Origin of the sequence: uncultured Holdemanella sp., assembly GCF_934754935.1 — a bacterium.
Lineage (GTDB): Bacteria > Bacillota_I > Bacilli_A > Erysipelotrichales > Erysipelotrichaceae > Holdemanella.
This window is the reverse complement of sequence record NZ_CAKVJB010000013.1, coordinates 1-57,671: the sequence shown is the minus strand read 5'-3', so window position 1 is coordinate 57,671 and position 57,671 is coordinate 1. Positions and strand designations below refer to the sequence as shown.

Annotated in this window: 51 protein-coding genes and 1 tRNA gene (1 of these 52 running past the window's edge); 43 read left to right on the top strand and 9 right to left on the bottom strand. The window is 34.7% G+C overall.

Annotation, left to right across the window (positions count from 1 at the left end; all coding sequences use genetic code 11):
- The 11 genes from Q0E86_RS05000 to Q0E86_RS04950 all read left to right on the top strand — a co-directional run.
- Nucleotides 1–134, top strand: partial view of a hypothetical protein gene (locus tag Q0E86_RS05000; protein WP_295754973.1) — the end only. Its footprint begins 238 nt before the window's first position; the window shows 134 of its 372 coding nt (coding positions 239–372); its start codon lies off the left edge, out of view; its stop codon occupies nucleotides 132–134.
- 48 nt (nucleotides 135–182) lie between these two features.
- Nucleotides 183–1,031 (top strand): transketolase, encoded by an 849-nt coding sequence (locus Q0E86_RS04995; RefSeq protein ID WP_118319058.1) that lies wholly within the window; start codon nucleotides 183–185, stop codon nucleotides 1,029–1,031.
- Complete coding sequence (locus Q0E86_RS04990; protein ID WP_295754970.1) at nucleotides 1,031–1,945, top strand: transketolase family protein; 915 nt, start codon at nucleotides 1,031–1,033, stop codon at nucleotides 1,943–1,945. Before Q0E86_RS04995 ends, Q0E86_RS04990 begins: the two co-directional genes overlap by 1 nt.
- Before the next feature lies 1 nt (nucleotide 1,946).
- A complete protein-coding gene (locus tag Q0E86_RS04985) occupies nucleotides 1,947–2,531 on the top strand; it encodes a class I SAM-dependent methyltransferase (RefSeq protein ID WP_295754968.1) in 585 nt (194 codons plus the stop codon).
- 80 nt (nucleotides 2,532–2,611) lie between these two features.
- Nucleotides 2,612–4,702 carry a PTS transporter subunit IIABC gene (locus Q0E86_RS04980; RefSeq protein WP_295754967.1) on the top strand — a complete coding sequence of 697 codons (2,091 nt, stop codon included), beginning with the start codon at nucleotides 2,612–2,614 and terminating at the stop codon, nucleotides 4,700–4,702.
- 4 nt (nucleotides 4,703–4,706) lie between these two features.
- Nucleotides 4,707–5,540, top strand: a complete 834-nt coding sequence (locus Q0E86_RS04975; protein ID WP_295754965.1) for a PRD domain-containing protein — start codon at nucleotides 4,707–4,709, stop codon at nucleotides 5,538–5,540.
- 201 nt (nucleotides 5,541–5,741) lie between these two features.
- Nucleotides 5,742–6,722, top strand: a complete 981-nt coding sequence (locus Q0E86_RS04970; protein WP_295754963.1) for a PTS sugar transporter subunit IIB — start codon at nucleotides 5,742–5,744, stop codon at nucleotides 6,720–6,722.
- Between the two features lie 18 nt (nucleotides 6,723–6,740).
- Nucleotides 6,741–7,559, top strand: a complete 819-nt coding sequence (locus Q0E86_RS04965; RefSeq protein ID WP_295754960.1) for a PTS mannose/fructose/sorbose transporter subunit IIC — start codon at nucleotides 6,741–6,743, stop codon at nucleotides 7,557–7,559.
- Between the two features lie 23 nt (nucleotides 7,560–7,582).
- Nucleotides 7,583–8,500 (top strand): PTS system mannose/fructose/sorbose family transporter subunit IID, encoded by a 918-nt coding sequence (locus tag Q0E86_RS04960; protein ID WP_288536838.1) that lies wholly within the window; start codon nucleotides 7,583–7,585, stop codon nucleotides 8,498–8,500.
- 18 nt (nucleotides 8,501–8,518) lie between these two features.
- Nucleotides 8,519–8,905, top strand: a complete 387-nt coding sequence (locus tag Q0E86_RS04955) for a DUF956 family protein (protein ID WP_288536836.1) — start codon at nucleotides 8,519–8,521, stop codon at nucleotides 8,903–8,905.
- A gap of 344 nt (nucleotides 8,906–9,249) precedes the next feature.
- Complete coding sequence (locus Q0E86_RS04950; RefSeq protein WP_295754953.1) at nucleotides 9,250–10,566, top strand: ATP-binding protein; 1,317 nt, start codon at nucleotides 9,250–9,252, stop codon at nucleotides 10,564–10,566.
- Between the two features lie 19 nt (nucleotides 10,567–10,585).
- Here the strand turns inward: Q0E86_RS04950 and Q0E86_RS04945 are convergent, their stop codons facing one another.
- Nucleotides 10,586–11,437 carry an HAD-IIB family hydrolase gene (locus tag Q0E86_RS04945; protein ID WP_295754952.1) on the bottom strand — a complete coding sequence of 284 codons (852 nt, stop codon included), beginning with the start codon at nucleotides 11,435–11,437 and terminating at the stop codon, nucleotides 10,586–10,588.
- Nucleotides 11,438–11,573: 136 nt separating this feature from the next.
- On the opposite strand from Q0E86_RS04945, the gene Q0E86_RS04940 reads away from it, so the two are divergent.
- On the top strand, nucleotides 11,574–12,734 hold the full coding sequence (locus Q0E86_RS04940) for a cation diffusion facilitator family transporter (protein ID WP_295754950.1): 1,161 nt from the start codon (nucleotides 11,574–11,576) through the stop codon (nucleotides 12,732–12,734).
- Nucleotides 12,735–12,745: 11 nt separating this feature from the next.
- Here Q0E86_RS04940 and Q0E86_RS04935 read toward each other — a convergent pair whose 3' ends face one another.
- Complete coding sequence (locus tag Q0E86_RS04935; protein ID WP_295754948.1) at nucleotides 12,746–13,504, bottom strand: DeoR/GlpR family DNA-binding transcription regulator; 759 nt, start codon at nucleotides 13,502–13,504, stop codon at nucleotides 12,746–12,748.
- A 3-nt stretch (nucleotides 13,505–13,507) separates the two neighbouring features.
- Complete coding sequence (locus Q0E86_RS04930; RefSeq protein WP_295754947.1) at nucleotides 13,508–14,275, bottom strand: DeoR/GlpR family DNA-binding transcription regulator; 768 nt, start codon at nucleotides 14,273–14,275, stop codon at nucleotides 13,508–13,510.
- A gap of 155 nt (nucleotides 14,276–14,430) precedes the next feature.
- Between Q0E86_RS04930 and Q0E86_RS04925 the strand changes: the two genes are divergently transcribed.
- The gene (locus Q0E86_RS04925) at nucleotides 14,431–14,688 is read left to right on the top strand and encodes a hypothetical protein (RefSeq protein ID WP_295754944.1); all 258 of its coding nucleotides are present in this window, start codon (nucleotides 14,431–14,433) and stop codon (nucleotides 14,686–14,688) included.
- Between the two features lie 113 nt (nucleotides 14,689–14,801).
- A complete protein-coding gene (locus tag Q0E86_RS04920) occupies nucleotides 14,802–15,083 on the top strand; it encodes a hypothetical protein (protein WP_295754942.1) in 282 nt (93 codons plus the stop codon).
- A gap of 10 nt (nucleotides 15,084–15,093) precedes the next feature.
- Here Q0E86_RS04920 and Q0E86_RS04915 read toward each other — a convergent pair whose 3' ends face one another.
- From Q0E86_RS04915 to Q0E86_RS04905, 3 genes are read right to left on the bottom strand one after another with little or no spacing between them, the layout of a single operon-like run.
- A complete protein-coding gene (locus tag Q0E86_RS04915) occupies nucleotides 15,094–15,867 on the bottom strand; it encodes a polyphenol oxidase family protein (RefSeq protein ID WP_295754939.1) in 774 nt (257 codons plus the stop codon).
- The gene (locus Q0E86_RS04910; protein ID WP_295754936.1) at nucleotides 15,848–16,348 is read right to left on the bottom strand and encodes a flavin reductase; all 501 of its coding nucleotides are present in this window, start codon (nucleotides 16,346–16,348) and stop codon (nucleotides 15,848–15,850) included. Before Q0E86_RS04910 ends, Q0E86_RS04915 begins: the two co-directional genes overlap by 20 nt.
- Before the next feature lie 12 nt (nucleotides 16,349–16,360).
- Nucleotides 16,361–17,047: a DUF975 family protein gene (locus Q0E86_RS04905; protein WP_295754934.1), complete on the bottom strand. Its 687-nt coding sequence runs from the start codon at nucleotides 17,045–17,047 to the stop codon at nucleotides 16,361–16,363.
- 363 nt (nucleotides 17,048–17,410) lie between these two features.
- On the opposite strand from Q0E86_RS04905, the gene Q0E86_RS04900 reads away from it, so the two are divergent.
- The 5 genes from Q0E86_RS04900 to dnaJ all read left to right on the top strand — a co-directional run bounded on the left by Q0E86_RS04900 (nucleotide 17,411) and on the right by dnaJ (nucleotide 23,047).
- Nucleotides 17,411–18,334 (top strand): Rpn family recombination-promoting nuclease/putative transposase, encoded by a 924-nt coding sequence (locus Q0E86_RS04900; RefSeq protein WP_295754931.1) that lies wholly within the window; start codon nucleotides 17,411–17,413, stop codon nucleotides 18,332–18,334.
- A 129-nt stretch (nucleotides 18,335–18,463) separates the two neighbouring features.
- The gene (gene hrcA, locus Q0E86_RS04895) at nucleotides 18,464–19,516 is read left to right on the top strand and encodes a heat-inducible transcriptional repressor HrcA (RefSeq protein WP_295754929.1); all 1,053 of its coding nucleotides are present in this window, start codon (nucleotides 18,464–18,466) and stop codon (nucleotides 19,514–19,516) included.
- Complete coding sequence (gene grpE / locus Q0E86_RS04890) at nucleotides 19,497–20,048, top strand: nucleotide exchange factor GrpE (RefSeq protein ID WP_295754926.1); 552 nt, start codon at nucleotides 19,497–19,499, stop codon at nucleotides 20,046–20,048. The genes hrcA and grpE overlap by 20 nt, the downstream gene beginning before the upstream one ends.
- A 13-nt stretch (nucleotides 20,049–20,061) precedes the next feature.
- The gene (dnaK, locus tag Q0E86_RS04885; protein WP_295754923.1) at nucleotides 20,062–21,867 is read left to right on the top strand and encodes a molecular chaperone DnaK; all 1,806 of its coding nucleotides are present in this window, start codon (nucleotides 20,062–20,064) and stop codon (nucleotides 21,865–21,867) included.
- Nucleotides 21,868–21,934: 67 nt separating this feature from the next.
- Nucleotides 21,935–23,047, top strand: a complete 1,113-nt coding sequence (dnaJ, locus tag Q0E86_RS04880) for a molecular chaperone DnaJ (RefSeq protein WP_288519180.1) — start codon at nucleotides 21,935–21,937, stop codon at nucleotides 23,045–23,047.
- 14 nt (nucleotides 23,048–23,061) lie between these two features.
- On the opposite strand, the gene Q0E86_RS04875 is transcribed toward dnaJ, so the two are convergent.
- Complete coding sequence (locus tag Q0E86_RS04875) at nucleotides 23,062–23,493, bottom strand: PaaI family thioesterase (protein ID WP_295754920.1); 432 nt, start codon at nucleotides 23,491–23,493, stop codon at nucleotides 23,062–23,064.
- Nucleotides 23,494–23,572: 79 nt separating this feature from the next.
- On the opposite strand from Q0E86_RS04875, the gene Q0E86_RS04870 reads away from it, so the two are divergent.
- From Q0E86_RS04870 to Q0E86_RS04775, 20 genes are all read left to right on the top strand, one after another.
- Nucleotides 23,573–24,115 (top strand): hypothetical protein, encoded by a 543-nt coding sequence (locus tag Q0E86_RS04870; RefSeq protein WP_295754918.1) that lies wholly within the window; start codon nucleotides 23,573–23,575, stop codon nucleotides 24,113–24,115.
- Nucleotides 24,115–24,888 carry an HAD hydrolase family protein gene (locus tag Q0E86_RS04865; protein WP_295754916.1) on the top strand — a complete coding sequence of 258 codons (774 nt, stop codon included), beginning with the start codon at nucleotides 24,115–24,117 and terminating at the stop codon, nucleotides 24,886–24,888. Before Q0E86_RS04870 ends, Q0E86_RS04865 begins: the two co-directional genes overlap by 1 nt.
- Nucleotides 24,881–25,207, top strand: a complete 327-nt coding sequence (locus Q0E86_RS04860) for a hypothetical protein (protein WP_295754914.1) — start codon at nucleotides 24,881–24,883, stop codon at nucleotides 25,205–25,207. The genes Q0E86_RS04865 and Q0E86_RS04860 overlap by 8 nt, the downstream gene beginning before the upstream one ends.
- A 44-nt stretch (nucleotides 25,208–25,251) precedes the next feature.
- Nucleotides 25,252–26,232, top strand: coding sequence for a sugar ABC transporter substrate-binding protein (locus Q0E86_RS04855; protein ID WP_295754912.1), 981 nt, complete (start codon nucleotides 25,252–25,254; stop codon nucleotides 26,230–26,232).
- Nucleotides 26,229–27,539: a sensor histidine kinase gene (locus tag Q0E86_RS04850; RefSeq protein ID WP_295754911.1), complete on the top strand. Its 1,311-nt coding sequence runs from the start codon at nucleotides 26,229–26,231 to the stop codon at nucleotides 27,537–27,539. Before Q0E86_RS04855 ends, Q0E86_RS04850 begins: the two co-directional genes overlap by 4 nt.
- A complete protein-coding gene (locus Q0E86_RS04845; protein WP_295754909.1) occupies nucleotides 27,532–28,188 on the top strand; it encodes a response regulator transcription factor in 657 nt (218 codons plus the stop codon). The genes Q0E86_RS04850 and Q0E86_RS04845 overlap by 8 nt, the downstream gene beginning before the upstream one ends.
- Nucleotides 28,188–29,492, top strand: coding sequence for a sugar ABC transporter substrate-binding protein (locus Q0E86_RS04840; RefSeq protein ID WP_295754907.1), 1,305 nt, complete (start codon nucleotides 28,188–28,190; stop codon nucleotides 29,490–29,492). The genes Q0E86_RS04845 and Q0E86_RS04840 overlap by 1 nt, the downstream gene beginning before the upstream one ends.
- Before the next feature lie 212 nt (nucleotides 29,493–29,704).
- Nucleotides 29,705–30,133: a PTS sugar transporter subunit IIA gene (locus tag Q0E86_RS04835; RefSeq protein ID WP_117572205.1), complete on the top strand. Its 429-nt coding sequence runs from the start codon at nucleotides 29,705–29,707 to the stop codon at nucleotides 30,131–30,133.
- A 55-nt stretch (nucleotides 30,134–30,188) separates the two neighbouring features.
- Complete coding sequence (locus tag Q0E86_RS04830; protein WP_295754905.1) at nucleotides 30,189–30,680, top strand: PTS sugar transporter subunit IIB; 492 nt, start codon at nucleotides 30,189–30,191, stop codon at nucleotides 30,678–30,680.
- Between the two features lie 53 nt (nucleotides 30,681–30,733).
- Entirely contained in the window at nucleotides 30,734–31,573 is an 840-nt protein-coding gene (locus Q0E86_RS04825) for a PTS sugar transporter subunit IIC (RefSeq protein ID WP_117572207.1), read from the top strand.
- A 2-nt stretch (nucleotides 31,574–31,575) separates the two neighbouring features.
- Complete coding sequence (locus Q0E86_RS04820) at nucleotides 31,576–32,406, top strand: PTS system mannose/fructose/sorbose family transporter subunit IID (RefSeq protein ID WP_117572208.1); 831 nt, start codon at nucleotides 31,576–31,578, stop codon at nucleotides 32,404–32,406.
- A gap of 94 nt (nucleotides 32,407–32,500) precedes the next feature.
- On the top strand, nucleotides 32,501–32,818 hold the full coding sequence (locus Q0E86_RS04815; protein ID WP_295754904.1) for a hypothetical protein: 318 nt from the start codon (nucleotides 32,501–32,503) through the stop codon (nucleotides 32,816–32,818).
- Between the two features lie 282 nt (nucleotides 32,819–33,100).
- Nucleotides 33,101–34,159, top strand: a complete 1,059-nt coding sequence (locus Q0E86_RS04810) for a glycosyltransferase family 4 protein (protein ID WP_295754902.1) — start codon at nucleotides 33,101–33,103, stop codon at nucleotides 34,157–34,159.
- An 8-nt stretch (nucleotides 34,160–34,167) separates the two neighbouring features.
- Nucleotides 34,168–35,208 (top strand): lysylphosphatidylglycerol synthase transmembrane domain-containing protein, encoded by a 1,041-nt coding sequence (locus Q0E86_RS04805; protein WP_295754901.1) that lies wholly within the window; start codon nucleotides 34,168–34,170, stop codon nucleotides 35,206–35,208.
- 3 nt (nucleotides 35,209–35,211) lie between these two features.
- Nucleotides 35,212–37,179: a glycosyltransferase gene (locus Q0E86_RS04800; protein WP_295754899.1), complete on the top strand. Its 1,968-nt coding sequence runs from the start codon at nucleotides 35,212–35,214 to the stop codon at nucleotides 37,177–37,179.
- Nucleotides 37,176–38,114, top strand: a complete 939-nt coding sequence (locus tag Q0E86_RS04795; RefSeq protein ID WP_295754897.1) for a 3'-5' exoribonuclease YhaM family protein — start codon at nucleotides 37,176–37,178, stop codon at nucleotides 38,112–38,114. Before Q0E86_RS04800 ends, Q0E86_RS04795 begins: the two co-directional genes overlap by 4 nt.
- The gene (gene rimO / locus Q0E86_RS04790) at nucleotides 38,111–39,409 is read left to right on the top strand and encodes a 30S ribosomal protein S12 methylthiotransferase RimO (protein WP_295754895.1); all 1,299 of its coding nucleotides are present in this window, start codon (nucleotides 38,111–38,113) and stop codon (nucleotides 39,407–39,409) included. Before Q0E86_RS04795 ends, rimO begins: the two co-directional genes overlap by 4 nt.
- Nucleotides 39,394–39,855, top strand: a complete 462-nt coding sequence (locus Q0E86_RS04785; protein WP_295754893.1) for a DNA-deoxyinosine glycosylase — start codon at nucleotides 39,394–39,396, stop codon at nucleotides 39,853–39,855. The genes rimO and Q0E86_RS04785 overlap by 16 nt, the downstream gene beginning before the upstream one ends.
- Complete coding sequence (locus Q0E86_RS04780; RefSeq protein ID WP_295754891.1) at nucleotides 39,848–40,330, top strand: dUTP diphosphatase; 483 nt, start codon at nucleotides 39,848–39,850, stop codon at nucleotides 40,328–40,330. The genes Q0E86_RS04785 and Q0E86_RS04780 overlap by 8 nt, the downstream gene beginning before the upstream one ends.
- A 150-nt stretch (nucleotides 40,331–40,480) precedes the next feature.
- On the top strand, nucleotides 40,481–51,922 hold the full coding sequence (locus Q0E86_RS04775) for an InlB B-repeat-containing protein (RefSeq protein ID WP_295754889.1): 11,442 nt from the start codon (nucleotides 40,481–40,483) through the stop codon (nucleotides 51,920–51,922).
- Between the two features lie 34 nt (nucleotides 51,923–51,956).
- Here Q0E86_RS04775 and Q0E86_RS04770 read toward each other — a convergent pair whose 3' ends face one another.
- The gene (locus tag Q0E86_RS04770; RefSeq protein WP_295754887.1) at nucleotides 51,957–53,372 is read right to left on the bottom strand and encodes an ATP-binding protein; all 1,416 of its coding nucleotides are present in this window, start codon (nucleotides 53,370–53,372) and stop codon (nucleotides 51,957–51,959) included.
- A gap of 61 nt (nucleotides 53,373–53,433) precedes the next feature.
- Nucleotides 53,434–54,522: a M20 family metallopeptidase gene (locus Q0E86_RS04765; RefSeq protein ID WP_295754885.1), complete on the bottom strand. Its 1,089-nt coding sequence runs from the start codon at nucleotides 54,520–54,522 to the stop codon at nucleotides 53,434–53,436.
- A 138-nt stretch (nucleotides 54,523–54,660) separates the two neighbouring features.
- On the opposite strand from Q0E86_RS04765, the gene Q0E86_RS04760 reads away from it, so the two are divergent.
- From Q0E86_RS04760 to Q0E86_RS04745, 4 genes are all read left to right on the top strand, one after another.
- Complete coding sequence (locus Q0E86_RS04760; RefSeq protein WP_295754883.1) at nucleotides 54,661–56,274, top strand: Na/Pi cotransporter family protein; 1,614 nt, start codon at nucleotides 54,661–54,663, stop codon at nucleotides 56,272–56,274.
- A gap of 47 nt (nucleotides 56,275–56,321) precedes the next feature.
- Nucleotides 56,322–57,071: a threonine/serine exporter family protein gene (locus Q0E86_RS04755; RefSeq protein ID WP_295754882.1), complete on the top strand. Its 750-nt coding sequence runs from the start codon at nucleotides 56,322–56,324 to the stop codon at nucleotides 57,069–57,071.
- A 12-nt stretch (nucleotides 57,072–57,083) separates the two neighbouring features.
- On the top strand, nucleotides 57,084–57,539 hold the full coding sequence (locus Q0E86_RS04750; protein ID WP_295754880.1) for a threonine/serine exporter family protein: 456 nt from the start codon (nucleotides 57,084–57,086) through the stop codon (nucleotides 57,537–57,539).
- 57 nt (nucleotides 57,540–57,596) lie between these two features.
- Nucleotides 57,597–57,670, top strand: a tRNA-Ile gene (locus Q0E86_RS04745).
- The last annotated feature ends 1 nt before the right edge of the window (nucleotide 57,671 follow it).

The following is a 57,671-nucleotide window of genomic DNA, read 5'->3' as shown; positions in this document are numbered from 1 at the left end:
GAATGGATTGTTTTAAAAAGTTGTATGAAAAGGGAATGGATGTTTTTGAAGTGCTAGAATTGCTTGGAATTTCAAGTAAAGACATGGAAATGATCAATGATGCAGCTTATGTTTGGCAAGATATGCATTTGTGAAATAATTGATTTTTGAAAGGGGTGTATTGTGATGAAAAGTTTGTTATAATGTATGCGCAAAAAGGAGATAACTTAAATATTATGGAAAACAAGGAACTTGCATTGCACGCAAAAAATATTCGTAGAAATATTGTGAAAGAAGTGTATAGTGCCCAAAGTGGACACCCGGGCGGAAGTTTAGGTGCAACTGACATTTTGACAGAGTTATACTTTGAAGAAATGGATATTAATGAGGAAAACTTAAATACATTAAATCGTGATCGTTTTGTATTGAGTAAGGGACATGCAAGTCCAGCTTTATATGCAGTACTTGCTGAAAAAGGATTCCTTCCAGAAGAAGAATTGACAACTTTTAGAGCTATCAATTCACGTTTACAAGGACACCCTAATATGAATTATGTAGAAGGCGTAGATATGTCTACAGGTTCTTTAGGACAAGGTATTTCTTGTGCTGTAGGTATGGCGTTGGCAAATAAATTAGATAAAAACGATCATCGTATCTATACTGTACTTGGAGATGGTGAATGCCAAGAAGGACAAGTATGGGAAGCTACAATGTCAGCAGCTCACTATAAGTTAGATAACTTATGTATTATTGTTGACAACAACAACCTTCAAATTGATGGTCATGTAGATGAAGTTATGAGTGTTTATCCTTTGGATAAAAAATTCGAGGCTTTCAACTGTCACGTAATCAATGTAGATGGTCATGATTTTGATCAATTGCGTGCTGCACTAAAAGAAGCTCGTGAAACAAAAGGAATGCCAACTGTAATTGTTGCGAAGACAATTAAGGGTAAAGGTGTTTCATTTATGGAAGATCAACAAGGATGGCATGGAGTAGCACCAAATGAAGAACAATACCATGCTGCAATGAAAGAATTGGAGGCAGAATAATGGCAAAAGTAGCTACACGTGTCGCTTATGGTGATGCTTTAAAAGAATTAATGGTTGAAAACGAAAATGTCGTTGTATTAGATGCAGACTTAGCTGGTAGTACAAAGAGTGGAGAAGCTAAAAAAGTAGATCCTTCTCGTCACTTTGACATGGGAATTGCCGAAGGAAATATGATGAGTGTTGCGGCTGGTCTTGCAGCTAGTGGAAAAATCGCATATGCATCTACTTTCGCTATGTTTGCGACTGGACGTGGATTTGAACAAATTCGTAACAGTATTGGATATCCACATTTAAATGTTAAAGTCTGTGCTTCTCATGCAGGTATTAGTGTAGGAGAAGATGGTGCAAGTCACCAATGTATTGAAGACGTTAGCTTAATGCGTGGTATTCCAGGCATGAAAGTTATTGTTCCATGTGACTATAATGAAGCCAAACAAGCATGTAAAGCTGTGGCTGAAATTGACGGTCCTTGCTACGTTCGTTTAGGTCGTAGTGGCGTTGAAAGTGTAAATGGCGATGACTATAAATTTGAACTTGGAAAAGGTGTTGTCCTTCAAAAAGGTGAAAAAGTTGCTTTAGTAGCGACTGGACTAATGGTTCAAGAAGCATTAGAGGCTGCAAAGAAAATGGAAACAGCTCCAACTGTAGTAAATATTCATACAATTAAACCAATTGATAAAGAATTGATTGTTGAACTTGCAAAAACGCATGATACAATCGTAACTTGCGAGGAACACTCAATTATCGGTGGTTTAGGAAGTGCTGTGGCAGAAGTATTGGCTGAAGCTGGAACAGCATGTAAACTTGTTCGTGTCGGTGTTCAAGATGTATTTGGAGAAAGTGGAAAACCAGCTGCTTTATTCGCAAAATACAAGATTGATGCAGATGCAATTGTAGAAGCTGCTACAAAGTAGTATGGCACACTATTTCACAAATGATGTTGTAAAAGATGCACCTGAAGAAATTACGATACACTTTCGTGATTTTACATATAAGTTAAATTCGAATGCTGGAGTTTTCAGTAAAGATAAATTGGATGAAGGTACGCGTATTCTTTTAGAAACAGTACTCGACAATGAAGTTGAACCTGAAAGCACATTAGATCTAGGTTGTGGGATTGGCCCGATCGCATTGATTTTAATGGAATATTGGAAACATACCGCAATGACAATGATTGATGTGAATCAAAGAGCTTGTCAGCTCGCTGAATCAAATATGAAAAAATATCGTCGTGAGGCGAAGATATTATGTCAATCCGGTGTAAATGAAGGTCAATTTGCTTGTATTCTTTTGAATCCACCGATTCGTACAGGAAAGGCAATGGTTTATTCGTTGTTTGATCAATGTTTAGAACATTTAAAGGAAGATGGTCATTTCTGGATCGTCATGCGCAAGCAGCATGGTGCACAAAGTGCAATCAATTATTTACAAAAAAAAGGCTATGAAGTAGAAAAAATGGCTCGTGATAAGGGCTATTGGGTAATGAAGATTTCAAGATAATGATTCTTCATTACCTTTTTTCTTATGGACTTTTTGACAAATGTCATTTATCATCATAAATACAGTAGAGGTGTTAATAAATGAAAGAACATCATGTGTTTAGCTTTTTGCAAAGGATGGGTAAATCCTTTATGTTACCTATTGCCGTACTTCCTGTTGCAGGCATTTTTTTAGGTGTAGGAAGTTCTTTGACCAATGAAACAACGGTAACTGCGTTGCACTTGGGAACTGTACTAGGGCAAGGAACCTTTTTATATAGCGTTTTAATTTTATTGAAAAAAGTTGGCAATATTTTATTTGATAATCTACCATTAATTTTTGCGGTTTCTATTGCCTTAGGAATGTCGAAAAGAAGAAAAGAAGTAGCTGCACTTGCGGCTATTATTGCCTTTTTTGTGATGCATGCCACAATTAATGCGTTACTTTGTTTGGATGGAAGTATAGTAAATGGTGTGGTTTCAGGCCAGGTTTTAGATGGCTCTATTACTTGGGTATGTGGTATGTTGTCTTTAGAAATGGGTGTGTTTGGCGGAATTATAGTTGGACTTGGTGTGAGTTATTTACATAATCGTTTTTATCAGATCCAATTACCAAGTGTGATTTCTTTTTATGAAGGAGAACGCTTTGTTCCGATTGTTTGTGCTGTTACATATGTATTTGTAGGTGTGCTTATGTATTTTGTTTGGCCACCATTACAACAGGGTGTTTATAATTTAGGGCAATTGATATCGAATTCAGGATATTTTGGAACTTTTATTTATGGAGTTATTAAGCGTAGTTTAGTTCCTTTTGGCTTGCATCACGTTTGGTACATGCCATTCTATCAAAGTGCTCTAGGTGGTGTACAAATGGTGAACGGTTCAATGGTATCTGGAGCGCAGAATATTTTCTTTGCGCAATTATCGGATCCAAGTGTGACTCATTTTAGTGTAAACGCAACTAAGTTTTTCTCTGGGGAATTTATTTTCATGATTTTTGGAATGCCCGGAGCAGCCTTAGCCATGTATCAGTGCGCAAATCCAGAAGCTAAGAAAAAGACGGCGAGTTTATTACTTTCGGCGGCTTTAACGAGTGCATTAACAGGAATTACAGAGCCGATTGAATTTTCTTTCTTGTTTGTGGCACCATTATTATATGTTGTTCATGTGTTTTTAGCTGCTACATGTTTTGTGGTTGCACAAGCTTTACAGGTTGCGATTGGATTTACTTTTTCAGCGGGATTGCTTGATTTTACTCTGTTTGGGATTTTGCAGGGAAATGCGAAGACAAATTGGATTGTTGTGGTTTTACTTGGTTTTGTATATTTCTTTATTTATTATGGTGTATTTAAATTCTTGATTGTGAAATGTGATTTAAAAACGCCTGGACGAGATGAAAGTATTAAAGTCTTTGATAAGAAAAAATATGATTTTAGTTTTGATAAATCATTGATTGATCCAAGAAGTCAGATGATAGTTCAAGGCTTAGGTGGTCGAAGTAACTTTACCGATTTGGATTGTTGTATCACAAGATTAAGAGCGACAATCAAAGATGATACTTTAATAAATGAAGGAGTGTTAAAAAAATCAGGGGCTGCAGCTATTATGTGTCAGCCAAATGCGATTCAAATTATTTATGGTCCTCAGGCTTCGAATATAAAGACAAAACTGGATGAGTATATGTTGAATGTGCCGGAAAGTTATGATTTTGAGGATAAAGAAGTTGTTTTAGAAACTAAAACAAAGTTGGAACTTGAATGCCCTGTAAATGGTGAGGTAATGCCTATAGAGCAGGCATCGGATTCTATGTTTGCGCATAAATTGATGGGGGATGGCATTATGATTCGTCCGTATGATGGTGTGGTTGTTTCGCCTTGTGATGGTGTTATTTCAATGATTTATCCTACAAAACATGCGATAGGTATAACAATCGATGATAATACACAGATTTTAATTCATTTTGGTACGGATTCGGCGAAATTAAATGGCAATGGTTTTGAATTGTTGGTAAAACCAAACCAGAAAGTAAATGCTGGAGATGTTTTGTGGAATGCAGATTTAAAGTATATCAAAGACAATGCGTTGGATGAGAATATTATAGTTGTATTCACAAAAATAAAAGATGGTGCTGAATTAGAAAAGAAATATGGAAAAATGCAATGTCATGATATGATGTTAAGAGTAAAGGGCTGAGGATATGTGTGAAATTGTGAAGATTTTGAATCATAATACAATCTTGGTTTTAAAAGAAAATGAAGAAATAATTGTGATGTCTAAAGGAATTGGATTTGGTAAAAAACAAGGGGAACAAGTGGATGTTCCTCGTAGTGCAAAGCAGTATAAGATGCAAAAGGCGTATCAGGCAAAACAGAAGTCAAACAATATTTTTGATTACATTGACCCAATGTATATTGAGATTGCGTCTGAAATCATTAGTTTAACGAAAGAAAAATTTGGTAAAGTAGAACATGATATTTTATTATCTTTGGCAGATCATATTTATTTTGCGGTAAAAAGAATTAAAGAGAAGGATTTTCCATCGAATCCATTTAATATGGATATTCAGCTTATGTTTCCTGATGAGTATTCAGTGGCATTAAAGGCAAAGGATGTTATTGAAAAATATACACATGAAGAAATTAATGCAGATGAAATTGCGTTTATCACTTTGCATATTCACTCGGCTATATCGGTGAATAAAGTAGGGCAGTCAATGGAAGTAATGCGTGTGATTCGTGAGTTTTTCAAGAAATTACAGGCAGATTTAAATATTCGTATTGATGCGAATTCATTGTCCTATATTCGTTTGATGAATCATATTAAATTTTTATTATTGAGATTGAATAATGATGAGAAATTACAGATGGATATTACAGAGTTTACAAAAGAAAAGTTTCCGTTCGCTTATGAACAGGCTCGTGTTTTATGTGAACAATTGAGTCATGTTTTACATAAAGAATTGCCGGATTCGGAGTTGGGTTATTTGGCTTTGCACTTGGAGAGAATCTTATCGAGTACGATAGCTTCTTGATTTTCTTGTTGACAACGCTTTCAGATGGTGGTACATTTGTTGATGTAAAAAGTGAATATTCAATAGCGTGTAACTGGTTAGGCAGGCATTTACTATTTTGATTGAAGATATAATCTTTATTGGTTTATTGTATATCTTCAGTTTAAATGTATATGTCTGTCTTTTTTTGCGTATTGAATTTCTAAGAAAGGATGAAAATATATGGTAGGAATTATTCTTGCAAGTCATGGTGAATTTGCGAATGGTATCTTCCAATCAGGAGCTATGATTTTTGGTGAACAAGCCAATGTAAAGCCTTGTACTTTGATGCCTAGTGAAGGACCTGAAGACATTCGAAAGAAGATGGAAGATGCAATCGCTTCTTTTGAAAACCAAGAAGAAGTATTGTTCTTAGTTGACCTATGGGGAGGAACTCCATTCAATCAGGCAAGTGCCTTGTTAGATGGTCACGAAGACAAATGGGCAATTGTCACAGGATTGAATTTGCCTATGTTGATTGAAACGTATGCTTCTAGATTCTCAATGGAGAAAGCACACGAAATTGCAGCACATGTAATGCAGACTGCACAAGAGGGTGTACAGATCAATCCAAAAGAATTAGAACCAAAAGAAGAAAAGAAAGAAGAAGTAAGTGCAGCCCCTCAAGGTGCTATTCCAGAAGGAACAGTTCTTGGAGATGGACATATCAAATATGGCTTAGCACGTATTGATACACGTTTACTTCATGGTCAGGTAGCAACAGCTTGGACAAAGACTGTTGGACCAAACCGTATCATTGTTGTAAGTGATAATGTAGCTCATGACAAATTAAGAAAGAGCATGATCGAACAGGCAGCTCCTCCAGGAGTAAAAGCGAATGTTGTTCCAATTGACAAGATGATTCAAGTCGCGAAAGATCCTCGTTTTGGAGCTACAAAAGCAATGTTGTTGTTTGAAACACCACAAGATGCATTAAGAGCTATCAAGGGTGGAGTTGATATCAAAGAATTGAACTTAGGTTCAATGGCACACTCTCAAGGAAAGGTTGTATGTACAAAGGCCGTATCTATGGGAAGTGATGATGTAAAAACATTTGATGAATTATTAGCTATGGGAATTAAAATCGATGTTCGTAAGGTGCCAACAGATTCACCTGAAAACTTCGATGAAATTCTAAAAAAAGCAAAATCAGAATTAAAGTAAATTTAGAGGGAGATTATTATGTCAGCGATTAGCGTTATTTTAGTTATAATTGTTGCCTTCTTAGCCGGTATGGAAGGGGTTCTTGACCAATATGAATTCCACCAACCATTAGTAGCATGTACATTAATTGGTTTGGTTACTGGTCACTTAAAAGAAGGTGTTATGTTAGGTGGTTCTTTGCAGTTGATGGCTTTAGGTTGGGCAAACATTGGTGCAGCGGTTGCACCAGATGCTGCACTAGCTTCAGTTGCTTCTGCAATTATCATGGTTTTAGGTTTAAATGGTGGAACAACAGATACTACAACTGCTATTTCTACAGCAATTGCCGTAGCTATCCCATTATCAGTTGCTGGTTTATTCTTAACTATGCTTTGCCGTACAATCGCAATTCCAGTAGTTCACTTCATGGATGCTGCTGCTGAAAAAGGTGATTTTGGTGCAATCGAACGTTGGCAAATTGTTGGTATTTGCTTACAAGGTATTCGTATTGCGATTCCTGCTGCTGCATTATGTTTCGTACCTAGTTCAGTTGTAACAAGCGTATTAAATGCAATGCCTGCTTGGTTATCTGGTGGTATGACAGTTGGTGGAGGAATGGTTGCTGCCGTTGGTTATGCAATGGTTATCAACATGATGGCTACAAAAGAAACTTGGCCATTCTTCGCTTTAGGTTTCGTATTCGCTTGTGTAAATGAATTCACATTAATTGCTTTAGGTGTAATTGGTGTTGTTATCGCAATCGTTTATTTAGGTTTGAAAGATGCTGCTAAAAATAGTGGTGGAGGATCAAATACTGGTTCTGGTGATCCATTAGACGACATCTTGAATGACTACTAGGATTTTGAAGGAGGTAAATGAAAATGGCTGAAAAAATTACATTAACTAAACAAGATCGTAAAAAAGTTTGGTGGCGTCATCAATTCCTTCAGGGTTCTTGGAACTATGAACGTATGCAAAATGGTGGATGGTGCTATTCAATCATTCCTGCAATCAAGAAATTATATCCTAACAAGGAAGATCAAATTGCGGCTTTAAAACGTCACATGGAGTTCTATAACACTCACCCTTATGTATCAAGTCCAGTAATGGGTGTTACACTTGCTTTGGAAGAAGAAAAAGCAAATGGTGAAAATGTAGATGATACTGCAATCCAAGGTGTTAAAGTTGGTATGATGGGTCCTTTAGCTGGTGTTGGTGACCCAGTATTCTGGTTCACAATGCGTCCAATCTTAGGCGCTTTAGGTGCTTCTTTGGCATTAAGTGGAAATATCTTAGGACCAATCTTATTCTTCGTATTATGGAACGTAATCCGTTTAGCATTCATGTGGTATACACAAGAATTTGGTTACAATGTAGGTACTAAAATTGCTGAAGATATGTCTGGTGGACTTCTTGGTAAAATTACTCAAGGTGCAAGTATCTTAGGTATGTTTATCATTGGTGCATTAGTTCAACGTTGGGTAAGTATTTCATTTACTCCAGTTGTATCAAGTGTTGCTCAATCTGAAGGTGCATACATTGATTGGTCACAAATTCAAGGAAATGCAGACGGAATTAAGAGTGCATTAGAACAATATTCTTCATTAGGAGCTACTGGTTTAAATCAAATCAAAGTTACAACTTTACAACAAAACTTAGATTCATTGATTCCAGGACTTGCAGCTTTATTATTAACTTTATTATGCTGTAAATTATTGAAGAAAAAAGTTTCTCCAATCACAATTATCATCGCATTATTCGTAGTTGGTATCATTGGTCGTGTAATTGGAATTATGTAATAGCTTAAGGAGGTACATATGGCACAATCATTAAATTCAAAAGTTGATTTAACAATCAAGGCAACATCTTTTGCGGGATTGAGTTCCAATGGAAATGTTATGGTTGGAAATAAAGCATTTGAATTCTACAATGAAAGAAATGTTGAAGATTGTATTCAAATTCCTTGGGATAAAATTGATCGTGTAGAAGCGAGTGTCTTATTTAATAAAAGTATTTCTAGATTTGTGATTTTCATAAATGAGAAAACATACTTTACTTTCTCTACAAAAGACAATAAAAAAACACTTCGTGCTATAAGAGAATATGTACCTGCAGATCGAATGCTAAGATCATTAAGCTTTTGGGATGTATTTAAACGAGGTTTAATGTATATTCCAAATAAATTACTACATTCAAATAACTAAGAATATCAGCCCAATCCGCATTATGTGGATTGGGTTTTCTATTTTGCTTATTCTGTAAAAGTACAAGATGTATAACAGCTATCAAAGAATTGGACTTAGGTTTAATTGTACAGGTTGCATATATAAAGACTATATCTAATGAATTAAGATCGATGTTCGTAAGGTTCCAACAGATTCACCTGAAAACTTCAATGAAATTCTTAAAAAGGCAAAATCAGAATTAAAGATGGCTTAGGTTATCTGTTAAAAATATTGAAAAGTCATAAAAATGAGCTATAAAATATATTGAAAAGTCATTAAAATGTGTATAGAATTATATTGAAAAGTCATTTCGGAGGTGAAATATGCTTTATCGAAAGATTGAATATACTATTGAACAACACTTAAAGAGTGGTTCAAATAAAATATTATTAGTGGATGGAGCACGTCAAATTGGTAAAACATATATCATAAGGTATGTGGGAAATAAATTGTTTGAAAACTATATCGAAATCAATATGATTGAAGACTCTTTAGGAAATCGTTTGTTTGAAAAGGTAAAGACAATAGAAGATTTTTATCTGCAGGTTAGTATGCTTGCAGGGGCTAAAATGCAAGAAAAAGAAAACACATTGATATTTATCGACGAAATACAGGCATATCCTCATTTGTTGACACTACTGAAATTCTTATCCCAGGATAATCGATTTACATATATTGCGAGTGGATCTTTGTTGGGGGTAACTTTATCGCAAACTACGTCGATTCCTATGGGGAGTATTCAAAAGATTCAAATGTATCCTTTGGATTTTGAAGAATTCTTGTATGCGAATGGGATGAATGAATTTGTTGTTTCTACATTAAGAAATAAATTTAATCATTTAGAAGAATTAGATGAGCCCTTACATAATAAGATGATGGATTTGTTTAAAAAGTATTTGTTGGTGGGTGGCTTGCCAGATGCCGTAAATACGTATTTGTCAGAAAAGAATATTGTATCTGTACGAAATATTCAAGCTGAAATTCATGAATATTATGCATCAGATGCCTCTAAATATAGTTTAGAAAATAAACTAAAAATCAGTCGGATATATGACTTGATTCCATCAAATATGGAGAATAAGAAAAAGCGAGTTGTTGTTAAGAATATAGAGGGGAAAAGAGGTAAAACTTTTAATGACTATCAAGAAGAATTTGAATATTTAGTAAGTGCAGGAATCGCTTTGAATGTACAAGCTATCTCAAATCCAAAATTTCCTTTGATTGAATCTGCAAGTAAAAATTTAATAAAACTATATTTGAATGATGTTGGGATTTTAACGGGTATATTATATGGAAATAATATTAATGCGATTTTAGATGATCAAAAAAGTATTAATTTAGGATCTGTGTATGAAACAATCGTTGCCAGTGAATTAAAGGCACATGGAAAGAAATTGTATTATTATGACAATCGTAATAAAGGAGAAGTGGATTTCTTAATTGATGATTATGATTCACTTTCTGTTGTTCCAATTGAGGTGAAATCAGGAAAAGATTATACGGTACATAGTGCATTAAATAATTTTGTGAACAATGAGGATTATCATATTCAAAAAGGGTATGTTGTATCGAATGAGAGAGCAATAAGTCAGAAGGGTAAAATCATATATTTGCCAATCTATTTTGTAATGTACTTTTAATGAAAAAAGGTGTGGAACTTTAGAATTCCACATCCTTGTTGTTTAATATATGATCGAATATATAGTGACCGACACCACCTTCAAGACAATCATAATCGGTAATGTCATCGGCCAATGCTTTTGTGTTTGGATTGCCATCCTTTAGACAGACGCCCCAACCACTTGTGAGTAGTAAAGAATTATCGTTTTCATTATCACCAAACGCAATTGTATTTTCTAGGTTGATCTGGTTCCATTCGCAATACATTTCTAAACCTCTTCCTTTAGAGAAACCACTGTACATCAGTTCAATCGTTCCTGGAAATGTTTCAATCGTTTGATACTTACCTTTATAGTGTTCTTCTACTTGATCACGAATAATCTGTGTTGTTTCTGGGTCTGTTCTAAATAAGAACTTATAAACAGGTTTTTCGCAGAAACCATCAATATCACCTGTTTTATCAATAAGTGGAATATTTCTTCGCTTTGACATATCCAATAAATCATCACTGATATTCATAACATTGCGTAGTTGATTTCCTTCTACATTTATTGATACCTTCTTCTCTTCAATAATTGGCATCAAGAAAGTTAAGACTTCTTTCATTTCTTCAATACTCATCATGTCCATTGTAAATGTCTTATCAAGGTTACGATCATAAATCATACCTCCGTTCATTCCAATGATGAAATCAAACTCAAAGCCTAATTTCCAAAACATTCCTTTTGTTTTTTCGGTTTCCGTGATTTCGCGTCCTGTCGCAAGACCGATTTTTACGTTTCTATTATGAAGTTCTTTTAAAGCTTGTATTGTGATTTCAGGTAAAGGACTGCTTTTAGCACTTAAAGTCATATCGACATCGGCAGCTAAGACCTTAATTTTTTCGATCATAAAATGTACCTCCAATACATTAAATGTATACGATTTCATTGTTGGTTTCAACTCGTAAGTTAAATCACACTACCTATTTCATTTTGTGTTTTATCTTTAGGTAAGCTATACTTTAGAAATATGAAGGTGGTAAATAATGAATTTTTTAGTGTGTAGATTTATAAAGAATTATCAAGATACAAAAGATGCCGATGTAAGAACGAGTGTTGGTAAATTATCGGGGATTGTGGGTATATTTAGCAACTTATTTTTATTTGTGATCAAATTTGTGATTGGTACCATTGTACATTCGGTATCCATTCAAGCAGATGGAGTAAATAACTTAACGGATGCAGGATCGAATATTATTTCAATTTTATCTTTTCATTTCGCAAATAAGCCAGCGGATAAAGATCATCCATTTGGACATGAAAGAACGGAAACGATTGCTTCTTTGTTTGTAGGCATATTGATTTTAGTTCTTGGTTTTGAAACGGCAAAAGAAAGTATTTCTAAAGTGATTCATCCGGGAAGTATTGATTTTAGAATAGCATCTGTCATTATTCTTTTGATTTCTATCATAGTTAAATTTTGGATGTATACATACAATAAGAAACTTTCTAAAACATATGATTCTAGTTTGTTAGAAGCAACGGCATTGGATTCAATTAGTGATGTGTGTGGAACGGCAGCTGTACTTGTATCTACATTGTTGTCTCCAGTTTTACATTTCAATTTAGATGGATATATGGGTATCGTTGTTTCAGGAATTATTATTTATGGAGCTTATGGATTATTAAGAGATATGATCAATTCTTTAATTGGAGAAGCACCGGATCCTGAACTTGTACACAATATTGTAGACAGGATCATGGCACATCCTGCTATTTTAGGTGTGCATGATATGATGCTACATAATTATGGACCAAATAAAATTTTCGCGAGTGCTCACGTAGAAGTGGATTCTTCAAAAGATATTTTTGAAACGCATGATCATATTGACAATATTGAGCGTGAAGTCAAAGAAAATATGAATATTGATTTAGTTTTACATATGGATCCAGTAAAGGTAAATGATCCGGAAACTGAGTTGTATCGTGCAAAAGTAGTCAAAGCTATTCATCAAATTGATCCAAAATGGGGTTTTCATGATTTTAGAATTGTTTCCGGGCCAACACATGTGAATTTAGTGTTTGATTTAGTGATTCCATTTGAAGAAAAATATACGCAGGAAGAAATTGAAGAGATGCTTCTAAAGCATATTGAATCGGATAAAAAGATTTATTTGGTTCTCACAATTGATCATCCATACGCATAAGGCAGAAGTGTTTAAACTTCTGCCTCTATAATTTCTGGAATGATTTGAATTTGTGTTTTCTCTTCTTTAGTTAATTTATTTGAAATAAATATATCCACTTCTTTGAATTTACAGTACGTGTATTCAGGTTGTGCATTAAATTTATTTTTATCAGCTACTACAATGATTTGTTCACTTTGTTGAAGAATATGGCGCTTTAATTCATATTCATTTTCATAAGTAGTAAATCCATCGTTGTCTTTAAATCCTTTGGTCCCTAAAATCGCAACATCAATATGAATATAATCAATCGTTTCGCTGGCAAAATTTCCATAAGAGCGATAGGCATTGTTGGAAATGTTTCCACCAATTAAAATGACATGCATATTAAGTTTTGCGCATTTATAAGCTACAAAGATGGAGTTTGTCACAATCGTAATATTATGAATGGATTGAAGAAAAGGGATGCCTGCCTGACATGTACTTCCGGCATCTAAATAGATAACCATTCCTTCTTTGATAAAGGTACATGCTTGTTTCATGATTTGTTTCTTTTCTTCAATATATTCTTGATTTCTTAATGAAATAGGCATTTCATCAGGCTCTTCTAAAAGCAGTACATATCCATGCTCTTTTTTGATGATTTTTGAATCTTCTAATTCAATAATGTCTTTACGAATAGTTTCGCTAGAAGTGTTAAAATAAGTAGCTAAATCCGATATTTTGATTTTATGTTGATCTTGTATAAGTTGACGAATTTTGAATTGTCTTTCATCTTTCTTTTTGGACATAAACTATACCTGTGTTACTTTCTTGATCGTTTTTACAACATCATATTGATCGGGTGTTAAATGGTTTGTGATGAGTTCATCAAATTCATTGAACTTACAGAAGGAATAAGGTGCAATGTTAATTTTATTATTGACCTTGCTGGCATCACAGACCATGACTTTTTGTGCAGATTGATTCATGACATGTCTTTTAAAACCTAATTCATCGGCAGAAATAGTTGTGAATCCATGACTTTTTTCAGTGAATGCATCCGTTCCCATGATGGCTAAATCAATGTTCAAATGGTCAATGATTTCTGTCGCAAAATGTCCATATGTTCTTTTTCCAATATTAAATAATAAACCGCCAGCCATAATAATGTTTAAATTCATGTTGGCACATTCATAAGCTACAAGAATAGAATTGGTGACAATGGTGATATCATTCTTATTCTTTAGAGCGCTTATGGCAGTTAGAATTGTGCTTCCTGAATCCAAATACACAGTCATACCATTTTCAATTCGTGTAAATGCTTCTAAGGCAACAACTTTCTTCATTTCTCTGTTTTCTTGTGCTTTTAATTCGACAAAAGTTTCAACAGAAGAACTTTGAATCTTGGCGTAGCCATGTTCTCGAACTAATATCTTTCTTTCTTGTAGTTCATCTAAATCTTTACGTAGTGTTTCTGGAGTAACAGAAAGCAATTTAGCTAGTTCTTTGACTTTTAATTTCTCTTTTTCTTCTAGGATTTGACGTATTTGAAGTTGTCTTTCTTCTTTTTTCTTTGACATGTTTTCACCTTTTTCTTTTGAATCCAATTTAATTATAGATGAAATATTTTGAAAACGAATAAATAAATTGGAATACAAATTATTTAAGGGTATTTGATGAATTGAATCTTGTTTTTGTTCATAATGAGGTTGTCTAAAGAAAGCGTGTGATAGATATGGTAGTTCGATTAAATCCAGTAGATTTTGCGAAGGCAATGATGAAAAAGATGAAACAATTGATTCCCACACCAATTGTTTTGGATAATGGCATTGCCGGTATTGTGTATGGGTATTATGAAGGTGATGATTTTTATTATTTGGATCGTTTAGATGTTGATGTTTCTAAAAAAGAAGAATTAAGAAATATGAATGTATTGGAATTAAGGCAAGAGATAGCGTTAAAGATTAAAATTTTTGTAGCCAACTTAAAATGATGTAAAATCTTTTGAATCATAAAATAAAACTTGGAAAACGAAATAATTAACTTAAATTATTGAGAAGAATCAATCGTTCATACATAATGCAAGTGTCAAAGGAGGTATAAAAAATGTGTACAGTCGTCCATCTTGAACCAGAAGATTTTGCTAGAGAACTAGTTCATAATCAAAAAAATGTTTATGCCAGAACGTATGTCCTCGATTGTGGACTTGCCGTGGTAGTCTATATGTGTCAAGATTCACATTTTCTATACTACCTAGACAGACCGGATTGTTCGAAAGAAAAAAAGGACATGTTGAAATCTATGGATTTCTATGAACTGCATGCCGAAATCTATCGCAAGGTCAATTTAGATAATCGTCTTCGCGAAAGACAAAAGAACCCAAGCTAGTTGCTTGGGCTTATTTAATATATCCGAATGTAAAGTGTTCGCCTGTTTGTTTATCGTTACGATAGCTGAAACAAGTGTCGAGCTCTTTTTTTGTATCATATTTACTTGGATGAATGTTTTTATCTTGGATACCTAATTTTTTACACATTTCAATGTTAATACCTTGATTATCAATATAGGCTTTTTCATTTGGCATATAACGAATGAATGGAGTGGTGTCAATGCTGATTTGTTTCATCTGATCAACAACTTCCATACCTACTTCTAAAGAATCATATTGGATGCTTGGAGAAAAATACACATGACAAGATTCAGGATGAATCAAATCTTTTTCAATTAATTCGCTCAAGCATTTTTTAGTGATTTCTAAAGTGGTTCCTTTCCATCCGGAATGGATGGCACAAATACATGGTGTTGTTTCGTCAACTACTAGAATGCCTAAACAATCTGCTGTAAATACGCCAATTAGTATGTTTGGTTCTGTAGTATATACGGCATCTACATTCATAATGCTTGTATTTTTATCGTAGGCACCTTTACCTTTATCACTAGAAGTAACTTGGGCCATATTGTTTGTGTGCTTTTGCCAAGGAAGTGCCCAATTATCTAGGGGCATATTTAATTCTTCAGCTAATCTTTTGCGGTTGATCATAACAGCTTCTGAATCAATACATACATGTAGTGCGGTATTATTCTTTTCAGGAAGTGTAATATCTTTTAGTGTAGTAGCACCAAATATGTGTTCGTTATTGATATGAATAATTTTACTTGTTTGAATAGACATCTGTAATTTCTCCAATATATACATAGTGTAAATCATTAAGTGGGTAATTCTTTTCGTAAATTTCAGGCAATAAGAAATGTTCTTTTTCTAGTTTTCCAACATAGATTTTTTTACAAATAAAGACTTCTTTTGCCTCTTTAAATGTAGGATTTCCATCTACCATTTCAATGTGAAAGTTCACATTTGAAATCTTATCTTCATCTTTACCTGATTTTGTGCCTAAGTAAGATAGCTCTTTATGTTTATCATCAAAGAAAGATAGGGTGAATGTATCACTTTCATCAACGAATTCTTTTGTGTATCTTTGTGGACGAATAAAGATAATCGCAACATCCTTATTCCATAAGTGACCAAGTGTTCCCCATGACGCAGTCATAGTGTTGGTTTTCCCTTCTTTTGTGGCACTGATGAGTAGCCAGTCTTTTCCAATCTTATCAAAAGGATTGAAGCTTAGACTGTGAATATCAACTTTTTCAAACATATATAATTCCTCCTATACTTGTTGTTTTAAAATCAAATAAACCTCTGCTTTTGTGGCTTCTGGATATGGTTGTACAAATAATAGTCCAATTCCGCAACATATTAAACCTAGAAAAACCCATCCTATAAAAGATAAATCTAAGACAAATAGATCCATCTTTTGTCCAGTGGTCATTTGTTTGGATAGAGAGAAGGCTTGGGAAGCGGAAAGATCAGGATTCTCTGCCAATAAATACGGAATCATAGAATATTCATAAGCCTTAATTAGTCCAGGTACTATAAATAGGAATAGCCATAGTAGTGTTTTTAAATCCATTAAGAACATGATTTTCACAACATTTAAGTAGTTACCTTTAAAACCATTAAAGATTTCACTAAGTTCAGGATTGTCATTATGATTCTTAATAAAGTATCCGTTCTTTCCAACCACAATAACATTACCAATAAAGATTGTATAGAGTATTCCAAGAATACTGGCAACAGAAATAAAGGAATAAAATATATATTGAAAATTGGGTGAATAAAATATAGGTTGGGCATCATAAGAAAGGTTGTTTGACGCAAAATCTTGTACTCTTTCAATAATGGTTGTTTTTTCACCAGTCAATATTCCTGCAAGAAGTGTTACCACAAACATCTTCCAATAGTTTCTTTTCATGATTTGTTTGGCTTGTTCTTTAACTTGTTGTCTGTTCCACATAAAAGGCACCTTCTTTCTTATATTTAAATTTTATCACATAAGAAAATGAATAATGTAGAAAAGATAGATGATTGTACGGTTCATACAGAACAAGAAAACCATTCTAGTGTTGGCGTCTAGAATGGCTTCTTTTTGTTTATTATTATTTTTAGGAGAGAGATATGAATATTGGTTTATTTCTATATTCATTGCCTTATCTTTAAGGCACTTATAGAATAACATTCTATGTTGTCATAAATTTAGTATAACTTTGGTAAATGTTGTGAAATCAAAATGAATTATGTGAAATTGTCAAAATATGCATCTTTTCTAAAATTTCCTTCTTTTTTTTCGTATTAGAGAGAAGAGAAAGGAGGAGTTATCTTGAATTCGATTGATATTGAGTCTAAGAAGTTTTTAGGACAACCCAAAAACTTTGTCTCGATCTTCAATGCACTTTTATTCGATGGGAAGCAAGTGTTAAAGCCTGAATATCTTAAGGATGAAAACAGTGAACTTGTCATGAATGTATCAAGTAAGCATGTGGATATCATCAAACGATATGAGGATGGTACATATTTAGATTTGTTCGTGATTGAAAGTCAGAGCTATGTCGATCCATCTATGGTCGCAAGAGTTATGGAATATGAAAGTATTGCTCGTATGCGTTATATTCGTCAAAACTTTAAGAAGCATATACCTATGCATACAAGACTTCCAATGATTTTAACAGTCGTCTTATATGTGGGTGAATCCAAATGGAATGCCGCTAAAAGATTGAGTGAACTAGAAATCATACATCCTGGATTTGAAGAAATGTTCAATGAGTTTAAACTGAATCTGATTGAGCTAAACACAAATCACAAGTATAATACAGGTGAAAAGGCAACACAGGACTTATTCGATCTATTGCGAATGATCTATACAAAGCAGATATTAAAAGAAGATCTAGATCGAGAGTTTAATCGTGATGCACTATATTTTGCGTATGTAGTGACAAAGAACAAAGAGCTATTGAATATCTACCAGAAAAGTGAAAAGGGTGATGTAAAAGTGTGTAGAGCATTAGATGAAATGTTTGAAGAATCGACAAACAAAGGAATCCAGATGGGTATCAAACAAGGAATTGAGCAAGGCATTGAACAAGGCATTGAACAAGGAATTGAGCAAGGAATTGAACAAGGCATTGCACTAAAACAATCCGAAGTATACCAAACCATGCTAGAAAAAGGATTTAGTGTTAAAGTTATCGCATCGATCTTCTCAGTAAGTGAAGATTCAATCAAAAAGCTATTGATGAAAGCTTAATGATAGGGTACGAATGTTCGTATCCTTAATTTTTTAATTTAAATTTAGCACTCAATTGTTGACGGTGCTAAAAATTGTGATATACTAATAGCAGACGAGGAAAATGAGTGCTAGAAGGAGGTCTTCACAATGGAAATCACACAACGTCAAAAGATAATCTTTAAAACAATAGTTGAAGAGTTCACTCGTTGTGCAGAACCTGTTGGTTCGAAGACTTTGATGGAACTTCTAGATTTCCCAGTTTCATCAGCGACCATCCGTAATGAGATGGCAACTCTTGAAAAATTGGGATTATTAGAGAAGACACATACTTCGAGTGGTCGAATTCCGAGTCAAAAAGGCTACAGGTACTATGTTGAACATCTTATGGAAGCGGATTTGGATTCTTCTACAAAGAATGCTTTACAGCAGGTTTTTAGTGAAAGGCATTATTCGTTAGAAGAAGTTGTTCAAAAGAGTTGTGATATTTTGTCTCATATGACAAATTTAACCAGTGTTGTTCTAGGACCTGATAGTAGGCATCAGACTTTACAGCATGTACAGTTGATTCCAATCAACAATCAAAGTGCTGTTGCAATCATTGTCACAAATCAAGGACATACAGAAAATAAAGTGTTCCAGTTTGGTACGGATGTATCTATGCAAGATATTCAAAATTGTACAGATTTATTAAATGACCAATTAGTAGGAACGCCAATTGAAAATGTCGTTGATAAGATGAAAGAAATTGAACCAATGATGGCAGCAAAACTTGTTCGACATGAAGTTTTGTTTGAAGCGTTCGTTTCAGCCTTTATGCGATTTGCGACAGAAAAAGTTGCCGTTTCTGGACGAAGCAATATGTTGTATCAACCAGAATTTAGCGACATCAATAAGTTGAAACAAATGATGCGTATATTGGAAAATGGAAGTTTATTCCATCAATGGACGGATCAGGAGGGAAATGTAGCAATCCAAATTGGTGAAAGAAACGAGTTGTTACAAATTGGAGATTGTTCGGTATTAACAACAAAGTTCCATTATAACAGCGATGAGGAAGGACAATTAATGGTTGTTGGTCCAAATCGAATGCAATATTCCAAGGTCGTAGCCTTGATGGATTATATGTCAAATGTCATCGAAGACGTCTTTGGGACAGACAACAATAAGGGAGGTGCCAACGATGAGCAAAGAAGAAAATAAAGAAGAAAATAAAGAAGTAAATGAAGAAGTTGTTGAAGAGACAGCTGAAGAAGTAGTTGAAGAAAAGAAAGAACCAAGTTCAGATGAAATCATTGAAGGTTTGAAGGCGGAATTAGACAAGGCAAAAAATGATGTAGCACGTGCTTATGCAGATACAGAAAACATGAAGAAACGACTACAGAAAGATGCAGATACTACTCGAAAATATCGCTTCCAACAGCCAGCAACGGAAATCTTGCCAATTCTTGATTCAATGGAAATGGCTTTGAAAGTACAAACCGAGGATGAAACAATTAAGAATTATGTCAAAGGTTTTGAGATGATTCATAAACAATTGAAAGGTGTGCTGGAAAAAGAAGGCGTACAGGAAATAGATGCAGCCGATAAACCATTCGACCACAATACAATGCAAGCTTTAATGCAAGAGAAAAAAGAAGGCGTTGAAAGTGGAATGGTTATTGAGGTATTACAAAAAGGATATATGTTGAAGGATCGTATTTTACGACCAGCATTAGTAAAAGTAAGCGAATAGGGAGGTAATTATCATGAGTAAAATTATTGGTATTGACTTAGGTACAACAAATAGCTGTGTTGCGGTTATGGAAGGTAAAGATAGTAAAGTAATTCCTAACCCAGAAGGAAATCGTACAACACCAAGTGTTGTTGCGTTCAAAGATGGAGAACGTATTATTGGTGATGCGGCAAAACGTCAAGCAGTCACAAACAAAAATACAATTAGTTCAATTAAACGTTTAATGGGAACTAATGAAAAAGTAGAAGCTGAAGGAAAATCATATACACCACAAGAAATTAGTGCAATGATTCTTCAATACTTAAAATCATATGCAGAAGATTACTTAGGAGAAAAAGTAACAAAGGCTGTTATTACAGTTCCTGCATACTTCAACGATGCACAACGTCAAGCAACTAAAGATGCTGGTAAGATTGCTGGATTAGAAGTAGAACGTATTATCAACGAACCAACAGCTGCAGCATTGGCTTATGGTATTGATAAAATTGATAAAGAAGAAAAAGTATTAATCTATGACTTAGGTGGAGGTACTTTCGATGTTAGTATCCTTGATTTAGCTGATGGAACATTTGAAGTATTATCAACAAACGGAGATACTCACTTAGGTGGAGATGACTTCGATAACGTATTGGTAAACTGGATGGTTGATACATTCAAGAAAGACAACGCAATTGACTTGTCACAAGACCCAATGGCAATGCAACGTTTAAAAGAAGCTGCTGAAAAAGCTAAAAAAGATTTAAGTGGTGTAATGCAGACACAAATCAGCTTACCATTTATCTCAGCAGGTCCTGCTGGTCCATTGCACTTTGATACAACATTAACTCGTGCTAAATTTGATGATATGACTAAACATTTAGTAGAACGTACATTGATTCCAATTGAAAATGCATTAAGAGATGCTAAATTGTCTAAATCAGATATCGATGAAGTATTATTGGTAGGTGGATCTACTCGTATTCCAGCTGTTCAAGAAGCAGTACGTAAAGCATTAGGAAAAGATCCTAACCACTCTGTTAACCCAGATGAAGCTGTTGCGATGGGTGCTGCAATCCAAGGTGGAGTTATCTCTGGTGATGTAAACGACGTATTATTACTAGATGTTACACCATTATCATTAGGAATTGAAACTATGGGTGGAGTTATGACAGTATTAATTCCTCGTAACACTACAATTCCAACAAGTAAATCACAAATCTTCTCAACAGCTGCTGATAACCAACCTGCTGTAGATATCCGTGTATTACAAGGTGAACGTCCAATGGCTAACGACAACAAAGAATTAGGTAACTTCCAATTAAATGGAATTGCACCTGCTCGTCGTGGTGTTCCTCAAATCGAAGTTAAGTTCGATATTGATGCCAATGGTATCGTACACGTAAGTGCTACAGATAAGGGTACTGGTAAAGAACAACACATCACAATTCAAAACTCTAGTGGATTGAGTGATGAAGAAATCGATCGTATGGTTCGTGAAGCTGAAGATAACAAGGCTGAAGATGAAAAACGTAAAGAAGAAATTGATTTACGTAACAAAGCTGAAGGCTTCATTGCACAAATCGATGGAATGTTAGAAGACAATAAAGATAAGATCGATCCAAAACAAGCTGAAGAAACTAAGAAATTGCGTGATGATCTACAAAAATCTTTAGATGAAAATAACATGGAAGAAGTAAAATCTAAGTTAGACATGCTTGAAAAGGCTGCAATGCAAGCAGGACAAGCAATGTATAACCAACCAAATGGTGATGCAGCTTCACAATCAACACAAACTCATTCAGGTGATGATGTAGTTGACGGTGAATTCACTGAGAAGTAGAATAAATAAGCAACATTTGAAGTTCTAGCCTTGCTAGAACTTCTTCGTATCGTATGGAGGGATTCACATGGCAGAAAAACGTGACTATTATGAAGTGCTTGGTGTAAGTAAAAGTGCTACACCAGATGAAATTAAAAAGGCCTATCGAAAATTGGCCATGAAATATCACCCCGATCGAAATCATGAACCTGGAGCTGAAGATAAGTTCAAGGAAATCAATGAAGCTTACGAAGTATTAAGCGATGAGAAAAAGCGTGCTACATATGACCAATTTGGTCATGCAGGTATGGATGGAGCCTTTGGACAAGGTGGTGGATTCTCTGGCGGATTCACAGACTTTGGTGATTTAGGAGACATCTTCGGTTCGTTCTTTGGTGGAGGATTTGGCGGTGGAGGATCTCGCCGTTCAAGCAATCAACCGCGACAAGGACAAGACCGTTACATGCAGATGCGCATTGATTTCATGGATTCAATTTTTGGCAAAACAGAAACGATTTCATTGGATGTCGATGAAACATGTAAACATTGTAACGGATCTGGAGCAGAAAGCCCAAGTGATGTACAGACATGTCCTACATGCCATGGTTCTGGATATGTTATGTCTCAACAAAGAACACCATTTGGTGTGATTCAGCAACAAAGCGTATGTCCAGATTGTCATGGTACAGGTAAGAAAGTTACACGTGCATGCTCACATTGTCATGGTAAAGGATATGAGCACCGTCGTGTAAAATTGGATATTAAAATTCCAGCAGGAATTCAATCAGGTCAACAGATTCGTATTCCAGGAAAAGGAGAGAGAGGAACAAATGGAGGACCTAATGGCGATTTATACATCGAAATTATGGTTACACCACATCCTACTTTCAAACGTGAAGACAATAACATCTTCATTAAAGTTCCAATTAGTTCAATTGATGCGACAATTGGATGTACAATTCAAGTACCAACTGTGTATGGTGATGTTGAATTGAAGATTCCTGAAGGAACACAGCCGAACACTAAATTCCGTCTAAAAGGAAAAGGTGTAAAAGCACGTTCAGGACAAGGGGATGAATTTGTAGAAGTACAGGTTGAAATTCCACGTAAAGTATCTCGTAGAGAAAGAGAGCTATACGAAGAATTAAAATCTGGACAAGCCGAATCGCCTTTTGAAAGATTTAAAAGAGCATTTAAGTAAATGAAAAGAGCAGCTTATTTCTGCTCTTTCTTTTTTTTCATCTTGTCTGAATCTAAGAAGAACATTGTGAATGTGGCACGAGAAAGAAGTACATTTTCATCGTTAAAGATGAATACCTCATAAACTCCTGTTGTTCTTCCGCTTGAAATTTCTTGGGCAATTCCAATTAATTTACCACCACGCCCAGGCTTAATATAATTGATTGTACCCGTAAGTGTAACACTATCTCTTCCTGTCGCAAAGCTTGCAGCGCCTGCTACTGTGTCTGCCAAAGAGAATAGGGCTCCACCATGGACAAAGCCATGTATATTTAAAATTTGTTCATCAATAATCATCTCTACTTTCGCAAAACCATGACGAACTTCTGTAACACGCATGTCATTGCTTTGAAGAAATTGACTTGAACTATTTAAACGTTTCATTAACGCCAGCATATTTTCTTCCATAAACTACCTCCAACAACGCTTTTATTATAGCATGAAATGATGCTATAATGCTTATTGTGGTTAAGAAGGAGAATGATTTATGGATTCAAATAATATATTTTTTAAAGTCATAGTTGGTGTGGTATTAGTTGGATATATGGCATTCATTTTTTATCAAAGTTTAAAAGGTGGAATTGCTTATAAAAAAGAATTTGAAAACTTTAAAAATTCACATAAACATTATGAAACAATGGTAGATGGTGGATATTGGGTATGGGTCATGGTTGCGATGGCTGTTGTGGCATTTATTTTAATGTTCATGGCTCCAACATTAGCTACTAATGGACAAACCTATTATTACTATTTAGCATACGGATGCATAGGACTTGTATTTTTAGGATTAGCTATTGATTCATATACACATCGCCGTGTTTATTTTACAGAAGATGGCTTCTTCTTTGAAGATACATATTACCGTTATCGCATGCTCGCAAATTTTGAATTTAAAAATGGTGTCATCACACACAATTGCACAGTATTAATGAGCAATCGTGATAAAATTGTTGTTACTAAGAAAATTGGCGAAAAGCTACAAGAAAGACAAAAGGCATTTAAAAAGTCGAAGAAAGAGCGTCGTAAATAATGTTGTTTCTTTCAGATTTAGATGGAACTTTAATGGATTCAAATGGAACTATTACAGAGGAAGACGTGAATTCGATTCATCATTGGACACAAAAACATTCATTTGGATTTGTGACAGGAAGAGATCATGCTTTTTGTATGGAACTTGCTTCTAAATATCAATTGTCTTGTGAATGTATGATTACGGATAATGGGGCCAATGCATATTATAAAGATAAAAATGTATATTCTTCTTTAATCGATTTAAATGATGGCATTCAAATGTGTAAAGAGATTCTAGAATATAAGGTGGACTTGTTCTATACAGATGAATTAGGAAATCGCTACTATCCAATCGCATGTTATGGTAAAGATCGTCTTAATATTTTTGAAAAGAAACAACCAAGTTTAGGTCAGTTTTCAAATGTAGATATATTGGAATATTTAAATACGCGAAATTTAGGATTGGCTAAATTAAGTATGTATGTTGAAGATGATTTAGATTTATTATTAAATCAATTTAAAGACTTGTTTAAAAATTATGAAGTCATGGCTACTTCAAAAGATTATATTGAAATCACAAAAAAAGGTACAAATAAGTGGGAAGCTTTTTGTCATTTGCCAATTCCAAATGCGATTTTTATTGGGGATGGCGAAAATGATTTATGCATATTAAAAAATTTAAACAATACATATGTGATGAATCATGCGCCTGAAAGTTTAAAAACTTTTGGGGTGAGTGTTAAGAGTGTAGCTCAAGCTATAGATATAGAAAGTAGGAAAGAAAATGTCTAGAAAAAGAAAAAAAGGGGCCAAGGCAACGGCTGCTTCAATGGTCATGGATACTTTGAAAAAAAGAGGGGCAGTGGATGAAAAGAGTGCAGTGGATGTAAGTGCATTTAAAAACTTGCCATATGCAACTTCAACAATCAGCTATACAATTTCAAATTTAATGGAAGAGGGTGTAGTTGGTAAGACGGATGATGAAAGATTTTATTATGATGATTTAGGATTCAAGGCATTGGAGACAAAATTTGTACGTGGATATTCCATGATTTTTATTGTCCCTATTGTGATCGCAATCCTTGTATATGTTCTACAAAAGATTTTATAATGTCGCAGTAATGCGGCATTTTCTGTATGGAAAGGAGGATTTGAATGGATAAGCCAAAATCATTTGCGTATATTATCTTTTGTTTCACATTTTGTCTGGCCTTTGCGGTTGGAAGTAACTATTTTATCAATACGATAACACAAGCGAATATGATTTATAATTCCCGAGAACCACATAAGATTGGTGCAACATATATGACCTACAATAACACATTCTATTCAGTGGTGAATGAGGAGATTTCGAAAGTAGTCAAAGAACATGGTGATCAATTGATTACTTTAGATCCAGCTATGAGTTTAAAGAAGCAGAAGGAACAAATTCAATATTTAATGGATCAACAAGTGGATGCTTTAGTGATTACGCCAGTTGATTATGAGTGTTTAAAAGATTCTTTAAAGCTTGCCTACAAAAAACATATTCCTGTGATTATTGTGGATACAGAAGTAAAAGATAATAAATATGTGACTTATAGTATAGTCAGTGACAACTATGATGCAGGTGTACAATGTGCCAAAGATATGATGAATAAATTGGATTATGCCAATATTGTACTTCTTCAACATTCGACGACTCGTTCTGGTTACTTACGTATTAAAGGGTTTGAAGATACTATTCAGTCCAACCCAAATTATAAAGTAGTCAAGCGAATTGAATGCGAAGGACAATTAGAGGTGGCTATGCCTAAAATGGAATCTTTTATCCAGGAAGGAAAAGATTTTGATGTTGTGATGTGTTTAAATGATCCGAGCGCAATGGGTGCTATGGCAGCACTTTCGGCAAATAATATGCTGGACGGAAAATTTGTATATAGCATTGATGGAACACCAGAAGCCAAGGAGATGGTTGCAGAAGGGAAGATGGCTGCAACTGTGGCACAATCTCCAAAGACATTTGGTAAAAAGGCGGGGGAAATCATTTATAAATTGTTTTCTCAAGAAACAATTCAAAATAAAAATGAAGTGAGTCCTGTACAGATCATCACAAAAGATAATGTTCAAGATTATTCTACGGAGGGCTGGCAATGATACAAAATATTAAAAAATATAATGTTTGGATTGTCTACGTCTGTATGTGGCTCTTTAGTTTTTTTACCGTCTGGTACACCGCAATAGTGATGTATTATACGCTAGTTCATGTGACACAAAGCGGTTATGCCTCTGATTTTATTAAGAGTATTTCTACCTTGTCTAATGTACCTATTCGATCCTTTTATATAGCTGTATTCGGATTTGTTGGATTGTTCTGTTTTGTGACAATGCGTAAAAAAATCAAGTTTTTTAATCACCATCAAATTATTCCTATATTGATTGAACTCTTTTTGAGTTTATTGATTATGAAGAATATATCCTTTAGTACAACATGTATCTTATATTTGATTATTGCGGATAGCTTACTCTATGTGGATAAACCAGTTGATCGTTCCATTTGCATCATACTTGTCTTTTTGGCTTACATGCTTTCCAACTATGGATATTTATCAAACTATATTCCAATGATTTCATTTCAAGAATATCTATCTGTATATAATTCAACAACACAAGGATTATTACTTGGAATTGAAGTGACTTTAAGCAATTTAAATATTGTATTATTTATTGCGTATATCTTTATGTACTTGCAGAAACAAATGGATGAAACACAAAAATTTGCGGCTTTAAATGCTGAATTGAAGCGTTTGAATATTCAATTAAAGGGCTATGCGAATTTGCGTGAAAAAATGGGTGAGACAAAAGAAAGAAATAGGCTTGCTCGAGAGATTCATGATACATTAGGACATACTTTAACGGGGTTAAGTGTTGGTTTAGAAGCTTGTAAGGTCATGATTGATAAGGATGTCAATGTCACAAAAGCACAATTGGGCATATTGGAAGAGAGCGCAAAACGAGGCTTAACCGATGTTAGACGTTCTGTGGATAAATTAAAGCCAGATGCGTTGGATCGTTATTCATTAAAAGAAGCGTTGGATATGATGATCATGGATTATCAGAAATTGACTGATGTGACCATTCTTTATTTGTGTCATTTGCCTTTGGTGAATTTGAATGCAGATGAAGAAGAAATTGTATATCGTGTTGTGCAAGAAGGAATGACCAATTCTGTAAGACATGGGCATGCGACAAAAATATATGTTTCGATTGCACAGGCAGAGAATAATTTGATTATAATTATTGAAGATAATGGTCAAGGATGTAAGAATGTAAAAGCAGGTTTTGGAATTCATCATTTGGCAGAACGTATTAATTTATTGCAGGGAAGAATTCGTTATTACGGAAATAATGGATTTGAATTGATTGTAGAAATACCAATGAGAAGAGGAGAAAAGAATGGTTAAAATCATGATTGCGGATGATCAGCAGCTCATAAGAGAAAGTTTAAAGATCATTTTAGATTCCGATCCGGATTTTGAAGTTGTAAAAGTGGTTGGCAGTGGACAAGAAGTATTAGAATCATTAAAAACAGAGAGTATAGATATTATCTTGATGGATGTACGTATGCCAAATATGAGTGGTGTAGATTGTACGCGAATAGTGAAAAAAGAATATCCAAATATTAAAGTCATCATATTAACAACGTTTGATGATGATGAATATATTTATGATGCCTTAAAATATGGAGCAAGTGGATATTTATTGAAAGGATGTTCCTTAGAAGAATTAAGTACGGCCATTCATAATGTTTTATCTGGAGGAGCTTGTTTCAATCCAAATGTTGCAGGTAAAGTTGCACAATTCTTTTCGCAGATGGCAAATTCGCATACTGAAGTAAGTTTCGATGGCGAAGAAAAAGAATATGATTTTAGTGATACGGAACAAAAAATCATCGCTCAAATCGGGCATGGTTATTCCAATAAAGAAATTGCTCAAAAATTAGGATTTAGTGAAGGAACGATTCGAAATTATTTAAGTGTGATTCTGGATAAATTAGAATTAAGAGATCGTACCCAACTTGCGATTTGGTATTTGTCTAGAGGAAATAAATAATGGTGAAAAATCAACTAAAAAAGTTTTTGGCAATTTTATTAGTATTTTGTCTTGCAGGAATGTTTTATTATACGCAAAAACCAACTGTTTTAACGATTGGTGTTTTTGCGGGTAGTAACTGGAATGTTCCAAGTCCTAAAAGTGGCAAAATCATTGATGATGTGATCAAAAGGTTTGAGAAAACACATCCGAATGTACAAGTAGAATATGTGAGTGGTATTTTAAAAGATGATTATTCAAGCTGGATTTCTAAAGAAGCCTTGGATGGAAAACTTCCTGATGTCTTTATGGTTTTGAGTGATGATTTATCAACTTATGCCAAGGTTGGCATGTTAGAACCATTAGATACATATATGCAGACGGATGCTAATTTTGATCAGAGTCGTTATTTTTCAACAACATTAAATTCCGGTAATATTTATAATCATCAGTATGCTCTTCCATATGAAAGTTCACCGACTTTGATGTTCGTAAATAAAACGTTGTTGGAAGAAAATGGAATTACGACTCCTAGTGTCAATTGGACATGGGATGATTTTTATTCCATCTGCGAAAAGTTGACAGTGGATACGGATGGGGATGGAGAAATCGATCAGTTTGGAGAGTATGGATATACTTGGCAAAATGCATTAAGTTCGAATGGACAGGCGTTGTATGATGAAGAAAGTATGAAGTGTACTTTATCCAATGATGATGTTTACTCAGCTATTGATTTTGTGCGCAAATTAAACCGTTTGAATCGAAATCAGAATGTCACAAGTGAAATGTTTGATAAGGGTAAGGTTGCCTTTTGTCCTATGATGTTTAGTGAGTATAGAACGTATAAACCATATCCTTGGAGTGTAAAAAAATATTCGAATTTTGAATGGGATTGTTTGCCAATGCCAGCAGGACCTGATGGTTATAATGTATCTCGAATGGATAGTTTACTTTGTGGAATTAGTAAAATGTCATCAAACAAAAAAATGGCTTGGGAATTTTTAAAATTACTTTGTTATGACGAGACAACCCAAGAGAGTTTATTTAAGTATTCACAAGGAGTATCGGTTTTAAAGAATGTGTCAACATCAAAAAATGTGACTAAATACATTCAAGAGGATGCACCCATGGATTCAAGTTATAATTTGGATTTCTTTGATGACATGATGGAGCGTGCAATCACAGTAAAGAAAATAGATGGATATGATCAATTGTATTCGATGGCAGATAGCGAGATACGAAGGCTTATTGATACGAATGAAGATATTGAATCTACCTTGCAGAAATTGAATGATGAATTGAATATATTTTTAGAGAAACAGTAATGCTGTTTCTTTTTTAATGACATTTGTCACTTAAAAGTAGTGACATATGAGAATTGAAAAGGTTTACAATCGGGTTATAATGAATGTGTATTCTATGTGATGCTCATGTTTAAAAGTCGTAAAAATATGTGAAAATATGTGTTAAAGTGCTTGAAAACGCTAACATATTTATTGTAAAATGTGAGTAAGTAAGAAACGCGGAGGAAAAAATAATGAAATATGTAGTTATGGTAAGCCATGGCGAATTTGCCCCAGGATTACACAGTGCCGTTAAAATGATGACGGGAGATCGCGAAGATGTATTGTCTACAAGCTTAAAGGACGGAATGAGCGCAGACGAATTTGCATCTAACTTTGCTGAGTTGATCAAAGATTTCAAAGAAGATGATCAAGTTATTTTATTAGCTGATATTTTGAGTGGTTCTCCATTTACAAATGCATTGAATGTATTAGATCAAAGAGGATTGCTACAAAATACATTAGTAATTGCTGGTATGAATATGCCACTTGCAATCACTGCTGTATTGATGAAAGATAATTTCGATAATGTACAAGATTTAAAAGATACATTATTAAGTGAAGGTCGTACAGGATTGACTGATTTCACAGTTGCTTCTGATGATGACGACGAAGATCTATAGGATTTGGCTATAACGCATATAGCGAAGGCATAAACAGAATAAAGGAGGACATATAATGATTAGTTTTATTCGTGTTGATGATCGTATTATCCACGGTCAGATTGTTACAAGATGGTCTAAAGAATACCCTTGTGATGGAATTATCGCAGTTAACGACAAAGCTGCTACTACTCCTGTATTGACACAGTCATTCAAGGCTAGTACAGACAAGAAAGTATTTGTATGGACAAAAGAACACTGGAGAGAAAAAGCTGAAACAGTTAAGAATTCTAATAAGAGATATTTCTTGATCACTAAAAACCCAGTGGATATGAAAGAATTGTTAGTAGACGATGGATTCGTACCTAACGATGTTAAAACAGTAGTTATCGGACCATGTAATGATCGTCCAGGAGCTACAAAATTAGGTCAAAACCAGTCAATTACTCAAGAAGAAGCTGATGCTTGTGAAGCATTGACAAACGCTGGTTACACAGTATTGTTTGCGTTATTAAAAGAAACTGCAATCGGTACTTGGGACAAATTTAGATCTAAATTTGGTTACTAATAGTGGGAATAGTAAACAGATTAAGATAAATAGAGAAAAAGGAGAGATTTATAATGAGTTGGTTACAAGCAATTTTAATCGGACTTATGAGTTGTACAGCAGCAAGTACTATCGCTTGTTTAGGTACAACAGTAGGTAACTACACGTTGAACCGTCCATTAGTTGCATCATTATTCGTAGGTTTGATCCTAGGTGATGTATCTGGATGTATTCAAATTGGTATCCCAATGCAGGTAATGTGGATCGCATTGGTTACACCTGGTGGAACAGTCGCATCTGACTTACGTGCCGTAAGTTACATCGGTATTCCATTGGCTTATGTTGGAGCAAAAGCAGCAGGTATGGATTTTGGAGGAACTGAAGCACAAGGTTTAGCTTCTAGTATCTCAGCCATGACTGGTGTAATCGGTATTACTTTATTCTACGGAACAGCTATGATGAACCTTATTTGGCAACACTGGGGCTGGGCTCAATTGGATAAAGGAAACTTGGATTGCTTAGGAAAAGTTGATGTTGTTCTCCCACTAATTTCACACTTTGTATTATCATTCTTGCCAGTTACTTTACTTTGCTACTATGGATCTGGAGCCGTAGCTGAATTGTTCCAGAGCTTAAATACTGAAGTATGGTATGTAAAAGCTATCTTATCAGTAGGATCAGTACTTCCTGCAGTAGGTATTGGTATCTTGTTAAAATCAGTAGTATCTAAGACTTCTGACTTGATTTACTTCATGTTCGGATTCGCTTTAGCTGCTTCTATGGGATTAACATTAATTGCTGCTACAGTTGTTGGTGGTGTATTCGCATTGATTAACTACCAAATGACAATGATGAAAGCTACAGGTGCTGTTGGTGGTGCTTCTGTAGATTATGATGATGAGGAGGACATTTAATTATGAAAAAGATTTCTAAGAAAACATTAAATAGTTCTTTCTGGCGTTGGTGGTATGGAAACTTAACATGTTTCTCACACGAACACATGCAGACATTTGGTTACATGTGGTCAATGCTTCCAATTATCAAAGAATTATATCCTTCTCACGAAGAACAATGTGAAAAAATGACTACTTACTACCCATTCTTTAATACTGAACCTCAGATTGGATCTATCGTAGTTGGTATCACAGCTGGTTTGGAAGAAGCTCGTGCAAACGGAGCTGAAGGAATCGATGATGAAATGATCAACGGTATCCGTGCTGGTCTTATGGGACCTTTGGCAGGTATTGGTGACTCATTGATCGTTGGTACATATATTCCTATCTTATTAGGTATCGCATTAGGTTTTGCAGAAGGTGGATCTGTTTTAGGACCATTATTCTATATCATCGTATGGAACTTAACTTCAATTTGGTTCCAAAAATTCGTATACTTCAAAGGTTATGAATTAGGTGGTAGTGCTGTTGAATTGTTAGTTGGTGAAAAAGCAACTGCATTCCGTGAATCTGTATTGGTTATGGGACAAGTTATCGTTGGTGCGATGGCAGCTTCTTGGGTTTCAATTTCGACTAACTTAGTAATTACACAATCTTATGATGCAGAAACTGGTAAGTTAACAGACGTAACATTAGGATCTAAATTAGATGGAGCATTCCCTAAGATCTTAACAATGTTATTCGTATTGTTTGCTTGGTGGTTGATGGCTAAGAAAAACGTTACTCCAATTAAAGTATTGTTATTGTTCGTAGTTATCGGATTCGTAGGATCTGTTGTAGGATTCTTAGGATAATCACTTAAGACATTTAAAGGCGGGCTTAACTTGTTAGGCCTGTCTTTTTTTCTTATAATATATTTATATTTGTATTTAAAAAGGAGTATTCATTATGAGTTTGAGCCGCAAAGAAAGAGATCAGCTTGCAGAAGCAATTCAAAGAGAAAATGAAATGGTTATTAAAGTGGGAAGAATGGTCAGAAATGCCTTTATTCTTACACTTGTATTTGCTGCAGTGACATACTGGGGATGGTCTGGAATGACAGATCCAATGTTTCCAAATATTCCTATGAGTTTTCGTAATGTAGTTAAATGGATTGCCTTAATTGGACTTATCTTATCGGGTACATTTACAGTTTTAGGATTTATATCTCATAGAAATGGGAAAAAGAGTGTATTAAAGAAGATTGATTTGTTTGAAGAAAAGTAAAATTTGTATATTTTGATTTAATTTTTTCAAATATTAACTAAAAATAACAATAATTGTGTCATATGTTAACATAATTTCACATAATATAACTACATCTATCACTTTATTGTTTAGTAATATACTATTGAGCCAAAGATAGTGGCTCACTTCATAATCAAATTCCCTTTCTTAAAACTTTCTTGAGAAGCCCCGCTAAAGGGGCTTTTCATTTGCTTTTTTGAAAGTTGGACATACAAATAGTAGATGCGATATAATAATAAGGATGAAAGAAGTGTAATTTTTATGGAAGATAAAATACGAATTATAATGTATTCAAGTGCAGATAAAGTAGATGGCCAAGGCGTAGGCAGTGCCTATGAAGAACAGGTCAATCTAATTAAAGAAGGGGCTAGTGATATCTTTGAAGTGGGTATCAACAATTGGATAAAAACACCGGATATTCAGCATTTTCATACAGTGGATCCTACTTTCTATGTAAAGATGCAAAATCATAAGGCAGCTAATGTAGCCTATTGTCATTTTTTACCAGATACTCTAGAAGGTAGTCTAAAGATTCCAGCACCATTATTGAATGTATTCCGTTCTTATTTGATTCAATTCTATAAGAGTGCGGATCGTTTGGTTGTTGTAAATCCAAGCTTTATTGATGCTTTAGTCGAATATGGGATTGATCGAGAAAAAATCTATTATATTCCTAACTATGTATCTAAGGAGAAATTCTATCGAAAATCCGACAAGGAATGTACTGCGATTCGCGAAAAATATGGTGTAGCCAAAGATGCTTTTGTCGTGCTTGGAGCCGGTCAGGTACAAACACGTAAGGGTGTACTTGATTTTGTGGATGTTGCTAAACAAATGCCAGACGTACAATTTGTATGGGCTGGAGGCTTTTCGTTTGGTCGCATTACGGATGGGTATGAAGAATTAAAGAAATTACAGGAGAATCCACCAAAAAACTGTAAATTTTTAGGTATTGTACCAAGAGAAGAAATGGTGGATCTATATAATATGGCCGATGTACTTTTTGTACCAAGCTATAATGAATTGTTCCCAATGACGATTTTAGAAGCTGTGAATTTACATGTTCCATTAGTGCTTCGTGATTTAGATTTATATAAAGATATTTTATTTGATCGTTATATGCATGCGGATGATAATGATGGATTTAAAAAATGTTTATTAGAATTGAAAAATGATTCAGATGTATACGCAAAGTATCAAAATGAAAGTCGTTTATTGAGTGAATTTTATTCTAAGGAACACGTATTGAATATGTGGCGAGAATTCTATTTGAGTGCTTATAAGGATAAACAAGAGGAATTATTAAACAAGAAAAAATAGGGGTTATTATGAAAAAACAGAAATACGCACTGAATCTGTTGCTGATTCTTGCTTTAACGGGATTTGCCCTGTGGTTTGCCCTAAAGGATAATTATCAACAAGTTGTAAAGTGCATTTCACAAATGAATCTGTTAAGTCTTGTCGTTGTATTATTATGGGGAGTTCTTTTTACTGCGGTATGGGGATTTGTATATTACGTATTAGGAAGAAAATATACAGAGCACTATACGCCTGGTAAAGGAATCCTTGTAGCTTTTATTGGTTCTTTCTTTTCAGGTATTACACCAAGTAGTACGGGTGGACAATTTGTTCAGGCTTATATTATGAAAAAACAAGGAATCAAAGTGAGTGATGGAGCAAGCTTATTGTGGGCTGATTTTATTATTTATCAGACGACAATGATGATTTATGTATCGGTTCTGTTTCTTTTGCGCTTTGCGTATTATAGTGCTCAATCTGCATGGTTCAATATCATTTTATTAGGATATATAATCAATGCGGTGGTCGTTGTAGCGCTATATACGATTGCGTTATTTCCAAACTTATATATCAAGCTTTCGCGTATTTTGGTTAAGTTGTTAACTAAAATCCATATTTTAAAGAATCCAGAAAAAACTTTGGATTCATGGACTTTACAAGTGACGAGTTTTACAAGGGAAATAAAAGTACTCGCAAAAGATAAAAAGAGTATCTTTCTTTGTGTATGTATCAATGTTGTGCGTTTATCACTTTATTATTCTTTACCTTTTGTGATCGCATTAGCCTTGCATATTCCACTTAAAATGGACGAATTTATTGATGTCATGGCCTTATCAAGCTTTGTGACAATGGCCAATAGCTTTATTCCAATTCCTGGAGCAAGTGGGGGTACAGAAGTTGTCTTTTCATTATTGTTTAATAGATTAATGAAAAATTTAACGGGTGCTGTACTTGTATTATGGCGTTTTTCAACCTATCATATTGTGTTGATTATAGGTGGAATTTTGTTTGTGTTTGTTAAGAATTATTACGAAAGAAAAGAAAGTAAAATTGATTTAGAAGGGATGTAGCATATGCGAATTGGATTGTTTACAGATGCATATTTACCAGATATTAATGGGGTTGTTTCAAGTGTGGCAACCCTTAAACACGCTTTAGAAGAGTTAGGACACACTGTGTTTATTATCACAAATCATAAGGGAGTAAAAATTGCGGAAGATGAAGATGGGCATATTCTTCGTTTGCCGGGTCTTGAAATCAAAAAGTTTTATGGATATAAAATGTCAAGCCCAGTACAATTTACGGCAGATGCCTATATAGAAAAGATGGATCTAGATGTGATTCATATTCAAACTGAGGCAGGCGTAGGTATGTTTGGTCGTCAAATGGCTAAGGCATTACATATTCCAATTGTGTATACGTATCATACAATGTATGAGGATTATACGCATTATTTTAATCCACTTGAATTTGATTCGGTAGAAAAATTAGGGAAAAGCTTTATTCGTGCATTTTCACGTGTCATGGCCAACGGTTCTCAAGCTGTTATTGCACCTAGTGAAAAGACAAAGCAGGCATTGATTCAATATGGTGTGATTGCACCTATATATATTGTTCCAACGGGTTTAGATTTATCGGAATATGATCGTAAAAATTTGGATGAAACAAGAGTCCAAAGGATTCGTGAAGAGTTGGGCTTTAGCCAAGAAGATCATATTGTTGTCTTTGTAGGGCGTATTGCCAAGGAAAAGGCGATTGAGATTCCCATCGAAGCGATTTGTAAAAATAAGGATCCACACTTACATTTAGTCATTGTAGGTGGTGGTACGGATATGGAATATTACAAGGATCTAACAAAGAAATATAATGTTGAGGATCGTGTACATTTTACAGGTAAGATTCCTAAGGAAAATATTGCCTATTATTATGCGGCTTTTGATTGTTTTGTGTCGGCAAGTCTTTCTGAAACACAGGGTATGACATATATTGAGGCATTGGCTAGTGGACTTTTAGTCTTTGGTCGTCGTGATGAAGTGTTGAAAGATTTGGTGGATGAAGGAAAGTCTGGATACTATTTTGATGATGCCAATGAACTAAGTCAAAAGTGGGATGCTTTCTTTAGTAAATCTAAGGAAGAAAGAGATGCATTAAGGGATTATTGTGTTTCAAAAACAGCTCCTTATACAGAGAGTATGTTTGCACATAAAGCATTGAGTGTGTACAATCAGGCAATCGATGATTATAAACGTGCATATCATGTGGAACGTATTCGCATGGTGGATGATTTTGTTCGTTTAACTGTAGTTCGTGATTGCGATAATGAACCAATTAAAGTAATGATTCCTACAGATGATTTCTTTGATTTGAAGATCACAAAGGATACAATGTTAGATGCTTATTTGATTGACAATTATTTGGATATGCAGTTATTCTATAAAGCGTTTGAATTGATGAAGAAAAGAGTTTTTTCAAATGATTATACGTCTTATCAGATGGTGCAGTATGGTAAGCAATATTTGAGCTTGGATGAAGATCAAGCACAAGAAATCGTAAATGAATTTATTCAACGTCATTGGATTGATGATAAAGATTATGCATTTGATAAGGCGCAAGCATGGCATTCGTATGGTCAGCCTAAAATGCAAATTTATTCAAAGTTAAAAAAAGCAGGTATTGATGAGGATATGATTGATGCGGCTTTGATAAATCTTGATGAAGAAACAGAGCGTAGCAATGCGACTAAGTTAGCGCGTCGCTTAACGCATTCGATCAAGGAACAGTCGAGTCGTATGCAAAGACAGACTTTAGTCAATAAATTGGTTACGAAGGGATATTCGTTTGAGATTGCCAAACAAGTCTCAGAGTCGATTGAATTGGATGAAAATGATGATGAGGCATTACAAAGAACGATTGCGAAAGCAAAGCGTTTATATGCAACGTTTGATCAGCCAAAGAGAAATCAAAAAATTCAAACGTATTGTGTTCGTAAAGGGTTTAATATATCGGCTATAAAAGAAGTTTTGAAAGGGGAAAATGAATGAGAATTAATGAGATTACACAGGAACAAAAAGTAAATGTTAAGTGTTTGATTTCAAAATGTGACAAGGGAAAAACCGTGAAGGATACGCCTTATTTGTCTTTGATTTTAGAGGATGCAACGGGTGTATTGGATGCAAAATTTTGGAATTTAACGAATGAGCAGATTGAACAATATAAAGCTGGACAAGTTGTAGAAGTGATTGGAGATTCTATCATTCATAGAAATGCAGTTCAGTTGCGTGTAAGAAAGATGACGGTCTTAGAGGATGAAGATATTTCTAATTATGTAAGACTTGCTCCTATGACTCGTGCTGAGATGGAAGAAGAAGTAAAATCATTGATGAATGAAATCACAGATTCAAATTTATATTGTGTTGTTGAAGAGGTTTTAGAAGAAACAAAAGATTTATTCTATACATATCCGGCTGCTACAAGAAATCACCATAATTTTGTAGGAGGCCTAGCCTATCATTCTATTAGTATGGCGCGTGTTGGATTGGATGTTTGTAGACAATATTCATTCTTGGATAAAAGTTTGTTGATTGCAGGTATCTTGATGCATGATATTGGTAAAATTGATGAGTTGAGTGGTCCAGTACTTCCTGAATATACAAATGAGGGGAATTTGTTGGGGCACATCAGTATTATGAATAATCGTTTGGATCGTGTAGCTGAAAAGCTAGGTGTAAATGATAAAGAGATTGTTTTACTATTGAAACACATGGTTTTATCACATCATGGAAAGATGGAATTTGGATCTCCAGTACTTCCAATGATTCCAGAAGCAGAAGTATTGACTTTGTTAGATAATCTAGATGCTCGTATGTATATGATGAAGCAAAGTTTAGATACAACGCAGCCGGGCCATTTTGGACCTCGTGTTTTTGCGTTAGAAGGTCGTATGATTTATCATCGAAAAGGAGAAGATGAAGAATGAAAATAGGTTTTGTATCGTTGGGATGTTGTAAAAACTTGGTGGATTCAGAACAAATCATGGGTATGATCAAAAGGGGTGGCCATGAGATTGTGGCTAATCCAAAAGATGCACAGGCTATTATTGTGAATACTTGTGGTTTTATTGAAAGTGCCAAAGAAGAAAGTATTAATACAATTTTTAAGATGGCGCAATATAAAGAGCGTAACTTAGAGAAGTTGATTGTGTGTGGTTGTTTAGCACAAAGATATACAGATACATTAAGGGAAGAAATTCCTGAAATTGATGCGGTTATCCCGATTCGTGAATATGATACTTTGGCAAGTCAACTACAAAAAATTTTGGGTTCAGATACATTATTGGATAAGGCTGAACGAGTGATTTCGGGGAATCCTTGGCAGGCTTATGTAAAAATTAGTGATGGTTGTTCCAATCGTTGTGCCTATTGTGCAATACCTTTGATTCGTGGAGATCAAAAGTCACGTACAATTGAGGATATTATGGAAGAAGTCAATCATTTGGCAAGTATTGGTGTTAAGGAATTAACATTGATTGCGCAAGATACTACAAAATATGGTTTGGATAATTATGGTGAATTGATGCTTCCTGAATTATTGAGACAAGTATCAAAGGTAGAAGGTTTACATTGGATTCGTGTTCTATATATGTATCCCGATGAAATTGTGGATGATGTATTGCAGGCTATGAGCGAAAGTGAAAAAATCGTACCTTATTTTGATATTCCAATGCAGCATGCGAACAATCGTTTATTGAAATTAATGAATCGTAGAGGTCCAAAAGAGGATGTATTAAAGGTTGTGGATAAGATTCATACGATGTTTCCAAATGCGACTTTGCGTACAACTATGATTGTTGGTTTCCCTACAGAAACGGAAGAAGAATTTGAGGAACTTGTAGATTTCATCAAGGAAATAAAATGGGATCGTATGGGTGCTTTCACATATTCGAAGGAAGAAGATACACCTGCTTATGATATGGATGGTCAGATTGATGAAGAAGTTCAAAATGATCGTTTGGCTAGATTGATGGCTGTGCAGGAAGAAATTTCAAAAGAAAAGAATCAAGAAAAGATTGGTAAGGTCATAGAAGTTCTAGTTGAGGAAAAAGAAGGTTTGGTGGATCGTTATCGTGGAAGAAGTGCTGCGGATGCACCGGATGAAGTGGATGGTCAAGTCATCTTTACAAGTGAAGAACCATTAGAGTTGGGTACTTTTGTGAAGGTAAAGATCACAGATGCCAAGTCTTATGATGTTTATGGAACATGTGTAAGCGAATAGTTGGATTGGATCCCATTGTATTTAAAGATTCTAGAGTATTGATTTTGGGTTCAATGCCAAGTGTCATTAGTTTAAAAGAACAGATGTATTATGCGAATAAGACAAACCGATTTTGGAAAGTCTTAGAAGCAATTTATCAAGAGAACGATAAGATAAAATTATTAAAAACATCACATATTGCACTTTGGGATATTTGTCATTCGTGTATAAGAAAGACGAGTGCGGATAGTGAAATCAAAGATATAGAGCCAAATGATATACAGGAATTGTTGAATAGATATAAGAATATTGAAAAGGTCATTTGTAATGGAAGAACAAGTTATAATACGATGCAGAAATATTTTCCGAATATTCAAACGGTGTATTGTCCTTCGACTTCCAGTGCAAATGCTAGGTTTTCATTAGAACAATTGATTGAAATATATAAGAAGGAGATTTATGAATAAATTATATTGGGCAAAGGTTAAGCCGGATGCTAAGGTGCCACAAAAGCGTTATGAAGATGCAGGGTATGATTTGTATCCATGCTTCGATGAGGATTATATGGTAATTGAACCTCATGAAACAAAATTAGTTCCATTAGGTGTTGCGAGTGCATTTGATCCTGAGTTTGTGATGATTTTAAAAGAACGTGGTTCTACAGGAACAAAGGGAATTGCGCAAAGAAGTGGTGTGATTGATTCGGGTTATCGTGGAGAATATATGGCTCCAGTGACAAACTTGAATACAAAGCGTGTTGTGATTAAAAAGCAAGATGTAGAATATAAGGAAGATGCGATCATTTATCCTTACGAAAAAGCAATTTGTCAGGGTGTATTATTGCGTATGCCTCAATTAGAGAGTGAAGAAATTAGTTTTGAAGAGCTTCAGTCTATGGAGTCTGAAAGAATGGCTGGGAAACTTGGAAGTTCAGGAAAATAGTGAAATGGATCTATTGTCATAAGGGCAATAGATCTTTTTTTAGAAAAAAGATGATTTTTAAATTATATAACCGATCTATAACCTTACAGAGCCTATACTAAAATCAGATAATGAAAGGGATTACAACCATATCAAAAAGGAGGGCTTTGTATGTTGAAAAACTTGAAGAGAGCGGCAGCAATTGTATTATCATTTGCGATGGCAATCCAGTTTGGACTAGCAAACTCTTACTATGTAAATGCAGAAGAAGAGCCTGTTGAACCACAACAGGAACAAACTACGACTGTAGAAAATAATAGTGAAGTACAAGAAGAGGTTGCAAATGAGGATGCAGTGCCAGAAACGAAATCTGTAGAGTTAAGCTATGTGGCTGAAGATGGAACAATTTTACAGGCAGCTACATATCGTGATTTTGATTTAAATTACGGCTTAAATACAGATAGTAGTGTTATGTTGAATTTTGATGGTTATACATTAAAAGATGTAATTGTCAATAATTCGCAAACAGTGAGTGCTGATCAGGCAAGTCTAAGTGTGACTTCAGATCTTGCGAGTGTTCAATTTGTTTATAAGAAAGTGATTACTGAAACAGAGAATCAAACAACTGAACCTGCTAAGACGGAAGAAAAGAATGAAGACGATGCTGAGGCAGACCCGGAAGTCAAAGAGGAATTAGTTGAGTATCCGGCGTTTGATCAAAGTGAGATGGCTGGTGATGTAGTTGTTCATGCGACAGCAGCTGAGGGTGTTTTACCAAGAGATTCTAAACTTGTTGTAAAACGTATCACAAGAAAGGCTATCTTAAATGCAGTTGAAGAAACAGTTTCTGAAAAGAATATGGAAGTTGAATCAGCTGTGGCATTAGATGTTACGATTCAAAGTAAAGATGGTGTTGAAATTCAACCAAATGGATTTGTTAATATCAGTTTTGAAAATGTAGCAACTACAGCTCAAGAAACAAATGTTTACCATGTTACTAATGATGCAAGTACAGTAACTGAAGTAGCTACAAATGCACAGAGCTTTGATGCAGATCACTTCTCAATTTATGTTATTACGAATGAAAATCAAGTCCCATTAACAACATTCAACTTTGTTGCGAATGGCACAAAAGTAAGTACACAGATTGTTAAGTCTGGGGATACATTAATTGCTCCTACAGCTCCAGATATGATTGGACAAGCATTTGTAGGTTGGGTTGATGAAGCTGGTAATTCATTTACAGGTTTTGGTAAACAAGCAGAAATTACTGAAACTACAACACGTACAATTACAGCTAGATATGAAGCAGCATTATATGTATACTTCTTAAATCCAGATGGATCACAAATTATGCGTACAGAAAAAGTTGGAGATCATAAAGCACATAATTTTACAGCTGTATCTTATGAAGTAGATTCAACTCATAAATTAGTTGGTTGGGCAGCTGAAGCAAATGGAACTACAAATATTGCAGATAAGATTTCAGTTCCAGCAGATCAAACTTCTGTAAATGTATACGCAATTATTAAAGAAGGTTATTGGGTTTCATTTAATTCAGATGGTGGATCTATTGTTGATTCTCAATTCGTATTACACGGTGACAATCTAGTCCTAGATAAATCTACAACTCCTACAAAGCCAGGTTATTCATTTGATGGTTGGTACAATGGTTTAACTAAAGTAGAGAATGGTGCAACAGTTACTTCTCCAATGACTTTAACAGCTCATTGGAAAGCAGCAAAAGTTAGTTACACAGTTATTCACTGGTGGGAAAATGCAGATAATGATGAATACTCATTCCATGAATCTCAAGAATTACAGGGTTTGACTGGTGCAACAACAACAGCTGCAGCAAAGTCCTATACGATAAAGGGTAAGAACATTCATGGTGAAGATACGAGTGATAAAGTCTTTACTGCAACTACAATTGAACAAAAAACAATCAAGGGTGATGGTTCAACAATTGTAAATGTATACTACAAGAGAAAAATGTATACAATGCATTTTAAAGAAAGAAGTAATTCAAGAAAAGATTATACAACTATCACTAAAAAATGGGGTCAAAGTATTTCAAAAGAAGAATGGCCTACATATGATGGAAATGGTAACTGGCAGATTTCAAGTAGTAGGTATCTAGCTTTTACGAGCTCAATGCCAATGAAAGACTCTACATTATGGAGTACAAGTGGTTATTACACTCATAAAGCATATTATTACGTGAGAAATATAGAAGATACGAATTATGAATTGCATCATACAGATGTGATTAAGTCTAGTAGTTATTATCTAACTATTGGTAAAGAGGATTGTTATGCGATTACAGGATTTACATATTCTCATGGAAATCCTGGTGTAGATGGCGAGTACAATAATTCTAAGTTCTATTATACTCGTAATTCATATAGCTTAAGGTTTATTAACAATGGTAAACAAGACAAGACAGTTTCTAAGAAATATGAGCAAAGTATTTCAAATGAAAACTATACTCCTGCAAGACCAAGTTCACTACCAGATTATTATGAATTTGATGGTTGGTACGATAATGAACTTTGTGAAGGTGAAAAATATGTCTTTAATGGAAAGACAATGCCAGCACAGAATGTTACATTATACGCAAAATGGACAGCTAAGAAGATTAGCTTAACATATAACTTGAACAATCCTGAAGGGGATGTAGTTAAGGGTACTAAAAAAGTTGCAGCTGGTACAATCGCAAGTACAGTATTGCCAAGTGCTTCTGCAATTGAAGGTTATTCATTTGCAGGTTGGTATGTAGCAGATGAAAATGGTCATATGACAAATGTAGCATTCAATGCGAATGATGCTATTTTGAAAGATACTAACGTTATTGGTAAGTGGTTATACAATGGTGAGCTTAAAGTTAAGTATGTAGCAGATGGTGTAGAGGCTCCAAAAGATAACAATGTTTATGCGGGTGGTGCTAAAGCTACAGTTGCTAATGGTGTGACAAAAGAAGGTAAGAAATTCTTAGGTTGGCAATTAGATGGTAATGTATATCAACCTGGTCAAAACTTTGAAGTAAATAAAGATTTGGCAGATGACAAGAATGTGATTACTTTAACAGCTGTATTTGGTGATTCAGAAACTTCAGCAATCTTAACTTATCATCCTGGTAATGGTAATGGTGAAGATCAGAGCGTTGCGATTTTGAATAACGTTGAAGTTGCTTTAGAAAGTACATCTAATTTACATTATTCAGCTCCAGGTGAAGATTACTACTTTGCTGGTTGGGCAACATCAATGGAAGATGCTCAAAAGGGTAATGCTAAATATGCAGTTGGTGAAAAAGTCAGAGTGAATGCAGATTCAAGTAATGATTTATATGCGACTTGGGTAAAGAAAACTGTGATTAAAGTTACCGCAAATAGTAATACACTTCAATATAATGGTGAAGTACAGAAGGTTGAAGGAATTAAAGATGTTACTGCTGGATATGAAGTAACTGGTTTAACAGCAGAAGCTAAAGGTAAAGATTTTGGTACTTATAATACTGAAATTACTGGTACAGCAAAAGTTACTAAAGGCGGTGTTGATGTAACGGATAAAGTAATCGTAAATAAGATTAATGGAAAACTAACAATTTCTAAGCGTAAAGTAACATTAACGAGTCAAACAGATTCTAAGGATTATGATGGAACTCCATTAACTAGACCTGATGTAACTATTACTGGTGGATTTGTTAAAGATGAAGTAAAAGAAGTTAAGGCAACTGGATCTGTCACAAATGTTAGTGAAGGTGAAGTAACAAATACAATTACTTATAAAACATCAGATAAGTTCAATCCAAATAACTATTCAATTACTAAGAATGAAGGTACATTGAGTATTACTCCAGTTACGGATGAAGTAACAGTAACAATTAAGGGTAATAGTAAAACAACTCCTTATAATGGAACAGTACAAAGTGTAGGTGGATATACAGTAGAATCTATTAGTAATACACTTTATACATCAACAGACTTTACATTAAATGGTCAAGCAATGGCTACTGGTAAAGATGCTGCAAAATATCCAATGAATTTGGATGCAACTCAGTTTGTTAACAACAATGCAAACTTCTCAAATGTTAAATTTGAAATTGCAGAAGATGGACAACTTGTTATTAGTCCTCGTGCAGTAACATTAACTAGTCAAACAGATTCAAAGGATTATGATGGTACTCCATTAACTAGACCAAATGTTAAAATTGAAGGAAACTTTGTTGATGGTGAAGTAACTGAAGTTAAGGCTACTGGATCCGTTACATATGTAAGTGAAGGTAAAGTAACAAATACAATCGTTATTACTGAAGGTGAAAACTTTAAAGAAAGTAACTATTCAATTACTAAGAATGAAGGTAAATTGAGTATTACTGAAGTTAATGCTGAAGTAACAGTAACAATCAAAGGTCATGAAGATAGTGTAACTTATGATGGAAACCCACATTCAGTAGAAGGTTATGAAATCACGGATATTTCTAACAAATTGTATACTAAGGATGATGTTCAGTTTACAGGTGAAGCTAAGGCTGAAGGTACTGAAGCTGGTACATATCAGATGCACCTTACTAAAGATCTATTTAGTAACAAAAATAGTAACTTTAAGAAGGTAACATTTGTAGTCGAAGATGGATCATTAATAATCAATCGTAAGTCTATTGATGATCAAAATCGTATTACAGTAACAAAGCCAGAAGATTCTAAGTATAATGGTGAAGAACACAAGAATAAACCAACAGTTACAGATACTAAGACTGGTAAAACATTAGTAGAAGGTACAGATTACACATTAGCTTATAGTGATGATGTAACAAATGCTGGAACAGTAACAGTAACTATTAAAGGTATTGGAAACTATAGTGGTAAAACAACTACAAATTATCAAATCCTTAAACGTGATGTAACATTGACAAGTGGATCTGCTTCTAGAGTTTATAACAAGGAAGCTTTGACAAATGGTGAAGTAACGGTAAGTGGTGATGGATTCGCTAAGAATGAAGGTGCAACTTATAAAGTAACTGGAAGTCAGACAGAGGTTGGTGAAAGTAAGAACACATTCACATATGAATTGAAGTCAAACACAACAGCTTCTAACTACAACATTACAAAAGCAGAAGGTAAATTGATAGTCACTGCTGAAGATGGTGAAGTAGTCGTAACAATTACTGGTCATTCAGATTCAGTTGAATATGACGGAAATGAAAAGGCAGTAAGTGGATATGATGTAACAATCACTGAAGGAAGTACATATACAACAGATGATTTCACATTCAGTGGAACTGCAGAAGCTAAAGGTACTGCAGCTGGTACATATTATATGAACCTTGTGGCTGAACAATTTACGAACACAAATGCAAACTATGAAAAAGTAAGATTTGTAGTAAATGATGGCTCATTGACAATTACTCCTAAGTCAATTAATCCAGATGATGAAAAGACTGGTATTAAAGTAACAGATCCAGAAGATTCAACTTATGATGGAAATGAACATATCAATGGATTAACAGTAACTGATTCTAAGTTAAATACAACATTAGTTGAAAATACAGATTACACATTAACTTATAGTGGAGATCTAATCAATGTTGGAACAGTAACAATCACTATTAAAGGTATTGGAAACTATACTGGTGAATTTACTAAGACATACAAGATCCTACCAAGAGAATATACAGTAACAACAAATACGGATTCTAAGGTTTATGATGGAACTGCATTAACAGCTGGTGGAACAGTAAACAACTTGGTAAAAGGCGAAACAGTAGGATTTACAATTACTGGTAGTCAAACAAATGTTGGTACTTCAGATAACACTTATGAATTGAAGTTTGAAGGAACTGCAAAAGCTAAGAACTATACTCATGGTAAAGATTCAATTGGAACATTAACAGTAAAAGCTAAGTCAATCGTTCCAGATGGACCAGATACTCCAGATGAAAAGAAGACTGGCATTAAAGTAACAGATCCAGAAGGTTCTAAGTATGATGGTGAAGAACATAGAAACAAACCAACTGTAGAAGATACTAAGACAAAAGTTACATTAGTAGAAGGTACAGATTACGAATTATCTTATAGCGAAGATGTAGTAAATGCTGGAACAGTAACAGTAACAGTAACTGGTATTGGAAACTATGAAGGAAGCTTTGAAGTAACTTATGAAATCACTAAGCGTCATGTAACATTGACAAGTGCTGATGATGAAAAGGTTTATGATGGTAGTGCTTTAACAAATGATACAGTAACAGTTGGAGGCGACAAATTCGCTAAGAAGGAAGACGCAACATATAACGTAACTGGAAATCAGACAGAGGTTGGTTCAAGTGACAACACATTCACATATGAATTGAAGTCAAATACAAAAGCTTCTAACTACAACATTGAAGTTAAGTTTGGTGAATTAAAAGTTACTCCATTTACAGATAAGGTAACAGTAACAATCAAAGGTCATGAAGATACTGCAACTTATGATGGAAATAGCCATTCAGTAGAAGGTTATGAAGTAACAAATATTTCTAACGAATTGTATAAAAAAGACTATGTTGGATTTACAGGTGAAGCTAAGGCTGAAGGAACTGAAGCTGGTACATATCAGATGAACCTTACTGCACAACAATTCAGTAACATTAGTCAAAACTTCACAGATGTTGAATTCATAGTTGAAGATGGATCATTAACAATCAATCCTAAGTCAATCGTTCCAGATGGACCAGATACTCCAGATGAAAAGAAGACTGGTATTACAGTAACCGATCCAGAAGGTTCTAAGTATGATGGTGAAGAACATAGAAATAAACCAACAGTTACAGATACTAAGACTGGTAAAACATTAGTAGAAGGCACAGATTACGAATTATCTTATAGTAAAGATGTAATCAATGCTGGAACAGTAACCGTAACAGTAACAGGTATTGGAAACTATGAAGGAAGCTTTGAAGTAACTTACCAAATTACTAAGCGTAATGTAACGTTGACAAGTGGATCTGCTTCTAAGGTTTATGACAAGACTGCATTGACAAAAGATGAAGTAACAGTAAGTGGTGATGGATTCGCTAAGAATGAAGGTGCAACTTATAATGTTACTGGATCTAGAACAAAAGTTGGTACAAGTGAGAACACATTCACATATGAATTGAAGTCAAATACAAAAGCTTCTAACTACAACATTGAAGTTAAGTTTGGTGAATTAAAAGTCACTGCTGAAGATGGTGAAGTAGTCGTAACAATTACTGGTCATTCAGATTTAGTTGAATATGATGGAAATGAAAAGGCAGTAAGTGGATATGATGTAACAATCACTGAAGGAAGTAAGTATACAACAGATGATTTCACATTCAATGGAACTGCAGAAGCTAAAGGTACTGAAGCTGGTACATATTCAATGGGATTAAATGCAGATCAATTTACGAACACAAATGATAACTATACTCAAGTAACATTTATCGTAAATGATGGCTCATTGACAATTACTCCTAAGTCAATTAATCCAGATGATGAAAAGACTGGTATTACAGTAACAGATCCAGAAGATTCAATCTATGATGGAAATGAACATATCAATGGATTAACAGTAGCTGATTCTAAGTTAAATACAACATTAGTTGAAAATACAGATTACACATTAACTTACAGTGGAGATCTAATCAATGTTGGAACAGTAACAATCACTATTAAAGGTATTGGAAACTATACTGGTGAATTTACTAAGACATACAAGATCCTACCAAGAGAATATACAGTAACAACAAATACGGATTCTAAGGTTTATGATGGAACTGCATTAACAGCTGGTGGAACAGTAAACAACTTGGTAAAAGGCGAAACAGTAGGATTTACAATTACTGGTAGTCAAACAAATGTTGGTACTTCAGATAACACTTATGAATTGAAGTTTGAAGGAACTGCAAAAGCTAAGAACTATACTCATGGTAAAGATTCAATTGGAACATTAACAGTAAAAGCTAAGTCAATCGTTCCAGATGGACCAGATACTCCAGATGAAAAGAAGACTGGCATTAAAGTAACAGATCCAGAAGGTTCTAAGTATGATGGTGAAGAACATAGAAACAAACCAACTGTAGAAGATACTAAGACAAAAGTTACATTAGTAGAAGGTACAGATTACGAATTATCTTATAGCGAAGATGTAGTAAATGCTGGAACAGTAACAGTAACAGTAACTGGTATTGGAAACTATGAAGGAAGCTTTGAAGTAACTTATGAAATCACTAAGCGTCATGTAACATTGACAAGTGCTGATGATGAAAAGGTTTATGATGGTAGTGCTTTAACAAATGATACAGTAACAGTTGGAGGCGACAAATTCGCTAAGAAGGAAGGCGCAACATACAACGTAACTGGTATGCAGATTGAAAAGGGTGCTAGCAACAATACATTCACTTATACATTGAATGAAGGAACATTAGCTGGAAACTATGATATCGAAACATTTGAAGGAACATTAAAAGTAACAGCATTCGAAAACGAAGTCGTTGTAACAATCAAAGGTAACAAAGATACTGCAACTTATGATGGAAATAGCCATTCAGTAGAAGGCTTTGTGATTACTGATATTTCTAACAAATTGTATAAAGCTGAATATATTGGATTTAAAGGTTATGCTAGAGCTGAAGGAACTGAAGCTGGTACATATCCAATGAACCTTACTGCACAACAATTCAGTAATACAAGTGCAAGCTTTGATAAAGTAACATTCAAGGTTGAAGATGGATCATTAACAATCAAGCCTAAGTCAATTACTCCAGATGGACCAAATACTCCAGAAGAAAAGAAGACTGGTATTACAGTAACCGATCCAGAAGGTTCTAAGTATGATGGTGAAGAACATAAGAATAAACCAACAGTTACAGATACGAAGACTGGTAAAACATTAGTAGAAGGTACAGATTACGAATTATCTTATAGTAAAGATGTAATCAATGCTGGAACAGTAACCGTAACAGTAACAGGTATTGGAAACTATGAAGGAAGCTTTGAAGTAACTTACCAAATTACTAAGCGTAATGTAACGTTGACAAGTGGATCTGCTTCTAAGGTTTATGACAAGACTGCATTGACAAAAGATGAAGTAACAGTAAGTGGTGATGGATTCGCTAAGAATGAAGGTGCAACTTATAATGTTACTGGATCTAGAACAAAAGTTGGTACAAGTGAGAACAAATTCACATATGAATTGAAGTCAAATACAAAAGCTTCTAACTACAACATCGAAGTTAAGTTTGGTGACTTAATAGTCACTGCTGAAGATGGTGAAGTAGTCGTAACAATTACTGGTCATTCAGATTCAGTTGAATATGATGGAAATGAAAAGGCAGTAAGTGGATATGATGTAACAATCACTGAAGGAAGTACATATACAACAGATGATTTCACATTCAATGGAACTGCAGAAGCTAAAGGTACTGAAGCTGGTACATATTCAATGGGATTAAATGCAGATCAATTTACGAACACAAATGATAACTATACTCAAGTAACATTTATCGTAAATGATGGAACATTAACAATTACTCCTAAGTCAATTACTCCAGATGGACCAGATACTCCAAAAGAAGAAAAGACTGGTATTACAGTAACAGATCCAGAAGATTCAATCTATGATGGAAATGAACATATCAATGGATTAACAGTAGCTGATTCTAAGTTAAATACAACATTAGTTGAAAATACAGATTACACATTAACTTACAGTGGAGATCTAATCAATGTTGGAACAGTAACAATCACTATTAAAGGTATTGGAAACTATACTGGTGAATTTACTAAGACATACAAGATCCTACCAAGAGAATATACAGTAACAACAAATACGGATTCTAAGGTTTATGATGGAACTGCATTAACAGCTGGTGGAACAGTAAACAACTTGGTAAAAGGCGAAACAGTAGGATTTACAATTACTGGTAGTCAAACAAATGTTGGTACTTCAGATAACACGTATGAATTGAATTGGACAGGAACTGCAAAAGAAACAAACTACAAACATGGTAAAGATTCAATTGGTAAATTGACAGTAACTAGACAGTCAATCGTACCAGATCCTGAACATCCAGAAACTTATAAAGAAGTTACAATTACGAGTCCAAGTGATGAAGTATATGATGGTAAGGAACACAAGTGGATTCCTACAGTTACAGATAAAGAAGGAAATGAATTAGTTGCCAAGACAGATTACGAAGTGACTTATTCAACTACAGATTTCACAAATGTAACTGGAACTATCACAGTAACAATTACAGGTATTGGAAACTACACTGGAAAAGCAACTCGTACTTATTCAATTACACCTAAGACTTATACAGTAACAACTGAATCTGATTCTAAGGTTTATGATGGAACTGCATTAACAGCTGGTGGTAAAGTAAGTGGAATCGTTAAGGGCGAAACAGTAGACTTAACAATTACTGGTAGTCAAACTAACGTTGGTACTTCAGATAACACGTATGAATTGAATTGGACAGGAAGTGCAAAAGAATCGAACTACAAACATGGTAAAGATTCAATTGGAACATTAACAGTAAAAGCTAAGTCAATCGTTCCAGATGGACCGGATACTCCAGAAGAAGAAAAGACTGGCATTACAGTAAGTGATCCTAGTGATTCTAAGTATGATGGTAAAGAGCATAGAGAAGTATTAACAGTTCAGGATACTAAGACAAATGAAGAATTAGTAGCTGAAAAAGATTACTCTGTAACTTATAGTGATGATTTGGTAAATGCTGGTACAGTAACAATTACTATTGAAGGTATTGGAAATTACACAGGATCATTCACAAAGACTTACGAAATCACAAAACGTTCAGTAACATTAACAAGTGCTACTGCAAGCAAGACTTATGATGGTCGAGCATTAACAAGTACATCAATCACAGTAAGTGGTGATGGATTTGTGAAGGGTGAAGGTGCTACATATAATGTAACTGGAACTCAAACAGAGGTTGGAAATAGTGCAAACTCATTTGAATACAAATTAAATGAAAACACATTAGCTTCTAACTACGACATTACTAAGGTTGTTGGTACATTAACAATTACAGCAGCTCCTGCTCCTGTGATTCCAGCGCCAACGCCACGTACTCCAAGTGTTCCTCAGGTAATCACTCCGGTTGAAACGGTTGAAACGGTTGAAAAAGAAGAAACTCCTAAGGCTGAAGAACCTAAGACTGAAAAGGTTGAAGAAGAGTATACTCCTAAGGCATCACCTCAGTACTACTGGGCATTAATCAACTTGATTTGTGCAATCTTAACAGTATTATTCGGATTATTATTGTTGATCTCTAAACGTCATAAAGATGAAGATGACGAAGAAGATGATGATGAAACTAAAGAACAAGTAACGAACAAAGATGATGAAGATAAAGAACAAGAAAAGAAACGTGGAACATTCACTCGCGTACTTGCAGTTCTAATCGCAATCGTATCTGTTGTATTCTTCCTAGTAACTGAAGACTTAAGTCTTCCTTGGACTTGGACAGATCAATGGACAATTTGGATGGTTGTTCTTGGATTAGTTCAAATCGTAGTATTCTTCGTAGGACGTAAATGGAAAAACGTTGATAACGATGATGAAGATGAAGAAGCACAACAAGCTTAACAAAAGTTAACAACACAAAAGGAGTAGCCACGTGCTACTCCTTTACTGCCCAATATCCATTTCGATTCGAGCCTTTGCGAATTACGATTTCTTGTTGCTGCAACCTATTTAGCATGCGCTTAATAGTTGAGCGTGATAAGTTTAATTGATTTGCGAGCTCTATTTGAGTGATTTTTGGGTTCTTTTTAATGAGTTGTATGATATCGGGTTCATTGGGTCCAACGGGTTCATTTACTTTGAACCCGATTTTTTTATCTGGTTCATAGAAAACATTGTTTCTATATACGATAACTTTTAATTCAGTTTCCCCACCAATAAATACAGGAGGCTTTAAGCCAGATTCTTCGATTGCTTTAAAGATTCTGGGAATGCCACGACCCCAGTTTTCAATGTATTTTAGATAGCGCAATGCATATGCTGTTGCTTCGTTCCTGATATTAGAATTTCCTTGCTTCATTTTCTCGATTGTTTGTCCCATGACTAGTTTTCCTGGAGAAGTTACTTCTAAGCGGTCATCGAATATCGCAATTTTAATGCTGTTTCTATCTATGTATGATCTGTGCGCAATCGAATTCACAATTAATTCTCGTATGGCATATACAGGAATTTCATATGTTTCTTTTCTTTCTAGAGATTCAAATGAAGCATTTAAACGTATGTTTCGTAATACAAATTTGTACGCAAAATCAATTTGTTCATAAATAGGACCTGAGTATTCTTTCATATCAATGACTTCTGTTGTATCCGTTCCTTTAAAAAGAGCACATTGAATGCGATTTGGCAATGCGGGATGTCCTGTTAATAAGGCATAGGCGTTAGTAGCTACAATATGATTGTTTGATTGTGTAAGTATTCCCCACGATAATAAATCTTGTTTCGTAATGGGTGCAACCGCATCTTTTTCAAATTGTGATCTAGAGTTTTCTAATGCTTTATTATAGAGTGCATCACATAAATTTTGAATGTCACTTTCACTTATTTCTAATTCTGGACATACCATTTTATCAAAATAGCGATTACTGCCTTCAAACATTAATTCTTTGATCATGTTGCGATCAGCATTTCTGGTTGTTCCACTAACTCGCACGTAAACGCCATTAAATTCGCCTTCGGCTTTTAAATGATATGGGCGATCCCATCCAGATGGAACGTTCACAATTAAAATAGTTTTATCCTCGATTGTATCTAAATCGATGCTAGGAATAATATGGGGTTCAATACTTGAAAATATTGAATTTGTGATGGAATCTTTGATTTTAAAAATATCACCTAATAATCCACACACTTCAAATGAATCTTTCTTTTCTTCAATGCCAAAAATAATTTTTCCACCAAAACCATTCGCGAAAGCTACGACAGATTTTAAATATTTCTTATGCTCAGAAGGAACTTCCTTTTTAACTTCGATATTGTTGTTTTCGCCGTATTTGTTTAATTCATTTATCCACATAAGTCTCCTCCTTTCACACATCCACATTAGTATTATACCTAAAAACCCATCCTAGTGCGTACTAGAATGGGATCTTTGTCGTTAATAGTTTTTTGTATAGTTCTACACCTTTGGTTAAGATGCTCTCATCAAAGGTAAACTTGTTTGAATGTAATGGAATGGTGTCTCCAGTACCTAGAAAGAAAAAGATGGATGGAGCTACGTTTCTGTAGTAACCAAAATCCTCACTGATAAGTACAGGACTTTCTAGTTTGTTGACTAGATTGTTTTTGTATAGGGTATGAAATAATTCTTCACTATTTAATACGGGTGGATAGTGGTGATTGACTTTGAAGTTGACTTGAACCTTATATTTTTTAACTGCATTATTCATGTTTTGTTCAATGATATCAACAATTTGATCAAATACCTTTGAATCATAATAGCGGATTGATCCTCTTACATGAGCTTGATTGGCAATGATATTGAAGGCAGATCCGGAATGAAATGTTCCAAAGTGAAGTAAATGGAATATGTCATCGTCAAATGTCTTTTCTTCTTGTTCTAAAGATTTTTGAAGAATTTCTACACAAGCCGTTAATGCGTTGATACCATTTTGAGGTTGTGCAGCATGACTCGCTTTTCCTTTAACTAGAAGTTCAAATTCACATCCACCAGCCATCATTTCATTAGGACGTGTATATACCTTTCCTTTTTCAAGTTCTGGATAGATATGTGTTCCATAGATAGCAGCAATATTAAATTTGTTGAAAAATCCAGATTCAATGATAGGTTTAGCTCCGCCTGGCTTTTCTTCTCCTGGCTGAAATAAGAGTAATACGTTGTAGTCGCTTTCCTTAGCGTATTTCGCTAATTCTAAAACCATAGCCATATGGCCATCATGTCCACAGGCGTGCATACATCCATTGGCGCTTTTAAATTCTAAACTTGTATTTTCTTCCATAGGAAGAGCATCCATATCGGAACGAAAAACGATTGTTTTTTCTTTCTTGTTGTCGAAGAATGCAGTCACACTATTTTGGATAGGATGATCGATTGTGCAATCATATAAATCTAATACATTTTCAATATATTGAGCTGTCTTTTGTGTTGTGAGTTCAATTTCAGGGATTTGGTGCAAATTTCTTCTGTTTTCGATGATTGTTGGCATAAAATTCTCCTTTTTTGGTTTATTATACTACCTATTTTGATTTGTTAAATAAATTTAACATAGATTTAACATTGTAAAGATAGTATGAAAATCCATTTAAATTTATATTAAGTGCGTAATTATGAAAAGGTGGAAAATATGACAACAACAAATATATTGTCTTTATTGGGTGGATTAGCTTTATTCCTATATGGAATGCAGATGATGGGAAATGGTCTTGAAGCTGCGGCTGGAGATCGTTTAAAACAAATTTTAGAGAAATTAACTTCAAATCGTTTTTTAGGGGTGCTTGTAGGTGCTCTTGTTACAGCGGTTATTCAAAGCTCGAGTGCAACAACCGTCATGGTTGTTGGTTTTGTCAATGCGCAAATGATGACTTTACAACAAGCTGTATGGATTATTATGGGGGCTAACGTTGGTACAACTATTACTGGTCAGCTGATCGCATTGGATGTAAGTGCGATTGCTCCATTGGTTGCCTTTATGGGTGTTGCATTGATTATGTTTACGAAAAGCGCAAAGGCAACGGATATTGGACAGATCATTGCAGGTTTGGGTATTCTTTTTATTGGTATGAATATGATGAGTACGGCTATGATGCCACTAAGAGAATCAAAAGAATTCGTTGAATTAGTCACTCATTTCTCAAATCCATTAGTAGGTATTTTGGTTGGTGCAGGATTTACGGCTTTAATTCAATCAAGTTCAGCTTCTGTAGGTATTTTACAGGCATTGGCAGCCAGTGGTGTTATTGGTTTGGATGGAGCTGTATATGTATTGTTTGGTCAAAATATTGGTACTTGTATTACGGCTGTTCTTGCCTCAATTGGAACAAGTCGTGAGGCAAAACAAGCAACAGCGATTCACTTGAGCTTTAATATTATTGGTACGGTGATTTTTACACTTGTATGTATGTTTACGCCATTGGTGTCTATGGTCATTCATTTAACGCCATACAATGCGTCGGCTCAGATTGCCAATATGCATACTATATTTAATGTTTGTACAACTATATTGTTGCTTCCATTTGGAACATACTTGGCTGAGTTTGCACAACACATCTTACCTGCAGAGAACAAAGATATAGAGGATAATCGTTTATTATATTTACAACCTCTTCCTAAATCTAAGAAGATGATTGGTGGTGCAGCTATTTCTGTTAAACAAATCAATGATGAAACAATGCACATGTTAGAACTTGCGTATGAGAATGTGAATCAGGCTTTTGGACAGTTGTTGCAGTTTAGTGATAAGACAGATGAACAAATCTATAAAAGAGAGGATACTGTAAACTATCTGGATAAAGTCATTAGTGAATATATTAGTGCGGCTTTGGCAACACCAAATTTGAATGTGAATATTTCTCAAGCTTTATCTAGTTATTATTTAATGTTAGTGGATATTGAACGTATTAGCGATTATGCCGTGAATATGAATCATCAGGCTACAAAACGTCTTCAGGATCAGATGACGATTTCTGAAATTGAAATTGTTGAGCATATGAAAAAACTATGTGTAGACATGAAAAATGACTTGAATGATGTGGATGAAGCAGAACGTAAGGATGATGTGATTGATTCACTTGTTTCAAGCTGGCGTGATGCACAGATTCAAGCTTTAAAACAACAGAAGTGTTCAAGTGAAGTGAGTATGATGTTATCGCGTATTTTTACAGATTTTGAGCGTATAAATGATCATGCTTTAAATGTGTCACAAGAACTTGATAAAATAACGGTGGAAATACCGGAATAAGCAGTTTTTCTGCTTATTTTTTTTGTAGATTTTGTTATAATCTTGTTATGAATATTGAGAAGTTATTAAATACAATTATTGAAGCAGGAACAATGTTAGTAGAGAGCGGTGCGGAAGTTAATCGTGTTGAAGAAACAATGGTAAGAATGTGTCGTTGTTTTGAGGGGATCGAGTATGCAGATAGCTATGTGACTTTAACGGGCATTATGTTTTCATTAACATATGAAAATAAAACGATAACACGTATTTGCAGGGTGCATACGGGAGAGGTTGATTTAAATAGAATCGATCAAATCAATACACTTTCTAGAAGTATTTGTACAAATCCTATATCTGTAGATGAGTTGGCAAATGAGCTTGAAAAAATTAAGAAAATGTCTCGCTATACATTTAAAGAGACTATGCTTTTTGGTGCAGTAGGTGCAGCTGGATTTGGAATTTTCTTTAATGGGACTTTATTGGAAATTGTGATGTCCTTTTTTATTGGAATCTTGATTCGTTGTATGAGCTGTTTTTTATCCAAACACAAACTAAATTCTTTCTTAAATAATGCGATATCTGCAGGGTCTGCTGCACTTAGTGCTCAATTGATTCACCTAGTATTGCCTCAGACTAACGTGGATATTATGGTTATTTCAAGTTTTATGCTTCTAGTTCCAGGACTTGCGATTACGAATGCAATTCGTGATACAATTGCAGGTGATTATGTATCTGGTGTCGCTAGAGCGGCAGATGCTTTTTTATGTGCCGTTGCGATTGCGGTAGGTGCTGGTTTTGTGATGTATTTTTGGATATAGGGGAATGGAAATATGGTATATGTAATTTTAAAATCAGGGATATCTTCATTCCTTGCAAGTTTAGGCTTTGGATTCCTGTTCAATATCAAAGGAAGAAATTTATGGATAGCCGGTGTTGTAGGTGCTATTGGAGGTGCTTGTTATAAGGTATCATTATATTTAGGGTGCTCTGAAATTTTGTCAAATTTTTATGGGGCTTTAGGCCTAGCATTAGCTTCAGAAATATTAGCACGTCAATGCAAGACACCGGTTACAACTTTTTTGGTTTGTGCATTAATTCCTTTAGTTCCAGGTGGTGGAATGTATCGTACGATGTTAGCTGCTATTCGTGGGGATGCTCAACAAACATTGAATATGGGTCTTCAAACATTGAGTATTGCGGGTGTTTTAGCCCTTGGAATTCTTTTGATTTCGACTGTTATGCGTGTGTATTATCAGGAAAAAAGGAAATATTTATCAAAAAAATAAAAAAGTACTTGCAAAGACAAAAATTTATGGTATTATATATGAGCGTCTTGGGGATATGGGCCTGTAGCTCAGGTGGTTAGAGCGCACCCCTGATAAGGGTGAGGTCGTTGGTTCAAGTCCATTCAGGCCCAC

What these genes read in the sequence shown, in the direction of transcription:
- Q0E86_RS04835 (WP_117572205.1), top strand. Translation starts at nt 29,705, where the DNA reads ATGAAATATGTAGTTATGGTAAGCCATGGCGAATTTGCCCCAGGATTA.
- Q0E86_RS04970 (WP_295754963.1), top strand. Translation starts at nt 5,742, where the DNA reads ATGGTAGGAATTATTCTTGCAAGTCATGGTGAATTTGCGAATGGTATC.
- Q0E86_RS04775 (WP_295754889.1), top strand. Translation starts at nt 40,481, where the DNA reads ATGTTGAAAAACTTGAAGAGAGCGGCAGCAATTGTATTATCATTTGCG.
- Q0E86_RS04950 (WP_295754953.1), top strand. Translation starts at nt 9,250, where the DNA reads ATGCTTTATCGAAAGATTGAATATACTATTGAACAACACTTAAAGAGT.
- Q0E86_RS04805 (WP_295754901.1), top strand. Translation starts at nt 34,168, where the DNA reads ATGAAAAAACAGAAATACGCACTGAATCTGTTGCTGATTCTTGCTTTA.
- Q0E86_RS04785 (WP_295754893.1), top strand. Translation starts at nt 39,394, where the DNA reads ATGTGTAAGCGAATAGTTGGATTGGATCCCATTGTATTTAAAGATTCT.
- Q0E86_RS04845 (WP_295754909.1), top strand. Translation starts at nt 27,532, where the DNA reads ATGGTTAAAATCATGATTGCGGATGATCAGCAGCTCATAAGAGAAAGT.
- Q0E86_RS04815 (WP_295754904.1), top strand. Translation starts at nt 32,501, where the DNA reads ATGAGTTTGAGCCGCAAAGAAAGAGATCAGCTTGCAGAAGCAATTCAA.
- Q0E86_RS04995 (WP_118319058.1), top strand. Translation starts at nt 183, where the DNA reads ATGTATGCGCAAAAAGGAGATAACTTAAATATTATGGAAAACAAGGAA.
- Q0E86_RS04915 (WP_295754939.1), bottom strand. Translation starts at nt 15,867, where the DNA reads ATGTCTATTCAAACAAGTAAAATTATTCATATCAATAACGAACACATA.
- Q0E86_RS04975 (WP_295754965.1), top strand. Translation starts at nt 4,707, where the DNA reads ATGTGTGAAATTGTGAAGATTTTGAATCATAATACAATCTTGGTTTTA.
- Q0E86_RS04770 (WP_295754887.1), bottom strand. Translation starts at nt 53,372, where the DNA reads ATGTGGATAAATGAATTAAACAAATACGGCGAAAACAACAATATCGAA.
- Q0E86_RS04750 (WP_295754880.1), top strand. Translation starts at nt 57,084, where the DNA reads ATGGTATATGTAATTTTAAAATCAGGGATATCTTCATTCCTTGCAAGT.
- Q0E86_RS04870 (WP_295754918.1), top strand. Translation starts at nt 23,573, where the DNA reads ATGGATTCAAATAATATATTTTTTAAAGTCATAGTTGGTGTGGTATTA.
- rimO (WP_295754895.1), top strand. Translation starts at nt 38,111, where the DNA reads ATGAAAATAGGTTTTGTATCGTTGGGATGTTGTAAAAACTTGGTGGAT.
- Q0E86_RS04840 (WP_295754907.1), top strand. Translation starts at nt 28,188, where the DNA reads ATGGTGAAAAATCAACTAAAAAAGTTTTTGGCAATTTTATTAGTATTT.
- Q0E86_RS04905 (WP_295754934.1), bottom strand. Translation starts at nt 17,047, where the DNA reads ATGTGGAACAGACAACAAGTTAAAGAACAAGCCAAACAAATCATGAAA.
- Q0E86_RS04860 (WP_295754914.1), top strand. Translation starts at nt 24,881, where the DNA reads ATGTCTAGAAAAAGAAAAAAAGGGGCCAAGGCAACGGCTGCTTCAATG.
- Q0E86_RS04825 (WP_117572207.1), top strand. Translation starts at nt 30,734, where the DNA reads ATGAGTTGGTTACAAGCAATTTTAATCGGACTTATGAGTTGTACAGCA.
- dnaK (WP_295754923.1), top strand. Translation starts at nt 20,062, where the DNA reads ATGAGTAAAATTATTGGTATTGACTTAGGTACAACAAATAGCTGTGTT.
- Q0E86_RS04760 (WP_295754883.1), top strand. Translation starts at nt 54,661, where the DNA reads ATGACAACAACAAATATATTGTCTTTATTGGGTGGATTAGCTTTATTC.
- dnaJ (WP_288519180.1), top strand. Translation starts at nt 21,935, where the DNA reads ATGGCAGAAAAACGTGACTATTATGAAGTGCTTGGTGTAAGTAAAAGT.
- Q0E86_RS04980 (WP_295754967.1), top strand. Translation starts at nt 2,612, where the DNA reads ATGAAAGAACATCATGTGTTTAGCTTTTTGCAAAGGATGGGTAAATCC.
- Q0E86_RS04960 (WP_288536838.1), top strand. Translation starts at nt 7,583, where the DNA reads ATGGCTGAAAAAATTACATTAACTAAACAAGATCGTAAAAAAGTTTGG.
- Q0E86_RS04765 (WP_295754885.1), bottom strand. Translation starts at nt 54,522, where the DNA reads ATGCCAACAATCATCGAAAACAGAAGAAATTTGCACCAAATCCCTGAA.
- Q0E86_RS04910 (WP_295754936.1), bottom strand. Translation starts at nt 16,348, where the DNA reads ATGTTTGAAAAAGTTGATATTCACAGTCTAAGCTTCAATCCTTTTGAT.
- Q0E86_RS04925 (WP_295754944.1), top strand. Translation starts at nt 14,431, where the DNA reads ATGGTAGTTCGATTAAATCCAGTAGATTTTGCGAAGGCAATGATGAAA.
- Q0E86_RS04985 (WP_295754968.1), top strand. Translation starts at nt 1,947, where the DNA reads ATGGCACACTATTTCACAAATGATGTTGTAAAAGATGCACCTGAAGAA.
- hrcA (WP_295754929.1), top strand. Translation starts at nt 18,464, where the DNA reads ATGGAAATCACACAACGTCAAAAGATAATCTTTAAAACAATAGTTGAA.
- Q0E86_RS04940 (WP_295754950.1), top strand. Translation starts at nt 11,574, where the DNA reads ATGAATTTTTTAGTGTGTAGATTTATAAAGAATTATCAAGATACAAAA.
- Q0E86_RS04795 (WP_295754897.1), top strand. Translation starts at nt 37,176, where the DNA reads ATGAGAATTAATGAGATTACACAGGAACAAAAAGTAAATGTTAAGTGT.
- Q0E86_RS04780 (WP_295754891.1), top strand. Translation starts at nt 39,848, where the DNA reads ATGAATAAATTATATTGGGCAAAGGTTAAGCCGGATGCTAAGGTGCCA.
- Q0E86_RS04810 (WP_295754902.1), top strand. Translation starts at nt 33,101, where the DNA reads ATGGAAGATAAAATACGAATTATAATGTATTCAAGTGCAGATAAAGTA.
- Q0E86_RS04855 (WP_295754912.1), top strand. Translation starts at nt 25,252, where the DNA reads ATGGATAAGCCAAAATCATTTGCGTATATTATCTTTTGTTTCACATTT.
- Q0E86_RS04920 (WP_295754942.1), top strand. Translation starts at nt 14,802, where the DNA reads ATGTGTACAGTCGTCCATCTTGAACCAGAAGATTTTGCTAGAGAACTA.
- Q0E86_RS04800 (WP_295754899.1), top strand. Translation starts at nt 35,212, where the DNA reads ATGCGAATTGGATTGTTTACAGATGCATATTTACCAGATATTAATGGG.
- Q0E86_RS04850 (WP_295754911.1), top strand. Translation starts at nt 26,229, where the DNA reads ATGATACAAAATATTAAAAAATATAATGTTTGGATTGTCTACGTCTGT.
- Q0E86_RS04955 (WP_288536836.1), top strand. Translation starts at nt 8,519, where the DNA reads ATGGCACAATCATTAAATTCAAAAGTTGATTTAACAATCAAGGCAACA.
- Q0E86_RS04935 (WP_295754948.1), bottom strand. Translation starts at nt 13,504, where the DNA reads ATGTCCAAAAAGAAAGATGAAAGACAATTCAAAATTCGTCAACTTATA.
- grpE (WP_295754926.1), top strand. Translation starts at nt 19,497, where the DNA reads ATGAGCAAAGAAGAAAATAAAGAAGAAAATAAAGAAGTAAATGAAGAA.
- Q0E86_RS04755 (WP_295754882.1), top strand. Translation starts at nt 56,322, where the DNA reads ATGAATATTGAGAAGTTATTAAATACAATTATTGAAGCAGGAACAATG.
- Q0E86_RS04865 (WP_295754916.1), top strand. Translation starts at nt 24,115, where the DNA reads ATGTTGTTTCTTTCAGATTTAGATGGAACTTTAATGGATTCAAATGGA.
- Q0E86_RS04830 (WP_295754905.1), top strand. Translation starts at nt 30,189, where the DNA reads ATGATTAGTTTTATTCGTGTTGATGATCGTATTATCCACGGTCAGATT.
- Q0E86_RS04990 (WP_295754970.1), top strand. Translation starts at nt 1,031, where the DNA reads ATGGCAAAAGTAGCTACACGTGTCGCTTATGGTGATGCTTTAAAAGAA.
- Q0E86_RS04965 (WP_295754960.1), top strand. Translation starts at nt 6,741, where the DNA reads ATGTCAGCGATTAGCGTTATTTTAGTTATAATTGTTGCCTTCTTAGCC.
- Q0E86_RS04820 (WP_117572208.1), top strand. Translation starts at nt 31,576, where the DNA reads ATGAAAAAGATTTCTAAGAAAACATTAAATAGTTCTTTCTGGCGTTGG.
- Q0E86_RS04930 (WP_295754947.1), bottom strand. Translation starts at nt 14,275, where the DNA reads ATGTCAAAGAAAAAAGAAGAAAGACAACTTCAAATACGTCAAATCCTA.
- Q0E86_RS04875 (WP_295754920.1), bottom strand. Translation starts at nt 23,493, where the DNA reads ATGGAAGAAAATATGCTGGCGTTAATGAAACGTTTAAATAGTTCAAGT.
- Q0E86_RS04945 (WP_295754952.1), bottom strand. Translation starts at nt 11,437, where the DNA reads ATGATCGAAAAAATTAAGGTCTTAGCTGCCGATGTCGATATGACTTTA.